This is a genomic window from Mesotoga sp., assembly GCF_035363035.1.
In the GTDB taxonomy this organism is placed as follows: domain Bacteria; phylum Thermotogota; class Thermotogae; order Petrotogales; family Kosmotogaceae; genus Mesotoga.
Genome location: NZ_DAOSEH010000001.1, coordinates 1 through 57,671 on the forward strand (window position 1 = coordinate 1; position 57,671 = coordinate 57,671).

General features: G+C 51.0%; 51 protein-coding genes, 7 tRNA genes and 1 other RNA gene (1 of these 59 running past the window's edge). 19 read left to right on the top strand and 40 right to left on the bottom strand.

Annotation, left to right across the window (positions count from 1 at the left end; all coding sequences use genetic code 11):
• Positions 1 to 98: 98 nt before the first annotated feature.
• The 6 genes from rpoD to rplU form a co-directional block, all read right to left on the bottom strand.
• The gene (gene rpoD / locus PKX57_RS00005) at positions 99 to 1,394 is read right to left on the bottom strand and encodes an RNA polymerase sigma factor RpoD (protein ID WP_213921439.1); all 1,296 of its coding nucleotides are present in this window, start codon (positions 1,392 to 1,394) and stop codon (positions 99 to 101) included.
• A gap of 1 nt (position 1,395) precedes the next feature.
• Positions 1,396 to 3,108, bottom strand: a complete 1,713-nt coding sequence (dnaG, locus tag PKX57_RS00010; RefSeq protein ID WP_472415736.1) for a DNA primase — start codon at positions 3,106 to 3,108, stop codon at positions 1,396 to 1,398.
• 67 nt (positions 3,109 to 3,175) lie between these two features.
• Positions 3,176 to 3,580 carry a 30S ribosomal protein S9 gene (gene rpsI, locus PKX57_RS00015; RefSeq protein WP_472411815.1) on the bottom strand — a complete coding sequence of 135 codons (405 nt, stop codon included), beginning with the start codon at positions 3,578 to 3,580 and terminating at the stop codon, positions 3,176 to 3,178.
• A gap of 12 nt (positions 3,581 to 3,592) precedes the next feature.
• Positions 3,593 to 4,117: a 50S ribosomal protein L13 gene (rplM, locus tag PKX57_RS00020; RefSeq protein ID WP_231936736.1), complete on the bottom strand. Its 525-nt coding sequence runs from the start codon at positions 4,115 to 4,117 to the stop codon at positions 3,593 to 3,595.
• A gap of 28 nt (positions 4,118 to 4,145) precedes the next feature.
• Positions 4,146 to 4,391, bottom strand: a complete 246-nt coding sequence (rpmA, locus tag PKX57_RS00025) for a 50S ribosomal protein L27 (RefSeq protein ID WP_213921436.1) — start codon at positions 4,389 to 4,391, stop codon at positions 4,146 to 4,148.
• A gap of 1 nt (position 4,392) precedes the next feature.
• Positions 4,393 to 4,716: a 50S ribosomal protein L21 gene (rplU, locus tag PKX57_RS00030; RefSeq protein WP_169699855.1), complete on the bottom strand. Its 324-nt coding sequence runs from the start codon at positions 4,714 to 4,716 to the stop codon at positions 4,393 to 4,395.
• Positions 4,717 to 4,963: 247 nt separating this feature from the next.
• Here rplU and PKX57_RS00035 point away from each other — a divergent pair.
• Both PKX57_RS00035 and PKX57_RS00040 read left to right on the top strand, forming a co-directional pair.
• Positions 4,964 to 5,052 (top strand) — tRNA-Ser (locus PKX57_RS00035).
• A gap of 271 nt (positions 5,053 to 5,323) precedes the next feature.
• Positions 5,324 to 7,324 (top strand): alpha-amylase family glycosyl hydrolase, encoded by a 2,001-nt coding sequence (locus PKX57_RS00040; RefSeq protein WP_213921434.1) that lies wholly within the window; start codon positions 5,324 to 5,326, stop codon positions 7,322 to 7,324.
• A 37-nt stretch (positions 7,325 to 7,361) separates the two neighbouring features.
• Here PKX57_RS00040 and PKX57_RS00045 read toward each other — a convergent pair whose 3' ends face one another.
• The 6 genes from PKX57_RS00045 to PKX57_RS00070 form a co-directional block, all read right to left on the bottom strand.
• Positions 7,362 to 7,625, bottom strand: a complete 264-nt coding sequence (locus PKX57_RS00045; RefSeq protein ID WP_213921433.1) for a stage V sporulation protein S — start codon at positions 7,623 to 7,625, stop codon at positions 7,362 to 7,364.
• 47 nt (positions 7,626 to 7,672) lie between these two features.
• Positions 7,673 to 7,748 (bottom strand) — tRNA-Arg (locus PKX57_RS00050).
• Positions 7,749 to 7,769: 21 nt separating this feature from the next.
• A tRNA-His gene (locus PKX57_RS00055) sits at positions 7,770 to 7,845 on the bottom strand.
• 19 nt (positions 7,846 to 7,864) lie between these two features.
• Positions 7,865 to 7,940, bottom strand: a tRNA-Arg gene (locus PKX57_RS00060).
• Positions 7,941 to 8,016, bottom strand: a tRNA-Gly gene (locus tag PKX57_RS00065). It lies immediately after the preceding tRNA gene.
• A gap of 10 nt (positions 8,017 to 8,026) precedes the next feature.
• Positions 8,027 to 8,102 (bottom strand) — tRNA-Pro (locus PKX57_RS00070).
• A gap of 229 nt (positions 8,103 to 8,331) precedes the next feature.
• Here PKX57_RS00070 and PKX57_RS00075 point away from each other — a divergent pair.
• Entirely contained in the window at positions 8,332 to 9,291 is a 960-nt protein-coding gene (locus PKX57_RS00075; protein WP_214048874.1) for an ATP-binding cassette domain-containing protein, read from the top strand.
• A gap of 28 nt (positions 9,292 to 9,319) precedes the next feature.
• On the top strand, positions 9,320 to 9,532 hold the full coding sequence (locus PKX57_RS00080; RefSeq protein WP_169699859.1) for a transcriptional coactivator p15/PC4 family protein: 213 nt from the start codon (positions 9,320 to 9,322) through the stop codon (positions 9,530 to 9,532).
• Between the two features lie 167 nt (positions 9,533 to 9,699).
• On the opposite strand, the gene PKX57_RS00085 is transcribed toward PKX57_RS00080, so the two are convergent.
• Together PKX57_RS00085 and PKX57_RS00090 are read right to left on the bottom strand one after the other, a co-directional pair.
• Positions 9,700 to 10,893 (bottom strand): MFS transporter, encoded by a 1,194-nt coding sequence (locus PKX57_RS00085; RefSeq protein ID WP_213920773.1) that lies wholly within the window; start codon positions 10,891 to 10,893, stop codon positions 9,700 to 9,702.
• A 67-nt stretch (positions 10,894 to 10,960) separates the two neighbouring features.
• Complete coding sequence (locus PKX57_RS00090; protein WP_213920774.1) at positions 10,961 to 11,557, bottom strand: diguanylate cyclase; 597 nt, start codon at positions 11,555 to 11,557, stop codon at positions 10,961 to 10,963.
• Positions 11,558 to 11,699: 142 nt separating this feature from the next.
• On the opposite strand from PKX57_RS00090, the gene PKX57_RS00095 reads away from it, so the two are divergent.
• Positions 11,700 to 12,611 carry a glycerophosphodiester phosphodiesterase family protein gene (locus PKX57_RS00095; protein ID WP_470745126.1) on the top strand — a complete coding sequence of 304 codons (912 nt, stop codon included), beginning with the start codon at positions 11,700 to 11,702 and terminating at the stop codon, positions 12,609 to 12,611.
• 92 nt (positions 12,612 to 12,703) lie between these two features.
• Here PKX57_RS00095 and PKX57_RS00100 read toward each other — a convergent pair whose 3' ends face one another.
• The 11 genes from PKX57_RS00100 to PKX57_RS00150 all read right to left on the bottom strand — a co-directional run bounded on the left by PKX57_RS00100 (position 12,704) and on the right by PKX57_RS00150 (position 24,988).
• Positions 12,704 to 14,104 (bottom strand): Sapep family Mn(2+)-dependent dipeptidase, encoded by a 1,401-nt coding sequence (locus tag PKX57_RS00100; RefSeq protein WP_213920776.1) that lies wholly within the window; start codon positions 14,102 to 14,104, stop codon positions 12,704 to 12,706.
• Positions 14,105 to 14,119: 15 nt separating this feature from the next.
• Positions 14,120 to 15,325: an aminotransferase class I/II-fold pyridoxal phosphate-dependent enzyme gene (locus tag PKX57_RS00105; protein WP_214047593.1), complete on the bottom strand. Its 1,206-nt coding sequence runs from the start codon at positions 15,323 to 15,325 to the stop codon at positions 14,120 to 14,122.
• Positions 15,301 to 15,792: an Atu1372/SO_1960 family protein gene (locus tag PKX57_RS00110; RefSeq protein ID WP_214048871.1), complete on the bottom strand. Its 492-nt coding sequence runs from the start codon at positions 15,790 to 15,792 to the stop codon at positions 15,301 to 15,303. Before PKX57_RS00110 ends, PKX57_RS00105 begins: the two co-directional genes overlap by 25 nt.
• Positions 15,793 to 15,823: 31 nt before the next feature.
• Complete coding sequence (locus PKX57_RS00115) at positions 15,824 to 16,441, bottom strand: PAS domain-containing protein (protein ID WP_214048870.1); 618 nt, start codon at positions 16,439 to 16,441, stop codon at positions 15,824 to 15,826.
• Positions 16,442 to 16,489: 48 nt separating this feature from the next.
• Entirely contained in the window at positions 16,490 to 17,839 is a 1,350-nt protein-coding gene (locus tag PKX57_RS00120) for a metallopeptidase TldD-related protein (RefSeq protein WP_214049957.1), read from the bottom strand.
• Positions 17,840 to 17,841: 2 nt separating this feature from the next.
• Positions 17,842 to 19,242: a metallopeptidase TldD-related protein gene (locus PKX57_RS00125; protein WP_213921235.1), complete on the bottom strand. Its 1,401-nt coding sequence runs from the start codon at positions 19,240 to 19,242 to the stop codon at positions 17,842 to 17,844.
• A 161-nt stretch (positions 19,243 to 19,403) separates the two neighbouring features.
• Positions 19,404 to 20,375 (bottom strand): oligopeptide/dipeptide ABC transporter ATP-binding protein, encoded by a 972-nt coding sequence (locus tag PKX57_RS00130; protein ID WP_213921236.1) that lies wholly within the window; start codon positions 20,373 to 20,375, stop codon positions 19,404 to 19,406.
• 1 nt (position 20,376) lies between these two features.
• Complete coding sequence (locus tag PKX57_RS00135; RefSeq protein WP_214047594.1) at positions 20,377 to 21,420, bottom strand: oligopeptide/dipeptide ABC transporter ATP-binding protein; 1,044 nt, start codon at positions 21,418 to 21,420, stop codon at positions 20,377 to 20,379.
• Positions 21,421 to 21,434: 14 nt separating this feature from the next.
• A complete protein-coding gene (locus PKX57_RS00140; protein WP_213921238.1) occupies positions 21,435 to 22,361 on the bottom strand; it encodes an ABC transporter permease subunit in 927 nt (308 codons plus the stop codon).
• Positions 22,362 to 22,371: 10 nt separating this feature from the next.
• Entirely contained in the window at positions 22,372 to 23,292 is a 921-nt protein-coding gene (locus PKX57_RS00145) for an ABC transporter permease (protein WP_472415738.1), read from the bottom strand.
• Between the two features lie 94 nt (positions 23,293 to 23,386).
• A complete protein-coding gene (locus PKX57_RS00150; RefSeq protein WP_472411929.1) occupies positions 23,387 to 24,988 on the bottom strand; it encodes a peptide ABC transporter substrate-binding protein in 1,602 nt (533 codons plus the stop codon).
• Between the two features lie 275 nt (positions 24,989 to 25,263).
• Between PKX57_RS00150 and PKX57_RS00155 the strand changes: the two genes are divergently transcribed.
• From PKX57_RS00155 to PKX57_RS00165, 3 genes are all read left to right on the top strand, one after another.
• Positions 25,264 to 26,520 (top strand): 2-hydroxyacyl-CoA dehydratase, encoded by a 1,257-nt coding sequence (locus PKX57_RS00155; protein WP_213921241.1) that lies wholly within the window; start codon positions 25,264 to 25,266, stop codon positions 26,518 to 26,520.
• Positions 26,517 to 28,241 carry an acyl-CoA dehydratase activase gene (locus PKX57_RS00160; RefSeq protein WP_214049954.1) on the top strand — a complete coding sequence of 575 codons (1,725 nt, stop codon included), beginning with the start codon at positions 26,517 to 26,519 and terminating at the stop codon, positions 28,239 to 28,241. Before PKX57_RS00155 ends, PKX57_RS00160 begins: the two co-directional genes overlap by 4 nt.
• 153 nt (positions 28,242 to 28,394) lie before the next feature.
• Entirely contained in the window at positions 28,395 to 30,251 is a 1,857-nt protein-coding gene (locus tag PKX57_RS00165; protein ID WP_214049953.1) for a beta-galactosidase, read from the top strand.
• Positions 30,252 to 30,266: 15 nt separating this feature from the next.
• On the opposite strand, the gene PKX57_RS00170 is transcribed toward PKX57_RS00165, so the two are convergent.
• The 5 genes from PKX57_RS00170 to PKX57_RS00190 form a co-directional block, all read right to left on the bottom strand.
• A complete protein-coding gene (locus tag PKX57_RS00170; RefSeq protein ID WP_470745130.1) occupies positions 30,267 to 30,620 on the bottom strand; it encodes a cupin domain-containing protein in 354 nt (117 codons plus the stop codon).
• Positions 30,613 to 31,515 carry an ROK family protein gene (locus PKX57_RS00175; protein WP_213921244.1) on the bottom strand — a complete coding sequence of 301 codons (903 nt, stop codon included), beginning with the start codon at positions 31,513 to 31,515 and terminating at the stop codon, positions 30,613 to 30,615. The genes PKX57_RS00170 and PKX57_RS00175 overlap by 8 nt, the downstream gene beginning before the upstream one ends.
• Positions 31,508 to 32,137, bottom strand: a complete 630-nt coding sequence (locus PKX57_RS00180; protein WP_213921245.1) for a bifunctional 4-hydroxy-2-oxoglutarate aldolase/2-dehydro-3-deoxy-phosphogluconate aldolase — start codon at positions 32,135 to 32,137, stop codon at positions 31,508 to 31,510. Before PKX57_RS00180 ends, PKX57_RS00175 begins: the two co-directional genes overlap by 8 nt.
• 174 nt (positions 32,138 to 32,311) lie before the next feature.
• Complete coding sequence (locus PKX57_RS00185; protein ID WP_213921246.1) at positions 32,312 to 33,313, bottom strand: cytochrome b5 domain-containing protein; 1,002 nt, start codon at positions 33,311 to 33,313, stop codon at positions 32,312 to 32,314.
• Between the two features lie 213 nt (positions 33,314 to 33,526).
• The gene (locus PKX57_RS00190; protein WP_213921247.1) at positions 33,527 to 34,759 is read right to left on the bottom strand and encodes a uroporphyrinogen decarboxylase family protein; all 1,233 of its coding nucleotides are present in this window, start codon (positions 34,757 to 34,759) and stop codon (positions 33,527 to 33,529) included.
• 283 nt (positions 34,760 to 35,042) lie between these two features.
• Here PKX57_RS00190 and PKX57_RS00195 point away from each other — a divergent pair, with 283 nt between their 5' ends.
• The 4 genes from PKX57_RS00195 (at position 35,043) to PKX57_RS00210 (ending at position 37,837) form a co-directional block, all read left to right on the top strand.
• Positions 35,043 to 35,288, top strand: a complete 246-nt coding sequence (locus PKX57_RS00195) for a hypothetical protein (protein ID WP_213921248.1) — start codon at positions 35,043 to 35,045, stop codon at positions 35,286 to 35,288.
• Complete coding sequence (locus PKX57_RS00200) at positions 35,285 to 36,667, top strand: sialate O-acetylesterase (RefSeq protein WP_472415741.1); 1,383 nt, start codon at positions 35,285 to 35,287, stop codon at positions 36,665 to 36,667. The genes PKX57_RS00195 and PKX57_RS00200 overlap by 4 nt, the downstream gene beginning before the upstream one ends.
• Positions 36,668 to 36,801: 134 nt before the next feature.
• Complete coding sequence (locus PKX57_RS00205) at positions 36,802 to 37,362, top strand: DUF2202 domain-containing protein (protein WP_213921250.1); 561 nt, start codon at positions 36,802 to 36,804, stop codon at positions 37,360 to 37,362.
• A gap of 100 nt (positions 37,363 to 37,462) precedes the next feature.
• On the top strand, positions 37,463 to 37,837 hold the full coding sequence (locus PKX57_RS00210; RefSeq protein ID WP_213921251.1) for a hypothetical protein: 375 nt from the start codon (positions 37,463 to 37,465) through the stop codon (positions 37,835 to 37,837).
• 142 nt (positions 37,838 to 37,979) lie between these two features.
• Here PKX57_RS00210 and PKX57_RS00215 read toward each other — a convergent pair whose 3' ends face one another.
• The 5 genes from PKX57_RS00215 to PKX57_RS00235 all read right to left on the bottom strand — a co-directional run bounded on the left by PKX57_RS00215 (position 37,980) and on the right by PKX57_RS00235 (position 42,746).
• The gene (locus PKX57_RS00215) at positions 37,980 to 39,131 is read right to left on the bottom strand and encodes a phophatidylserine decarboxylase associated domain-containing protein (protein ID WP_470745150.1); all 1,152 of its coding nucleotides are present in this window, start codon (positions 39,129 to 39,131) and stop codon (positions 37,980 to 37,982) included.
• Between the two features lie 546 nt (positions 39,132 to 39,677).
• Positions 39,678 to 40,028: a transfer-messenger RNA gene (gene ssrA / locus PKX57_RS00220) on the bottom strand.
• 14 nt (positions 40,029 to 40,042) lie between these two features.
• Complete coding sequence (locus tag PKX57_RS00225; protein WP_472415743.1) at positions 40,043 to 41,776, bottom strand: sigma-54 interaction domain-containing protein; 1,734 nt, start codon at positions 41,774 to 41,776, stop codon at positions 40,043 to 40,045.
• On the bottom strand, positions 41,733 to 42,572 hold the full coding sequence (rsmA, locus tag PKX57_RS00230; RefSeq protein ID WP_213920956.1) for a 16S rRNA (adenine(1518)-N(6)/adenine(1519)-N(6))-dimethyltransferase RsmA: 840 nt from the start codon (positions 42,570 to 42,572) through the stop codon (positions 41,733 to 41,735). The genes PKX57_RS00225 and rsmA overlap by 44 nt, the downstream gene beginning before the upstream one ends.
• Before the next feature lie 83 nt (positions 42,573 to 42,655).
• A tRNA-Ser gene (locus tag PKX57_RS00235) sits at positions 42,656 to 42,746 on the bottom strand.
• A 99-nt stretch (positions 42,747 to 42,845) separates the two neighbouring features.
• On the opposite strand from PKX57_RS00235, the gene PKX57_RS00240 reads away from it, so the two are divergent.
• Both PKX57_RS00240 and uvrA read left to right on the top strand, forming a co-directional pair.
• Positions 42,846 to 44,162: a phosphoglucosamine mutase gene (locus PKX57_RS00240; protein ID WP_213920955.1), complete on the top strand. Its 1,317-nt coding sequence runs from the start codon at positions 42,846 to 42,848 to the stop codon at positions 44,160 to 44,162.
• Positions 44,155 to 46,986 carry an excinuclease ABC subunit UvrA gene (uvrA, locus tag PKX57_RS00245; RefSeq protein WP_214049951.1) on the top strand — a complete coding sequence of 944 codons (2,832 nt, stop codon included), beginning with the start codon at positions 44,155 to 44,157 and terminating at the stop codon, positions 46,984 to 46,986. The genes PKX57_RS00240 and uvrA overlap by 8 nt, the downstream gene beginning before the upstream one ends.
• Positions 46,987 to 47,000: 14 nt before the next feature.
• On the opposite strand, the gene PKX57_RS00250 is transcribed toward uvrA, so the two are convergent.
• Complete coding sequence (locus tag PKX57_RS00250) at positions 47,001 to 48,308, bottom strand: patatin-like phospholipase family protein (protein WP_214048686.1); 1,308 nt, start codon at positions 48,306 to 48,308, stop codon at positions 47,001 to 47,003.
• Between the two features lie 296 nt (positions 48,309 to 48,604).
• On the opposite strand from PKX57_RS00250, the gene PKX57_RS00255 reads away from it, so the two are divergent.
• The 5 genes from PKX57_RS00255 (at position 48,605) to PKX57_RS00275 (ending at position 54,186) form a co-directional block, all read left to right on the top strand.
• Positions 48,605 to 49,483: an ABC transporter permease subunit gene (locus tag PKX57_RS00255; RefSeq protein ID WP_213920952.1), complete on the top strand. Its 879-nt coding sequence runs from the start codon at positions 48,605 to 48,607 to the stop codon at positions 49,481 to 49,483.
• Positions 49,480 to 50,310, top strand: coding sequence for an ABC transporter permease subunit (locus PKX57_RS00260; RefSeq protein WP_213920951.1), 831 nt, complete (start codon positions 49,480 to 49,482; stop codon positions 50,308 to 50,310). Before PKX57_RS00255 ends, PKX57_RS00260 begins: the two co-directional genes overlap by 4 nt.
• A gap of 27 nt (positions 50,311 to 50,337) precedes the next feature.
• Positions 50,338 to 51,582 (top strand): extracellular solute-binding protein, encoded by a 1,245-nt coding sequence (locus PKX57_RS00265; protein ID WP_213920950.1) that lies wholly within the window; start codon positions 50,338 to 50,340, stop codon positions 51,580 to 51,582.
• Positions 51,583 to 51,644: 62 nt separating this feature from the next.
• Positions 51,645 to 53,426 (top strand): CehA/McbA family metallohydrolase, encoded by a 1,782-nt coding sequence (locus tag PKX57_RS00270; protein WP_213920949.1) that lies wholly within the window; start codon positions 51,645 to 51,647, stop codon positions 53,424 to 53,426.
• A 10-nt stretch (positions 53,427 to 53,436) separates the two neighbouring features.
• Positions 53,437 to 54,186, top strand: coding sequence for an alpha/beta fold hydrolase (locus PKX57_RS00275; RefSeq protein ID WP_213920948.1), 750 nt, complete (start codon positions 53,437 to 53,439; stop codon positions 54,184 to 54,186).
• On the opposite strand, the gene PKX57_RS00280 is transcribed toward PKX57_RS00275, so the two are convergent.
• From PKX57_RS00280 to PKX57_RS00295, 4 genes are all read right to left on the bottom strand, one after another.
• Positions 54,178 to 55,251 (bottom strand): hypothetical protein, encoded by a 1,074-nt coding sequence (locus PKX57_RS00280; protein WP_213920947.1) that lies wholly within the window; start codon positions 55,249 to 55,251, stop codon positions 54,178 to 54,180. The two genes, PKX57_RS00275 and PKX57_RS00280, sit on opposite strands and share 9 nt — an antisense overlap.
• Complete coding sequence (locus tag PKX57_RS00285; protein ID WP_213920946.1) at positions 55,244 to 56,338, bottom strand: winged helix-turn-helix domain-containing protein; 1,095 nt, start codon at positions 56,336 to 56,338, stop codon at positions 55,244 to 55,246. The genes PKX57_RS00280 and PKX57_RS00285 overlap by 8 nt, the downstream gene beginning before the upstream one ends.
• 84 nt (positions 56,339 to 56,422) lie before the next feature.
• Positions 56,423 to 57,130, bottom strand: a complete 708-nt coding sequence (locus PKX57_RS00290; protein WP_213920945.1) for a nitroreductase family protein — start codon at positions 57,128 to 57,130, stop codon at positions 56,423 to 56,425.
• A 77-nt stretch (positions 57,131 to 57,207) separates the two neighbouring features.
• A protein-coding gene (locus PKX57_RS00295) for an Orn/Lys/Arg family decarboxylase (protein WP_213920944.1) crosses the window boundary here: on the bottom strand, positions 57,208 to 57,671 show its end. The gene runs 1,879 nt beyond the window's last position; only the last 464 of its 2,343 coding nucleotides appear in the window; its start codon lies beyond the right edge, outside the window — the gene reads right to left on this strand; the stop codon is at positions 57,208 to 57,210.

Consider the following 57,671-nt stretch of genomic DNA (forward strand, 5'->3'; position numbering starts at 1 on the left):
TTCTCACGCCCCTTTTTACCGGTGAATAATTATAAACACATCCTCTTTTCCCGTTGGTGATACTTAAATTAAGGCGCTGTAATATATGGGGAGAAAATTTATTCCCTCTTGGAACTGTTAAGCATACCCAAAAGCGCCTTCAGTTGCTTACTTCTAGAGGGATGGCGCAATTTTCTGAGGGCCTTCACCTCTATCTGGCGAATCCTCTCTCGTGTAACATTGAAGAACTGGCCGACCTCTTCCAGGGTCTTCGTTTTGCCGTCCAGCAATCCGTATCGCATCTTCAAAACCATGGCCTCCCTCGGGGAGAGCGTATCGAGTATCTGGTCGATCTGCTCTCTGAGCAGCATTTTCATCGCGGCCTCTTCGGGCTGCTCAAGGGAATCATCGTGTATGAAGTCGCCCATGGTGGATTCCTCATCGCCACTTATAGGAGATTCCAGAGAGACGGTCTCCTTAGAAGCTGCCAGAATCTCTTCTATCTTTTCCGGAGTCTTTCCGGTGATTCTTCCCAATTCCTCCACGGTCGGGTATTCACCATAATCCTGTAGGTGCTCTCTGATCACCTTGTTCAGCTTGTTGATGGTCTCGACCATATGCACGGGCACCCTTATAGTCCTTGCCTGATCGGCGATCGCTCTGGTGATAGCCTGTCTGATCCACCATGTGGCATAGGTGCTGAACTTGTAACCCTTCTTCCAGTCGAACTTCTCCACAGCCTTTATGAGACCTATGTTGCCCTCCTGTATCAGATCTAGAAAAGTCAGGCCGCGACCTATGTACCTTTTGGCGATCGATACAACGAGTCTCAGGTTGGCCGTTATTAGTTCCTCTTTCGCCTTAGGATCGCCTTTCTGGGCCCTTCTGGCTAGCTCTCTCTCCCTGCTGGGAGTGAGGAGCGATATCTTTCCTATCTCCTTGAGATACATCTTGATCGGATCCTTCAGTGATATATTGTCGTACATCTCGGGTGAGGTCTCAAGAATCGATACGAGCTCTTCGCTGCTCTCATTGTCTATTTCATCGTCTTCCTCCACTGGTTCCTTTTCGACGATGCTGATCTTGTTCTTTTCGAACTCCTCGTAGATTGACTCCACAAGGGTCGAATCGAACCCTTCATAATCGGGAGGGAAAGCGCCGTCAATATCTTCGTACGTGATGTAACCCTTCTTCTTGCCCTGCTTGAGAAGCTTCTTTATTCTCTTTTCAATCTCTTCTTTGGTAACAGGTACTTCTCTCTCTCCGTTCTCTCCGTTTTCCCCGCTTTCTTCGTTACTGCTCTCTTCTTTACCCGTTTCCTCGTCGTCGTCATCGATCACTTTTTCCGCGAGAGACTGGATCTTCTCCTCCAGATCTTCAACCTCAGACTTGGTTTTCTTTTTGTTCTTTTCCATTTCAGTCGCCACCCCTCTTTCTTTTATCGAGCAGTCTCCGTAGCTCTATCCTCCTGATCAACAAGGCTGCCTTTGCCTCCTCGTCTTCCAGTGTAGATAATCGCCGGTCGATTTCGGCGATCTGTTCTTCAACCAATCTTCTATTCATGTATTCCCCGGTGCTGTCTATAATTCTGAGAGCCGTACCTTGGTCTATGCAACTGGATGCCAGTTCTATCAGCTCTCTTCCAAACTCCCCATCAACCAGATCAAGAAGCTCCTCGAGCTCCAATCCCTTCTTCATGCCTCTCAAAAGCTCTCTGAACTCCTTCTTCGGTTCAAGGAGCTCTAACTGCCTTGCCGCACGGCTCCGCAAGGGCGGGTACTGGAGATAGACACGGAGGATATCTTTGTTTCTGAGAGTTATAGTTGTCCTGTGGTCCAATCTATCCAGCTCCCTGGATTCTTTTTTGGTGAACCTCACCAGTTCGTCTTCGGAAAAACCGGTCTTCTCCGAAAGCGCCCTAAAGGTCATCTCTCTGGCAGAGAGATTGCCGCTCGAACTGAAAGACTCTACGTATGGTTTAAGATATTCGATCAGATGTTTCTTCGCCTGTGGAAGCGAAAGATCGAGCTTCCTCGAGTAGAACTCAACCCTGAAGATCGACCCGGGAATCGACATCGAAAGGGCATCGTTGACCCCCTGAGAACCCTTCAAAACGAAGAGTTCGGCCGGATCTTTCGCACCCTTCACCATCGCCACAGCCGTTGAGAAATCCATTCTTTCGGCTAGGTCTATCGAACGCAACGATGCCGTCTGACCAGCCGAATCGGAATCGAGAAAGAAAAGGAGATTCTTCGTATAATTCCCGAGAATGCGCAGGTGCCCTTCGGTCAGCGCAGTGCCCAGGAGGCCGGTTACATTGACTATCCCGGCCTGGTAAAGCGCCATGGCGTCGAAATAACCTTCCACTATCACTGCATAGTCTAGCTCCTTGATCACACCCCTAGCCCTGGAAAGATTGAACAGCAAACGGTTTTTCTGGAAGTATCTGGTTTCCGGAGAGTTGATGTATTTCGGTCCCTGATCGCCAGAAGCGAGCCTCCCTCCGAAACCAACTACACGTCCCGATTCGTTGCTGATCGGCACTATGAGCCTTCCTTCGAACCTATCCTTTAGCGAACCTCCCCGCCGGTACGCAACTCCCATATCGATCAGAGTCTTTTCGTCCACCGAGAGTTTCGACACCACAACAGCTCCGAAGGTTCCGTCGTCGGGCGAATACCCCAGCTGGAACTCTCTGATCGTGCTCTCGGAGATCTTGCGTTCGTTGACCAGATACTCCAGGATTGTCAAATTGCGGTTTTCGAAGAGCTCGCGCGAATACAGCCCGGAAAGTTTGGTCAATACGGAAGTATAGCGGTCGTATTCGGATTCGCCGTTATCGATCTTGATCTGTATTCCGGCAAGGTCCGCAAGCCTCCTGATCGCTTCCGAGAAGGATATACTCTCTATCTTCTGGTAGAAAGAGATCAGATCGCCCTTCTCGCCGCAACCGAAGCAGTGATAGAAGCCTCTCTGGGGGTGGACGTAAAATGAAGGATCGTTATCGTTGTGAAATGGGCACAATCCCCTGTAAGAGCTTCCGGTCTTCTGCAGGTTCACGTACCGACCAATGAAATCGACGATATTTATGGCTTTTTTGATCTCGTCGAGTTCTTCTTTAGTGAACACTGAATCACCACCGGCAAAAAATGGGCCCATACTCTCTCAGGTACGGGCCCAGCTTATGTAAGAGTAATTAACGTTTGGAGAATTGAGGAGCTCTTCTTGCTTTCTTCAAACCATATTTCTTTCTTTCGACTTCTCTGGAATCCCTTGATAGAAGCCCGTTCTGTCTTAGAAGACCCTTCAGATCTGGGCTGAACTTGACCAAGGCTCTCGCTATACCCAGGCTTATTGCGCCGGCTTGACCGGCCAAACCGCCTCCGTCAACCCTGATAAGCATATCGAATCTGCCGATGGTGTTGGTCAGAACGACTGGCTTTAAAGCGTAGCGCACCCAGGCGTCGTTACTGAGGTATCCTTTGAGATCTCCGTATTCCTTGCCGTTTATCAGATACTTTCCACTGCCTGGTCTTAAATGAACTCTGGCCACGGCAGTCTTTCTTCTTCCAGTTCCGTAATAATCTACAAAATCAGCCATACGTCAACCCCCTCATTTCACCAGTACTACAAGCTCGGGCTTCTGCGCTTGATGGTCGTGTTCGGGACCCGCATAGACCTTCAGCTTCTTCAACATCTTGTCTCCAAGAGCCTTCTTGGGAAGCATCCTCTTCACGGCCAGTCTTATGACTCTGTCGGGAGCCTTCTCCATCATCTGCCTGGCCGTTCTCTCCTTGATACCACCCGGATAACCGGAGTGTCTGTAATAAATTTTTTGATCCAGCTTCTTGCCGGTCAGTTTAACCTTGTCGGCATTTACTACGATGACAAAGTCGCCGGTATCGATGTGGGGGGTGTAGAGAGGTTTGTTCTTTCCCATAAGGACCATGGCTACCTGCCCTGCGAGTCTTCCTAGAGGGACATCGGTGGCATCGATTAGGTACCATTTTCTCTCTATCTTGTTTCCATTATGATCAACGAGGTAACCGAGAGTCTTCTCGATCTCGCCTTTTCTCTTCGTTTGCACCTTCGAGTGGGTAACTGCCCATCTGCACAAAGGTGTTTTCTGTATTTTCATAAGACACAATCCTCCTTAACAGAACAGCCTACTCGCTGTAGACACTGGCGTACTTACGGTTGTTTCTGAGCTCGAAATGAACCCTTCCATCGATTAGAGCAAAGAGAGTGTGATCTCTTCCAAGTCCCACGTTGCTGCCGGCATGAATCTTCGTACCCCTCTGTCTGACTATTATCGTACCAGCCTTCACCAGAGAAGCCTCGCCGCTCTTCACACCGAGGTACTTCGGGTTACTGTCTCTACCGTTGGATCTTCCTGCGCTCTTTCGGGCCATATCATTTCACCCCCAGTTCGATCTTTTCGATCGTAACCTCTGTGAACCACTGCCTGTGACCGTTGACTCTGTCGAAGTTCTTACGCGGCCCGAATTTCACAACCAGTACTTTTTTGCCTCTACCGTGTGAAACAACTTTGCCTACAACCTTTGCGCCGTCCACGTAAGGCTTGCCAACTTTCGTTCCTTCCCCGTCGCGGACAAGTAAAACCTTGTCGAAGACGATCTCGTCTCCATTACCTAGACCATTCTGCCTTTCGGTGAAGAGAGTCATACCTTCCTGGACTCTGTACTGTCTTCCCGAGGCCTCAATGATGGCATACACCTAAGAGCCACCTCCTCATGCACTAAAGATGTGCTGAAACAAGGTACCCACAGGGATTTTTGACCCGTTTCATGCACAGAAAAACCGCTCGCGATCAAAATTCTATCATAACTGGTCTCTCATGGGAACTCCACCGGTAACTTTTTCTTTACGAAACCACCCGGACCCGCTCCGCCAAGAAGGGGTGATTTCCTTCAGGAGGCGTGTTGACACTCTTACAGACCGTGATATAATCAAATACGGTAATGGAGGCGTATCCTAATTGGCTAAGGAGCCGGTCTCGAAAATCGGTGGGGTTGACGCCCCTTGTGGGTTCGAGTCCCACCGCCTCCGCCAGTGCGACTCAATCGTTGAAAGATGGTTGAGTCTTTTTATTGGAAGGACCTTCGCTCTTCATTGGAGAGGGTGCGAGCAAGTCGCACCTGCGATGGAAGGTGGTAGAATCTTTTAGAGGAGATTAACAACTCCTGGAGAGAATTGTAGTCCGTAAACGGAAATCTTTGAACTGGAACGGCTCAGAACTTACCGTTACTGGCGCGGAGTGTTAATGGGAGTCTATGACAATGAACGGAGGGCGTTATCGCCCTCATTTTTTGGAGGTGGTATAGTGTACCTTGAGAGAGTAGCGGCTCTTCTTAAGGAGAAAAGCGGGAAGATAGACTACTCGGTACCCCGTGAATGGCTACCCGCAAATTACACCGGTACGGTGAAACTAAGAGATCGCTATATCTTCGTCGATCCTTCGGAGTTCGGTCACAGCATGGTGGGCGAGATTTTGAAAAAGAAGCGATCCGACGTTGATTATTCACAGTCTCTGGGAAGGACCAGGGGCGAAAGCGACAACTCCTGGTTGAAATCGGCGATAGTATACGGTGCCTTCGTCAGATCGACGACGGCCTACCCGCATTTCGACCCGGAACTGTTCTCCGATCTCCATTCTCCGGAATACTCGGAATCTGGGACCTTTTACAAGATGATCCTCATGCTTCCTTACCTTTCCAGAATGGGCTTCGACACGCTTTACTTTCTGCCTGTGACCCGTTACAGCGACGCCTTCAAGAAAGGGACTCTCGGGTCACCCTATTCGGTCAAGGACTTCTTCAGCATAGACGAGAGGTATCATGACCGACTCCTCGGTGACATGCGGGTTGACGAGGAGTTCAAGGCCTTCGTAGAGGCTGCTCACATAATGGGGATGAGGGTCGTCCTCGACTTCATTCCGCGCACGTCGGCCCGCGATTCCGACCTGATACTCGATCATCCCGACTGGTTCTACTGGATAGACGCGGCCGGGCTGCAGAAATACGGACCTCCAAAAATCGAGGGGTTGGGCTTCGCTCAGGCTAGCGTCGAAAATCTCGAAAAGATCTACTCTTCGTCGCAGGTCAAGAAGCATCTTTCGCTCTTCAGACCTTCTCCGGACAGGATTGCCCCGGAAAGGTGGACCAATTTCGTGAAGGCCAGCAGAGGGAAAAAAGAGTTTCTCGAGGTCCTGGCAGCGGAATTCGGCGTAATAACCCCTCCGGGCTTTTCCGACTGGATAAACGACAACCAGCCTACCTGGGACGATATAACCTTCCTGAGACTTTACAGAGATCATCCCGTTCAATCGAAGAAATACGTTTCCGCCGACCAGCCGCCGTATGTGCTTTTCGACGTTATCAAATCCTCCTTCTTCCCTGGCGCCGAACCGGCCGACGATCTCTGGAAGAGTATAGAGTCGATCATGCCCTTTTACAACGAGAATTTCGGCGTCGATGGCGCGAGGCTGGACATGGGACACGCCCTGCCGCGTGAACTGGAGCTGAGAATAATAGAAAGGGCGAAGTCGATCGATCCATCTTTCGCGATAATCGCCGAAGAGCTTGTGATGGGAAACGACAAGAAGGCGGCCGACTCAGGTTACGACTGCATACTCGGCAACACCTGGTGGATGGAGCCTCGCGTGGCGGAGGGAAAGTTGAAGGAGCTGGTCTATAAGGTTCTCCCGGATTTGAGAATAAAGACTCTCGCGAGTGTCGAGACACCGGACACCCCAAGGGCCGTCGCTCGTAAAAACGGCAGGGCCTTTTCCCGATTCGCAACCGTTCTAAACTTCTTTCTCCCCAATGGAATCACTTATGTCAACTCAGGACAGGAGATCTTCGAGATCCAGCCCATGAATCTCGGTCTGGACAACAGCGAGGAAGGCCGCTATGTTCTGAAACCTAACGATCCCTTCTATGGAAAACTGGCCTTCTTCGACCATTATGTGCTTCACTGGAACGCCGATGACGATATGATAGACCTCATCGCTTCGCTCTCGGTTTTAAGAAGAGAAAATCAGCCCCTTCTGGAAAGTAAATACCTGAAGCTCATGTGGGAAGAGGAGTCTCTATCTATCGGTCTCTTCTACTGGAATGGAACGAAAGGGTTGTTGCTCGCGGGCAACTGCGACTTTTCGAATATGAGGGACTTTTACGTCGATCTCGGCTACCATACCTGGAGGGGAGAACACAGAATCCACTGGAAGTTGAAAAATTCAGGAGCCTCTTCGCACTGGAACGTCGGAGGCAATTTCCATCTATCCCTGGGCCCGGGTGAAATCGTCGCGGCCACTGTAGAATAACGATCAGGCCCCGGAAGGGGCCTGATCTTTTATCGCTTCATTTCTTGGGTTCTACGAAAAACCTTATGGCTGTTCTCACTTCACCGTCGATCTCCACATCTGAAAAAGTTGGAATACACACTAGGTCGATTCCGCTCGGCGCCACATATCCCCTGGCTATGGCTATGGCCTTTATAGCCTGGTTCACCGCACCAGCTCCTATTGCCTGAATCTCTGCGACGCCCTTCTCTCTCAAAACACCAGCCAGGGCACCAGCGACTGCGTTTGGCTTTGAGTTCGTTGCGACTTTTAGAATCTCCATGATTGCTACCTCCTTTTTGCCACTTTCAAGCTATTGGGAGGATGGTATGGTGCGCCCGGCAGGATTTGAACCCGCAACCCTCGGAGCCGAAATCCGATGCTCTATCCGTTGAGCCACGGGCGCATTTCGAAGGATAAAGAAAAGTGGGGTGGCTGGCGGGGTTCGAACCCGCGACCGCCTGATCCACAGTCAGGCGCTCTTCCAGCTGAGCTACAACCACCATGAATAATCAGAGGATATGGCGCGCCCGGCAGGACTCGAACCTGCAACCCTCGGATTAGAAGTCCAATGCTCTATCCATTGAGCCACGGGCGCTGGAGCGGCCGACGGGAGTCGAACCCGCAACATTCGCCTTGGAAGGGCGATACTCTACCAATTGAGCTACAGCCGCATATACAGCTTGGTCGGGAAGACAGGATTTGAACCTGCGACCTCCTGTGCCCAAGACAGGCGCGCTTCCATCTGCGCTACTCCCCGTTCACGAATCCTAATATATCAGATTTTGGCCCTATCGTCAATAGTACAGGATTGTAATACTGCTGCATATTTTTACTGGAAGCAGCCCGTAAACCATCACTCCCAATAGGCATGTCAAAGATCTAGGCTGATATTTAGACGTTAATTGTATAAAGCGGTTCATGGCCATCGCCGTGTGAGGGGGACGATCGGTGACGTTGTAGTAGAATAAGTATCGAGGTGGTTTATTTTGGAGGCAATATACGCCAGCGAACTTGTCAAGAAATTCGGAGAGTTACGGGCCCTGGACAGTCTTTCGATAGAGATAGAAAAGGGAGACTTCTTCTGCCTTCTCGGCCCCAACGGCGCAGGCAAATCGACTTTCATAAGAGTTGCATCTGGGTTGATGAGACCGACTTCCGGTCTTGTGAGGGTCGCAGGCATGGATGTGACCACATCGCTTTCCAAGGTGCGCCGGAAGGTTTCTCTGGTTAGCGAGAAGGTAATACTCTACGACAACCTCTCGCCCGTGGAGAATCTGCTCTTCTTCGCGTCTATGAGCGGGAAAGGGAGAAAAGCGGCTCTGAGAAAAATTCTCGAGCTTCTGGAGAGGGTTGATATGCTCGACTGGAAGGACAAACCGGTGAGAGTCTTCTCCACGGGGATGCGTCAGAGGATCAATTTCGTGAGGGCGCTGATAAACGAGCCTGAGATAATTTTCATGGATGAACCGACTCTCGGCCTCGACCCCCACACGACGATCACCATAAGGGAGATGGTCGGAGAAGTCAACGGCTCGGGAACGACCGTTATTTTAACCACCCATCTCATGAGAGAGGCCGAGGGGATGGCAAGACACATAGGCATAATGCACAGGGGAAAGATGCTCGCCTCGGGTGATCTAGAAAGTCTGAGAAAGATTATCGGGGGCGATCTAGTGCGTTTCAAGCTCTCCGGAGAGAGTGTCGGCGATCTTACGGATATCGAAGGCTATATAGGCGACAGACAGCTCGACGGGTATCGCTTGCTGGAGGTAAAACCTTCGACCAGTATAGAAAAGGTCGTCTTTTCTCTGTCTAGCAGGGGTGCCAGGCTGTTCGATATCGAGCATGTGAGGCCGACGCTGGAGGAGGTCTTCATCGAGCTGACCGGTGAGGAAGGGTGTCCAAACAGACCGAAGAATCAACGATCCACTATAACGAATATTTAGACTAACTCCTAGAAAGGATGTGCGAAACATGACCGATATCAAGCGAAACGACACCGAGATAATAAGGGTTTCTAAGAGAGAGTTCAAAGGCCACGAATTTCTGGATCTGAGGATCTACTACGAGGGCGACGACGGACAGTACAAACCCACCAAGAAGGGCATAACGCTTAACCCAAAACTTGTCGGTGAACTCATAGAGGCCCTGAACAAAGAGAAGGATTCCGAACCGGAAAGAGAGTGAAAGAACCTTCGAACCGAAGGAGGACTTGAATATACAATCTTCGTAATCCGTGCCGAAAAATCCGTGTCGCCTGTGGGTTGAAACCTGCTGGTGTAAAATCCGGAGTCCGTTAGTTTAAGTTTCGCCCGGACTCCGGATTCCGTTCAGGTTCGCCGGAGGCTTTTCCGTTACGCGCCCCCGGTGACGGCTCCCTTTCTTTTATTTACCCTTCTCAGCTGTAAGAGAGAAAGGTTGACGACGGCCGCCGTCACACCCATTGTCAGATAGACAGGAACCGTTCCGATCCCGTCTAGACCGGCGCCTATCAGGGGTGAGAAGATCGAGAACGAAAGGTTGGCGCTCAAACTCACTATCGAGAGCATCGTGGCTCTGAAACTGTCTTCTACCTGGTTGTTCACGTAGAACCTCACCACCGGTGTGTACATGCCTCTTACCAGCTGTCCAGGCAGGAGAAGGACTATGGAGAAGAAACCGCGGAAGAGCAGAGGTAGAAGGTATGCTCCGGAGATCATGAATCCCAGCGCTATAAGGACCTTCCGGGGCCTCACACTTTCCACGGCTTTGACCATGTACCTCGAAGAGAAAGCGCTTACAAGATTGAAAACGGCGAAGACAACCCCGTAAAAGGCTACGTCGAGATTTATCAGTTTGAAATATGGCTCGTAAAGCCAGAAAGTCGCCCTGAGCATCACACCCATCAAAGCTGCGAAGTACATCGCCCAGCGTACTCTTGGCTTGTGAAAAGCCGTGTCGAAACACCTCACGATGTGAACAAGGTAGGACTGCCTGGATTTCATTCTTTCCGGCGGCTCAACGAACATGAGTGAAAAGATTCCCGATAAGAATAGCATCGCCACAGAGATCCAGAAAGGGATATAAGGGGAGAGAGAATAGAGAAAACCGCTCGCGATGGAGCCCACGGCCTGGCCTACGAATATATACGACATTGATGCGGCTTCTATATTGCTGTAATCGCCCTTTCTGTCGATTCTCGACAGGCTCTCGTAAAGTATCGCAGAATCGGCTCCCGAACTGAAAGTAAGTCCGAGGCCGAACAGGACTTCAGCAATCGCGAAGGCTGCAAAACCGTTCATAAAGATGTACATGGATAGACCAACCCCCATTATCAGGGAGGAGATAACCAGTGAAAATTTTCTCGAGATCCTGTCGGCGAGTGAACCTGTCGGCACTTCGAAGAGCACGACGGAAATAGCTGAGATGGATTGCAAAAGCATTATCTCCGAATAAGATAACCCTTTGAAGATCATATACGGCACGAGTACCGGTCCGATTATCAACATATTCTGTGAAAACCGAAAACGGTTGTAAACGCGAACGTTGCGTTCCATTTTCTCTATCATACGATCATCTCCCGAATAAAAAAAGGTGGCTCGCCGGCCACCCGCTATCGTTTGTGGGTAATACTCTCTATAGCCGGTATTTTCTCAACAGATCGTCGAGCGCCTCCCTCAGGAGCGAAGACTCGGTTCGATTGAGAAGTGCTGTCAGCTTCGCCAGTCCGTCGAGCTGGGATTTAAGGTAGTAGTTCGACTTGAGGACCATCTTCGACTCCCTTTCGAGCGGGGCGAAGATAACTTGCCCTCTCCCTCCCATCTTGGCTTTCCTCATGCCCTCTGACAGAAGGTTGAGAAGCTTCTCGACGGTCGATGCGTTCCTGGGATACTCTCCAACCGAACCGCTCACGGTGAACCTGACTGTCTTGCCCTTGCATTCGAAAGAGAGGTTGGCGATCGTGTGCTTCAGATCCTGCATCTCCATGAACAGAGTTTCTAAAGTGTATTCATCGCTGTAAACAAAGAACTCGTCTCCGAACCTCACGTACGAAAGTTTATCGGGGAGGTTTTCCTTCAAAGTCCTGTCTAGTATCTCGAAGACCCTGTCGCCGCAATCCCTGCCGAATTCGCTGTTAATCGCCGCAAATTTGTCGATATCCATGTCCGCGATCGCAAACGGCCCTTCCTTGGCTAATTGCTCCAGTCTGTTCTTCCATTCGTCGAAATTCATATTAGTACCTCCATATATATATAGGGATATATTACATGCTATATATTACTATATCTTATAAACGACATTAAGTTTCTACGCAACGGCCACTACGACTGATAGAATAGTTAGGATGACACCTAAACTCGTGGGAGTGATTCGATTGAAGTTTTGTGCGAAGATACTGCCGATTTACTTTTTTTGTCTGGCATGGACTTTCGCGACCGGCTTTGATATCCAGGGCCACAGGGGCTGCCGCGGACTGATGCCGGAAAACTCTCTTCTTGCCTTTGAGCATGCCTTAAAGCTGGGTGTTGACACGATAGAACTGGACACGGTCGTCACCTCCGATGGAGTAGTAGTGATCTATCACGATCCCTTTCTGAATCCCGAAAGGGTCCGCGAAAACGGACAATTCATAACTGAAAGGGTGTTAATCAAGAACCTGACGCTTTCTCGGCTCAGAGAGTATGATATCGGCAGCATAGCCGAACCCGGAAAATGGCCCGGTCAGCTTCAGGTAGATGGTCAGATCGTACCCACTCTCGAAGAAGTCATTCAACTGGTCGAAGTGCATAACTCGCTTTCGGAAAAGAAGGTCCGTCTGAACATTGAGATAAAGACCTCCCCGCTGGAGCCGGAGTTGACGGTCGCTCTACACGAGCATGTTGAGGGCGTAATGGACCTTGTTGAACGATACGGAATGGGCGAGCTCGTTATCATTCAGTCTTTCTTCTGGAAGGTCCTAAAAATAGTCGACGAAATCGACGGAAATGTCCTCACCGCGGCACTGATATCCTCGACCAACCTCGACAAAACGGTCTGGACCGACGGATTGAGGCTGCGGCAATTCGGCTTCGACATTGGTAAAATGCTCGCAAGTATCGGGGTGGATATAGTAGCACCCAGTTACACAATCATGGCAGACAGCTGGATACAAAGCGCACATAAGGCTGGACTTAAAATAATCCCCTGGACGGTCAACGACACTTCCGAGATGAAGAGACTGATAGAGCTGGGAGTCGATGGGATCATCACAGATTATCCAGACAGGCTTATACAGTTACTCAGGTGAGTTGGATGTCAGAATAAAGATAAGAGGCAAGAAGGTCAAGATCTTTTGCCCTTCTCACCTCTTTCACAAAAATGAACTTTCCCGCCTTTTCTTTACTCGCAGAGCTCTATTATCGCCTGGGTAAATATCTTCGCACTCGTGACCAGTTCGTCGATCACAGCGAATTCGTCGGCTCCGTGCATATTGTTGTCGGTCCCGGGCATTGTGCATCCGAAGCCCACACCGTTCTTCAGTCGATGAACGTAAGAGCCGCCGCCTATGGCGATGCAGTATCCCTTGTTTCCGGTGTAGAGTTCGTAGCATTTCAACAGTGTCTGGACGAACGGTGATTCGCCCGATACATGATGCGGTGGATACATGTCGCTGTTTTCAAGGTGTATTCTATGTTCGGCCAATCTCTTTCTGATCACGTCCGACAGGTTCTCTCTAGTGGCACAGAGCGGTGCTCTGCAATCGAAGGTTCCGCTAAAACTGGAACCGTCGTACTCCAGCATGTTCAGGCTTATAGTGAGATCACCCGACAGCTCGTCGCTCATGGCGACTCCGGCCGATTTACCCAGCCAGTCTCCGTGGGGGAAGATAGCGTTGAGAGCGCGGAGTTTTTCGATACCCGCGCTCTCTGGAAACGGGATCGAGGATACAAGTTCAAGTATCGCCGTCAGTGCGTTATTGCCTTTTCCCGGTGTAGCTGCGTGGACCTGTACTCCCTTCGCCTTTACAGTCGTAGTATTGCCGCCGGTCGAAAGGTCGAAAAAGACGCCCGTTCTTTCGCTTACCGCTTTGCAGTATCTCTCGATCTCCTCCGGTCCCATACCCTCCACGACTGCGATAGAATCGCCCGGTACCACGTTGCTCTTTACACCTGCTCTGAGAGCGGTAACCCGGGGCGTTTTGTTCGATCCTTCGAGCTCATAAACAAACCTTCCCTGAAGGCCTCCCTTTTCTATGTTGACCACCGGAAAGCCCGTATCGGGAGAGAAGGTCATCGGGGCCTCTGGTTCGATCCCGTAGTAGTACCTTATGTCTGAGGAGCCGCACTCCTCGTCCGTTCCGAGGATGAGCCTAACGCCGGCTTTAATAGGGATGTTCAGATCCTTCACTGCCTTCATCGCGTACAGCGCCGCCACGGCCGGACCTTTATCGTCGGTCGTGCCACGGCCGTAAATTCTGCCGTCTCTGACGAGCGGTTCGAAGGGTTCGGTGATCGACCAGCCGTTCCCGGCCGGTACGACATCCAGATGCGCCAGTATATCGAGTTTCCTTTCATGATCGTTCAGGTCTATCGCCCCGGCATAGTTGTCGTAATTATGGGTCTTAAATCCCATTTTGGAGGCTATCTCAAGCGCTACCGCCAGAACTTCAGCCGGCCCTTCTCCAAAGGGCTTTCCCTCCTTCGCTTCCTGTTTGTCGCTCTTGATCCTTACCAGTTTTGCGATATCTTCGACCATGAAATCCCTGTTCTTTTCAAAGTACTTTTCGATAATCTCTTTCATAGATAAATCCCACCTCTATTCATTAACGATTTTCGAGACTGTGTATCCGCGTTTTGAGGCCGCGTCGAAAAGAAAGCCCAGAGATTCCTCGATTTTCGACCTTGGCGCCGCAAAGTTCATACGGGAGAAGCCCTTCCCCTCGGTACCATAATTGACGCCCCTGTCCAGATCCATGTAGGCTTCGTTCAGAAGGAAGTAATAAAGCTCGTCCTCGCCGAGTCCTAGTACGCGCCAGTCTATCCACATCACGAAGGAACCTTCGACCTCCGACGCTGTGACGGCCGGAATCTTCCTGTCGAAGAATTCTCTTATCATGGATATGTTTTCCGACAGGTAGCTCCTCATCTTGGCGACCCAGTCTGCACCCTCAGGTCCATACCCGGCGCAGACGGCCGTATAGACCATAGGGTCGATGCTGCCGTAGTGATCGGCGTCGCGCTGTGTCCTAAACTTTTCTCTGGTTGATGGTTCCGGGATTATCATGTTGGCGTTGTTCACGCCTGTGAAATTGAAGACCTTTCCAAGCGATGTGGAGACTATCGATCTGCTCTCCGGTCCGGCGACGCTGGCATAAGGAAGGACCAGGTGACCGTTGAAGGTGATCTCTCCGAAGATCTCGTCGCTGAAGATCATAACGCCGTACTTCTCTGCTATGAAGGCGATTGTTTCAAGATCGGAACGCTCCCACACCCTGGCAACAGGGTTGTGCGGGTTGCACAGAACCATCATTTTGTTCCTTTCCACCTTCATACACTTCTCCAGGTCATCGAAATCCATGTGGTACTTCCCATCTCTGTATATCAAATGATTATAGACGATTTTTCTTTTTGTTCTTCTTACGGCCTGCTCGTACCTGTTGTAAACCGGAGGCTGCACTATCACGCCATCGCCCTCCACCGTGAAGGCTCTGATAGTTGTGGCAACCGAGTGGATCGTCCCGTAAGTCGGCACTATCCAGTCGCTCTGCACCTCCCAGCCACGCATGTTTCGCATCCACCAGCGGACGCTCTCGAGATACTTTTCGTCGGCCAGCGTGAAACCCATGAGGCCGTTCTTCGCCCTTTCGACGAGAGCTTCGATTATGACGGGCGCTGTCTTGAAGTCCATCTCGGCACCGGCGTAGCTTATGAGATTCATTTTCTTCACTATCCCGGGAGTATATATATATTTCATGTTACCCTGGTTCTCTCTGTTGACTAATGTTTCGAAATCGTATCCCATTCTCCACTCTCTCTAATCTCGATTATGGCCTCTATCTCAACCGTAAAGTCCATCGGAAGCTGGTTCGTGCCGACGGCCGTTCGTGTGTGTCTCCCTGCTTCGCCGAAAATATCGTAGAGTAACTGCGAGGCGGCGTTGGCAACTATATGCTGATTTGTGAAGCCTGTTTCGCTGTTCACGAAAGCCTGGAGCTTCACGATGTCGGCTACCCTGTCGAGATCTCCCAGGTATTCCCTGACGGCGGCAAGCATATTTATGACGCACAGCCTTGCGGCCTCCTGAGCGTATTCTATGGATCTTTCACTTCCGACTTTACCAGTATAGATGGGCTTGCCGTCTTTCATGGGTACCTGGCCCGAGATATACAGAGCCTTTCCCAATCTCTTCACCGGAACATACATCGCACCGGGAAGCGGGGACGACGGCAGTTCGATCCCCAGCTCCTCTATTCTCTTCTCAATAAACATTGTTTTCTCCTTCTGAGCGTATGTATCTATGTCAACCGCTTTCCTTTATATATTTATAGATCGTGTATCTAGAGAGGTTTAGTCTCCTGGAGACGTATGGGACGGACTTCGAGAACGCGAAAGCCTTCTCGCGTTTCAGAAGGCTTATAAGTCTCAGTCTATCGGATTTCGTAAGGCTTTCGATCGGCTTTCCTATCGCCTCCAGGCAGCTGTTGAAGATCGACGAGAGTTTGTTCTCACCGGCTTCGCTGATCGCCGACTGAAGATCCGATTCGACCCTGGTGAAGTTCTCCAGCATTCCCGAGAATTCCCGCATATATGTGAAGTCGTAGTTTATTCCGAGCGCGTAGTGGTACCCCTCGCCCTTCAGATGGAAAGTCGTCGATTTTATGAATTTTCCGGACTTATATACGGCCAGATGGTTTACGAAATCGCTTTCGAGATATGAAGACCTGTATTTTGCGAGATCGCCGTATACATCTTCGGTCGAGCCGATTTTTCTGTTGGTGATGTGCCCGTTGTATATTACGACTATCGGATGCTTTGGAACACTCATATCATGTACCAGAGTTTCGCAGTTGCTTCCGAACATTTCGGCTATTCCCCTAGCCACTCTGTTTAGAAAGTCGAGCGCCTCTTCTCTATCCATAATCGACTCACTCCCTCTTCTTGTCGAATGTGTCGATGTAGCTTCATGTTATTTTCCACTTATCTGTAGCCTCTCTATCAACAGACTCGGTGCGCCTACACAGTAACTCTTGCGCAGGAACTCCTCGATGTACAGATCCCCTCCCACGGCCAGCACCCGCGCGAAGAGGCCGATCAGCTCACCGTTCATCGTCATCCCGGTGACGTTGCGATCCTCTCTCCCGTTTTTTATAACTGTTCCCCTGCAGGGTATGGAAAACCCTCCCGAGCCGATGTTTATCGAGTGGAAAACGTCGTACGAGTCGGTAATGTAGATTCCGTTTCCCAGTTCTTCGAGCAGCTCTCCCACAGACTTGCTTCCAGGTTCTACGTGGATGATCCTGGGAGTTACTATGATATCGGTCGGAATCGAGCCGCTGAGCAGGGCGTATCTACCGGCATTGCCGCTCGAGGACACTCCCAGTCTTGTGGCGCTAGTAATATTGTGCATCAATCCGACGAGCCTTCCTTTATCGACAAGAACCTGTTTCACGCAAGGACTCCCCTCGCAGTCGAATTCGTAACGATACCCTGTGAGTTCATGCGACGGCGAATCGACTACCGAAAAGAAGGACGATCCGATCGCTTCTCCCAGTCTTCCCGATAATGCCGAGGAGCCATCGTCGTATTTGATCCCGCTGAAGAGCTGCCAGGCCGTCATCAATATGTTCGTGACTACGGTGGCGTCTAGCAGAACTCTATACTCGCCAGACTCGATTTCGGTCGCGTCGTACTGGTGGCCGAGGTTGGCGGCAATCCTTTCCTTTAATCCCGCGAGATCGAGACGGTTCGGATCCTCTGCGCTCGTGTAACAGGAGGTGTTGTACTGCAGGCCGTTCTTTTCGGCCATAACCGTCGCCGTCGCACTGTAGAGATTCATGGACGCTTCGACGTCGAGTCCGCGGGAGTTAATCACGCTTCTGGAAAAACCTTCGGCCCTGATTTCGACCGTAACGCTCGATATATATTGATCGGCGCTCCTCATGACCTCTTCCAGCTCTCTTGCGGCTTTCTTCATCGACAGTATGCCAGGGTCGGCTATTCCGTTAGGTGACGCCCTTCTCACGAAGGCTCCATTGAGTCTGTCTCTCTGTTCTCGCTCCACCAGACTGGAATTTCCAAGCGCTTTCATGAGGACCTCGCCTGGTTCTTCTTCCAGATCCTGCGTGTAGGCGTACCCGGTCTTGTCACCTGAAGCCCGTACGAAGAGCTCTGTGGTGTCGGACGAGCCGGTCTCTACGATTTCCCCGCCGGAACGCTTGACCAGTGTGCTGACCCTCCGTTCGGCATCTACCTCAGCCTCGTACACCCCTTCTGGAAGGCTTCCCAAAGCGTGACGATATCTATCCAGGTAACTCATGATCAATCCTCCCCGCCGACTGACATACGCGATATCCTCATTCTGGGCTGGAAACTGGTGACAGTACACAACCCCGAATCGGCTCCGCAGAAACTGCCGCCTTCGTTTTGAAGCTTTCTCCCGACCATATCGACCCTCTTAATCATGTCTATGCCCCTCCCGTTGAGGATGAAACCGCTCCTGAGTCTGTGGGAGATCCTGCCATTCTCTATCCAGTAACCTTCACTGACTGCAATCGAGAACTCCCTGCCACCCGTGCCGCCTCCAAGCTTCTTCACGAAGAGACCCCTATCAACAGAACGAATCATCTCTTCATCGTCGTCGTTGCCGGCGGCCAGATAAGTGTTGCTCATGCGGGGTACCGGAGCGTACATGTATCCCTGCCTCCTCCCGCTTGCCGTAGAAGGGATTCCCAGTTTTCTACCGCACAGCCTGTCGCACAGGTAGCTCCTCAGAATTCCGTTTTCAATGAGGACGTTCTTGCGTGTCGGGAAGCCCTCGTCGTCGATGGCAGCCGAACCGTAAAGACCTGGAAGCGTTCCGTCATCGATCAAAGTAACCTTCTCTGAAGCGACGGCTAGCCCTATTTTACCGGCGAAGTCGCTCGCGTTTCTCGAGACGGCCGAGGCCTCCAGCTGGTGGCCGCAGGTCTCGTGCCAGAATGTACCGCAAGAGCCGGCCTCGAAGACGACCGGCACATTGCACGATTTTACCGGCACGGCCTTTAGATCTGCGGCCATATCTCTTATGAATTCCCTGGCGAAGGAGGTATAATCGTTTTTTGTCCTGAAGGCTTCGAAGCCCTGCGGACGTGTGTAATCACCCCATTCGTACTTGAAAAGCCTTTCGGCCTCTACTGTAGCCTGGAGTCTCAGTCTGCTCGTTATTCGCCTGTCTTCGGCATTTAGTCCCTCGCTGTTGAATATCACGACCTTCTGATCTGTGTCGAAATAATCGACATTGAGCTGCCTGATGGTTTCTCCGGCGTTTCTGGCGGCAAGATCCGTCTCGCGCACGACCCTGATCTTCTCCCTGAGGTCCACCGAAGAGGGATAGATCTCGAATCTGTTCGGATTTACGGTCTTTTGCATAGAAAGCTTTTTGCCGTCCATATCGCCAGATCGCCTTCTTAAAGCGCCCAAAAGCTCGCCTGCCCTTTCGGCGCAACCTGTGAGGCTCTGCAAACTAAGATTGTTGGTATATACGTACACACTGTTGCGGCCATACAACACGTATATTCCGGCCCCTTTGATCCGCACCGTAGTGACTCCGCTTATCGTCCCACCAGAGCATTTTATATTCAATTCGTCCTTATCCTCCAGGAAGATCTCGGCGAAGTCACCTCCCGAGGACAGAGCCTTTCCTATAACTCTCTTCAGATTATCTACTTCAAGTTCAAGCAAAGCAAAGCCTCCTTTTTAATCGTAATTGAGAAGGGCTGTCTTCCAATGAGAGCGTCAGGCGTCGTTCTTGGAAAGACCGAGAAGAACAATTCTCCGTCCACCGTCCTCCGAGAATAGCGGAAGGAGCCGTCCTTGGTTCTTCCACCACTTCTCCTACTCCCTCACCAGCTATCGCTGTGGACCATGTGGCAGGCTACCATGTGGCCGTTGCCTGCGTATATTAAGAATGGCCTCTCCCTTTTGCAGATTTCCTTCGCGAACTTGCATCGCGATGCGAAACGACAGCCTGGGGCGGGGTTTATCGGACTGGGAACCTCTCCCGAAAGCAGATCGTGTTTGTGGCTCTTCTCGTATTCGGGATCGGCTATCGGAACGGCCTCAAGCAATCCGATCGTATAGGGGTGCAGAGGATTCAAAAAGAGTTCTTCGGTCTCGGCCTTCTCAACAAGTGTACCCAGATACATAACGATTGTATCGTCGGAGATGTATCTGATTATACTTAAATCGTGAGCTATGAACAGGTACGTCAAATCCAGCTTCTTCTGGAGATCTATCAGAAGATTTATGATCTGGGCCTGTATCGAAACGTCAAGCGCCGAAATCGCCTCGTCGCATACCAGGAACTCCGGCCCTACCGCCAGTGCCCGCGCGATCCCGATGCGCTGGCGCTGCCCGCCGCTGAACTCGTGTGGGAAGCGGTTGGCATGCTCGCGATTGAGACCGACCATCTCCAGCATCTGGTATATCCGTTCCATGCGTTCCGATCTGGTACGGCACAGTCTGTGAATATCGATGCCCTCACCGATTATTGAGCCGACGGTCTTTCTCGGGTCGAGCGAAGCGTAGGGATCCTGAAAGATCATCTGCATTTTTTTCGTGATCTGCCGATATTTTTTGTTGTTCAGCTGGTGGACATCGATCCCGTTGAAGAGAACTTCCCCCTCGTCGGGCCTGTAAAGATGCATGATAGTCCTTCCCACGGTGGTCTTTCCGCAGCCGGACTCGCCAACCATTCCAAGTATCTTTCCCCGTTCTATAGAGAAGTTTACGTTATCGACGGCCTTTAGAACCTGGCTCTTGGATATATAAAAGTATTTTTTAAGGTTCTTGACTTCGAGAATAGTTTGATACATCTCACATCACATCCTTGCAGGAACTCTCTCCGGAGTGCCTCTTCACCACGTACGGTTTCACGCCCGGAGCCCTGGCATCCAGAAGCCAACAGGAAGCCCAATGGCTATCCCCGATCTCCCTGGACGGCGGGTCGTTCTCCTTACAGACTTTCATACGATAGTCACAGCGATCGTAGAAGCCGCAGCCGATAGGCGGCATGAAGAGATCCGGAGGAGTCCCTTTGATCGTCGAAAGCTTTTCCGTTCTCTTCTTCCCTACGGCGGGAACGCTGCTCAAAAGCCCCCACGTGTACGGGTGACGCGGAGAGTAAAAGATGTCATCCGTCGTTCCGCTTTCGATGATCTTTCCGGCGTACATTACCGAAATACGCTCGGCGAATCTGGCAACTATTCCGAGGTTGTGAGTGATAAGAACTATGGCCATTTTCAACTCCCGTTTTAGATGGTTCATCATTTCCAGAATCTGTGCCTGCGTGGTGACGTCCAGAGATGTGGTCGGCTCGTCGGCGAAGAGTATCTTTGGATTGCAGGCCAGTGCGATCGCTATCATGGCTCTCTGTCTCATTCCCCCCGAAAACATGTGAGGATAGCGCATGACGTTCTTCTCTGGGTCGTGTATGCCGACCTCTTTCAGTAGCTTTACGCTCCTCTTCATCGCTTCGGCAGCAGAGATTTTCTCGTGCTTCATTATCCCCTCACATATCTGTCTCCCGATCCGCATGGTAGGGTTAAGGCTGGTCATGGGGTCCTGGAAAATCATCGACATCTCCTTCCCCCTCAACTTCTCCATCTGCCTGTCGCCGTAATCGGTAATATCGTTGCCGCAATAGATTATCTTGCCTGCCTTGAACCTTCCTGGAGGTGTCGGGACAAGCTTCATGATCGATTGTACCGTGACGCTCTTTCCACAGCCGGACTCTCCAACTATCGCAAGCGATTCACTCTTGTTCACGTAGAAGGATACGCCCCTAATAGCGTGGACTTCACCGGCGTAGGTATCGAAGGAGTATTCCAGATCGTTGACTTCCAGTATCTTATCGGACATCGCAAAATCCCCCTTCATCGACGCAATTTCGGATCGAGCGCATCCCTGAGGCCGTCTCCGAAAAGGTTGAAGGAAAGCATCGTCAGGGAAATCATGATCGCCGGTATGAGAAGCTGTGACGGATAGATCCTGAAGACAGAAACGCCAAGATTCGCCAGCTGTCCCCAGCTGGGTATAGGAGGTTTTATTCCCAGCCCTATGAAACTGAGATAGGCCTCCTGGAAGATGGCCGCAGGAACGCCCAGCGTCATGCTCACGACGACGATCCCCAGTGTGTTCGGGACGAGGTGCTTGAAAATGATGTAGCCGTGCGAGGCGCCAAGTATACGCGAAGCCAGCACGAACTCCTCTTCCTTGATCTTCAGGATGAGACCGCGAACGTTGCGGGCCGAACCCATCCAGCCGGTTATCGCGAAGGCCAGTATGAGTGGGACGGGACCGGAGCCGATCACCAGCATAATCAGGATCACATAGATCATCTGAGGAATACAGATAATTATGTCAATGAGTCTCATTATTATCATATCCACCTTGCCGCCGAAGTAACCCGATATGCCCCCTATCACTATTCCTATGAGACTTGGAATTATCGAACCGAAGATCCCCACCGCGAGAGATACTCTTGCCCCCACCCAGGTCCGAACCCACAGATCTCTTCCAAGTGAATCGGTACCGAACCAGTGCTCTGGCGAAGGTGCAGCGTTTATGTTTTTAAGATTTTGCTGGCTGTAAGAATACGACGACACCTCTGGAATAATTATCGAGAGAAGCGCTATCGTCAGAATGATTATGAGTCCGCCCATCGCTACTTTGTTCTTTAGAAGTCTTCTCCAGACGTCCTTCCAGAATGAAATACTGGGACGGGTCAGAGCCTCCGATTTTCCTTCATCTCTTTGGACGAATTCGAACTCGTCGTGTGGTATATTCGCGTCTTTTATCATGGCAGATACCTCACTTTGCGATTCTGATACGCGGGTCAACTACCCCGTAAGCGATATCGACCAGGAAGTTTGCAGTAACCAGGAAGGCCCCGAAGAAGACGGTCAGCCCCATCGTCATAGTGTAATCCAGACCGGTAATCGAGTTGACAAAATGCAAACCCAGCCCCGGGATCGCGAAGATCTTCTCGATCACAAAAGTCCCCATGAGTACACTGGCGACCATCGGCCCAAGCATGGTGAGTATTGGAATCAGCGCGTTCCTGATTTCGTGGCTCCAAACGATCTTTCCCTCGCTCAGACCCTTCGACTTGGCTGTCTTAACGTAATCTTGAGTAGTGACTTCCAGCATGCTGGCCCTCATGATTCTGGTGAGCGTCGCCAGTAATCCAAGAGCAATCGCGACCGTTGGAAGGATCTTGTGCATCTCAGTAGTCCATTGAGCCATAGGCAGAATCTTGAGCTTCAACGCGAAGACGAACTGGAGAAAAGAGCCCAGTATGAAGCTCGGTATCGAAACACCTATAACCGAAACCACCACGCACAGATAATCAACGGCCTTACCGCGTTTCCTCGCCGAGGCGATTCCCAGGAAGAGCCCGATTGGTAAAGCTAGTGCGAGCGATCTAAGGCCAAGATCTGCCGAAACCGGAAAGGCCTTTGCTATGATGCTGTTGACCGTTCTGTTGGTGTATTTCAGTGAGTACCCCATGTTCCCCCGAAGCAGATTTCCCATGTATGTGAAGTACTGCTCGAAAATCGGCCTGTTCAGACCGTAGTAATTCATCATTCTTTCCTGCATCTCTACGGTCAATATCTGGTCGGTTTGAAAGGGGTTGCCCGGCAGAACCCTGAGGAGAAAAAAGGTTATCGTTGCAAGCAGCCATAGCGTCAATAAGGAGATCCAGAACCTTTTAAAGACGTATCTAATCATCGCTTCACTCCTAAATCTCTTTCACTTAAAAAAGGCAGCCGCCGACAACAGATCTCCAGCGGCTGCATCGAATGCTGATTGAATAAACCTTATCTCAATGCTCTATGTACGCGTAGATGAACTCGATCGAACCGGTCTGTCTTCCATAGTGGAGACCCTTCACGTATTCGCGGTGAAGGTACGCCGAACCGGGTGTCCAGAGTGGAGCAACCGGTGCCTGGTCGAGAATGATGGCTTCGGCCTTCTGGAGTAGCAGCATCTTTTCCAGGATATTCGGATTGTTACCCTGCTGCGCTATAAGATCGGAATACTCCTGATTGTTCCACCTGGCGTAGTTGTTGCCGTTGCCGATGGTGAAATTGTTCAATATCGTATCGGGATCCACACCCGTTGACTGTCCGACCAGGAATATATCGAACTGACCGGAGAGAAGCGCCCCGATAGCCTGTGGAACCGGCAGTATCTTGATCTCAACTTTAACGCCCAAAGAGTCCTTCCAACCAGCCTGTAGCGCTTCGGCGTACTGTTTGTGGACCGGCGAGTCCATGCATACGTAATTTATCGCCGGAAGGTCGGTCGGTTTTGAAAGCCCCATCTCGGCGAGCGCTTTCTGAAGGTATGCTTTGGCCTGTTCCACATCTCCGTCCGGTGGAACGCCCGTAGAATTGGGATAGGTTTCCGTGACGGGTTTGCCATCAAGCATTATGCTGGGATCAATCATGCGATCGACGGCGAGCGACCCCGGAGAGGATATTGCAGCAACGATCGAAGCTCTGTCGATTGCAAAACTCAGCGCCTTGCGCAAATTCATGTTACTCATTACCAGCCCGTTGGAGCAGTTGAATGCCAAATATTGAAGAGTACCGCCGCTTCTGCTGCCGTATTCGGGATGCATTATCGTCTGTACCTTCGAGATCGAGTAAATAGCGTCGATCTCTCCCAGATCGTACATACCAACCCGGGTGTTCTCATCGGGAATTATCAACTCTACTACTTTCTCTAGCTTCACACTGTCGGCGTTCCAGTAAAGGCGATTCTTTTCGAGGGTGATACTGGCACCCTGCACCCATTCTTTGAGCACGAAAGGACCGCAACCTATGAACGTCTGGGCACTTGAGGCGTAGGACATCCCATATTTCTCGACGTAATCCCTCCTTATCGGGTAGAAGTTGATACCCTCGGCCATCTCTGAAATAAAGAAAGGATCGCTGTAGGCGAGAGTTATAACCAGTGTCCTGTCATCGACCGCCTTTATGCCGACTAGAGAGGTATCGGTTATCTCGCCGCTGTAATAAGCCTTAGCATTCAGGATCGAGTCGAATTCGGAAACCTGTGATGATCCGGTTTCAGGGCTCAGCGTTCTAAGAAAAGAGTATTCGAAGTCCTTTGCCGTCACCGGTACCCCGTCGGACCACTTCGCATCGCGGAGATGAAAAGTATAGACTGTGCCATCTTCGGACACATCGTAAGATTCGGCGAGGCCTGGGACGATGTTGTTGTAGCTGTTTCTGATCAGAGCCTCGTTCAACGCATACATTATCAAGGCAGACATCTCGTCGTTCATCTGGCTGACATCCAGTGTCATTACGTCGTTGTGGCCAGCAAACGTAAAGATCTGTGGTGCGGCAACGGCCGCGAAGCAAAAAGCTGGAATAGCTATCAGTGCAATCAGAACAACACTCACTCGTTTTTTCACGATCCTCACCCTCCATTTGCCTCTATTGTCTTGTCCACCGCCTCGCCGGATAGGCGTCAAAAACGGCAGAGTTATCCGCTGTATTTATCTCAAGGTCGATGATAAAAATACTAGCACATTTATAGACAAAATGTCAATTTTTTACTTTACAAATTGTGTATAAAGAACGCGGACCGTGGTACTGTATTCCCTGCGGGCGATCGTAAAAACACTTTTATCCTCCTGGAGTATAATTCTAAGACCAAAGCCAGTAGATATAAGAGATAGGGGAGCAGATGTCGAAGAAGAGTGTTGGATTCGGAAGGTTCTTGAGACGATACATAAACGATGAAATGAAATTCAGAAAGTGGCTCAATCTAGGAATCGCTTTCGAGAACTTCAGACGTCGCTACTTACCCTCGCGCAAGGCACGGTTTCTAAGGATCGTCAACAGTCTGGCAGTCGAAGAGGTTTATTACTCCCTGACCGGAAGGGAAACCGCCTGGGTCAACCTGCTCGCCCCTTCGGAACTTCTTCTGCCTCTGGGTATCAATCCGGTATCGGCCGAGGGAGTATCGGGCATGCTTGCCTCGATGCATCTCGAAGGTTTTGCGATATCTTCGGCCGCCGAATCGGGTATTCCAGACTCGCTCTGCACTTTTCACAGGGCTTCCCTCGGGGCTTCCATCATGAAGCTCTTTCCGGCTCCTAGATTCGTGATGACCTCCACGATCTTCTGCGACGGGAACCTGCCTACCTTCAAGAGGATCTCCCGGGAATACCGGGTGCCCTTCATACTGATCGACGTTCCCCGGGGCCGCATGAAGAGCTCCGTTGGGTACGTGCATTCACAGCTCAAGGAGGCGATAGGGCTCATAGAGGAGATTACTGGAAAGCCTTATCCAATGAACCTCCTGAGTGATACGCTCGCCATCGAAAGGCAAACGGTGGAAAATCTTACGCGGGTTCGAAAAGAGATGAAAAGCTCTCATCTTCCGCAGGAGCTGTACGAGTACATGAACTCGCTTTATGTGATGCACACGCTCGCCGGCGACGCTAGGCTAAAGAGGGCATCCGAGGAGTTCGGAAGGAATCTGATCACGGACAGGTCTGAGCAGAAGAAGATTCTCTGGCTACACATCCCGCCCTACTACGACAACGAGTTGTTCAAGATCTTTTCGCCGCAATCGAAGCATACGGTGGTCGGCAACGAACTGATGTGGGACTGGCTCTATCCGGTGGAACCCTCCAGACCGCTGGAGAGTCTGGCCGAGAAGCTCGTCTTTAATCCCCTGTGCGGAGGGGTCGAAGACAGGTGGAAACAATGCGCCTTTCTGGCCGATGATTTCCGAGCCGACGGGATCGTTCACTTCACCCACTGGGGATGCAGGCAGTCGGCGGGAAATGTGAGTTATCTCAAGAAGATGTTCGAATCTAAAGGGATTCCCTTCCTGGAGCTGACAGGCGACTGTGTCGATCACACCTCAGAAGGGGCCGGGCAGTTGAGAACGCGTGCTCAGGCCTTTCTCGAGATTCTGGAGGGCAAGAGATGATACTATACACGTGCAGCTATATCCCGCTGGAGATCCTTATGGGTACCGGTAAAGACTTCGAGAGGTTGTTGAGCGCGGCTTCGTCGTCCTGCCACGAGCTGGGCTGCAATCTATGCGGCTATGCCAAAATTGTTTACGGAGCCGGTATGGAGCTTGATAAGGGCGATCTTCTCCTGGTGGCCGATTCGTGCGATGCGATGCGCAGGGTCGGCGACCTTCTGAGCGAAAGCTCCAGGGCAGGAGTATTCATGATGCGTCTCCCATGGAAGAGAGATGAACGGGCGGTAGAATTCATGGCCTCGGAAATCCTTCGCCTGATCGAGTTTCTCGAGGAAAAAGGGATCGACGTGAATCTATCGGCTGGAGTGGAGCGCTTCAACGGCCTGATCGACCACGTTCGATCGCTGGAGTCAACGCTCGTAGGCCGCGACCTAACGGAACTCTATCTTTCTGCTCTGAACGGTCTGAAGCACGACCCGACCGGCTCGAGGGTCAAAAACAAAACGGCAGGAAAGGATTTTGGTCTGGCAGGTGGAATCGTGGACATGAGTGAGATAGACGCTATAATCGAGAGTGCGGGCGGGGTTATAACCCGTAACGACACCTGCCTGGGTGCCCGGCCCTTCGCATCCAGAACTCGTGTCGGAGAAGATCCGGCGTTCTATGTGGCGCAGAGGTTGATTGGCTGGCGGGCGCCGTGCGGGAGATTTTCGGAAGAATCGAAGGACGAGTGCGAGGGACTTGACGGGCTGCTGTACGCCATACCGAAGTTTTGCGACTTCTACGATTTCACGCGCAACACCTCCAATTCGAAGATATACAGGGCCGAGATCGATTACCCCCTCAACTCCCACGGACAGATAGCCACAAGAGTGGGAGCCTTGCTGGAGAAGAACTTGGCCCGACGATCAGAAATTGAAAGAGGTGAAAGATCGGTTTTTTTAGGTATAGATTCCGGTTCCACAACCACCAACGGAGTATTGACTGATTCGACGGGAAAGATACTACGCTGGAAGACCATCAGGACGGGAATTAACGCTCTGGCTTCGGCCAGGCGTCTTTATGAAGAGCTGCTCTCGCAGTCCGGCGGATCTAAAGAAGAGATAGCACGAATAGTCGCGACCGGTTACGGCAGGGAATTGATCGACTTCGCCGATGAAACGGTAACAGAGATCTCCTGCCACGCCAGAGCCGTTGCGAGGCTCTTCCCGTCGGCCATTGGAGTCGTTGACATCGGGGGACAGGACAGCAAGGTGATAAAGCTTTCCGCAGAAGGGAACGTGGAGGATTTCTCCATGAACGACAGATGTGCCGCCGGAACGGGCCGCTTTCTCGAGGTCATGGCGAAGGTTCTCGAACTGGATACTGGAGAGATGGCCTCACTTGCACTCCGTTCCTCCAGAGAGCTTTCGATCAGTTCAGTCTGCACCGTTTTCGCAGAATCCGAAGTTGTGTCTCTCATAGGTAGAGGAGAGAAGATTGAGGACATATCGGCCGGTTTATTCAACGCGATTGTGAAAAGAGTGGCCGCGATGTACGTGCGCCTCGGCTCTCCGGAACCGCTGGTCTTCACCGGTGGAGTGGCGAGAAACGCAGGAGTTGTGCGCTCCATGGAAAGAGTGTTGAAGAGAAAAATTACCGTCCCCGAAGTACCGGATATAATGGGCGCCTACGGCGCAGCGCTCTTTGCCATGGATATCCCGGGAGAAAAAGGGCAGTGATCTAAATCGGGCAACCATACAGGCTAAAAGCGACCAGCGTTGTGACTCTTTCCATCGATTCACTGATGAATCAACGAAAGTATAGTCCGGTTTTTTGTATAATAACAACAAACGTACCTTAAGCCTGGATGGTTTTCAAGGGAGTGTTGAAGTTTGAACTGGTTTGGAGCGGCGTATTACCCGGAACACTGGTCCCGGGAAAGATGGAAAGAAGACGCAAGAGTAATGGCATACCTCGGTATCAACGTCGTGAGAATAGGCGAGTTCTCCTGGGGCGTGGTGGAGAAACGGCCAGGTGAGGTCGATTTCACTCTACTGGACGAAGCGATCGAGGCGCTGTATTCCGAGGGTATAAGGATCATAATGGGCACTCCGACGGCAGCTCCGCCTTCGTGGCTTCTCAAGAAATACCCCGAAGTACTGAGGGTAGCCGGTGATGGAAGAAAGCCCGGCACCGCTGGCCGTCGCCAGTACTGCTTCAACTCTCCGCGTTACCGTGAAGAGACGGAGAGGATAGTAGGCATATACGTAGATCACTACGGGAAAGACCCCAGAATAATCGCCTGGCAGGCCGATAACGAATACGGCTGTCATGGTTCGGCGCTATGTTACTGCAACAACTGTGCAGGAGCTTTCAGAGAGTGGTTGAGAGAGAAGTACGGAACTCTGGACAATCTCAACCAGGCGTGGGGAATGGTTTTCTGGAGCAACATCTGTAGCGACTGGGAAGAGATAAACCCTCCCAAACCCGGTCCTGTATCATACAACCCCTCTATGGTATTAGATTATAGACGCTTCTCTTCCGATTCGGTAATCGAATATCATGACATTCATAAAGAGATAATCAAGAAGAACAGTAAAGCCCCGCTGACCCACAATCTCATGGTCAATTTCACCGATATCGATTATAGAAAACTCGCCAAAAGGATCGATTTCGTATCCTGGGACAACTACGTGGCCGGGGAGTACGATCCCGATCTGCAGGCCCTTAACCACGATCTGATGAGATCTCTGAAGAAGGCTCCCTTTCTGGTGATGGAACAACAACCGGGAAGGGTCAACTGGCGTCCTGTAAACAACACCTACCCTTCCGGACAGCTGGCCTTCTGGATCAAGCAGTCCGTCGCACACGGAGCCTTCGGTTCTCTTGTTTTCAGGTACAGACAGCTCCCGTTCGGGGCCGAACAGTTTCACAGCGGTCTTTTGAATTACGACGGAACGATGACGGAGAGGGCCAGAGTCTTCGCGGAAACTATCGAGGAGTTGCGAAACTGGAAGATTGAGGACCCGGAAAAAGAGGCCGCGATCTATATAGACTACGAGAATTTCTGGATAGGTGAGACCGACAACCTAAACGGCAAATTCAGGTTGCTGTTCGACTCGATACTGCCAATTTACAAAGCCTTCAGGAGCTTCGGCTACAACATCGATTTTCTCTTTCCAGGCGAGTCGCCGCAGGGTTACTCCTTCGTCGCCGTCCCTTCGGCCTTCAAGATCGAGGAGGACTTCGTCAGGGAGCTGTTGAACTTCGAAGGGAAGATATTCATCACCGCCATGACGGCCCAGAAGGATAAAAACAACAACATCCGGATGCAGAAGGCCGACGATTTTCAGCTTCTGACAGGAATTCGCGTTGTCGATTTCGGAGGATTCGAAGGCCCGCTCAAAGTCTCGTCCGGCAAGAGTGTCTGTGATTGTGGCTTCGTGGCCGAGGAGATCGAAACGCTCGATGACTGCCAACCAGTAGCCAGGTTCATAGACGGACCTTTCAGGGGGAAACCTGCCGTAACGGTGAAGGGGAACTGCTGCTACGTGAGTACTATCCCGGACGTCGAATTGATAAAAAAACTCTTCCTCGAGGCTTCGATTGAAAGAAAAGCCGAAGGTTCAGCCAGGCTGTTGAGTATGAAGTCTTACAGGGTTATCTTGAACCCTTACCCGCACAGTATAAGGTTGAAGATCGGCGGAGAAACTCACAGCCTCCAGGAGTACGAAGTAAGAAGGATCTAGTTCCAGAGCGGCGCCTCACGCATCGATTTTAAAGACCCACTGGACATAAGTGCCAGAATCCACGAGAACCGTGTGGGCGACCGAAGCGGGAATCAGCAGCGATTCGCCCTCCTCGAGCGTGAATTCCTCGCTGGCGAGCATCTCGTCGCTGCGGTACTCGCCGTCGGCTATCTCCTGGATATCCCCGGTAAGTTTTCCTGTCTTGACGCGGGCCTTTCCAGAGATAACGACATAAAGGTCGTGCTGGTCGCGGTGTGCCTCCGGGCGACCCGAAAAGGGCCCGACGATCTTCACCGCTTTAGAAGAGAAGCCCTCCATACCCCTGGAAAAATCTCCCTCGTGAATTGAATATTTAATCGCTTTATCCACTCTTCCTCACCCCCATCGATCTGGATAACTGCAACACTCCGATTATACAGGGATCGGGCTCCGCTGAGGGCGGTTCGATTCCGACTGTTTTATCTGGAAGTCTGTAATAGAACTTCGTAAAAAAATCCACAACCAGCCTGCGGTAATGGGGATTCTTTCCCAGGCTGCCGCCCATTACCAGCACGGCCGGGTCGAGCGTATCGATCATGTTGGCTAGAAAACGCCCCAGAATAGCGGCTCCCCCGACAACGATCTCGACGTACTCCGGTTTGTTTTCTCTGGCAAGGTCGACTATCTCCTCCGTCGCGAGGCGCTTGCCGAGGAATCTCTCTACCTGTATGGAGAGGCCCCTTCCTCCGGCAACAGCCTGAAGACAGCCCCTGCGGCCGCAGGCACATTCCGGCCCGTCAGGAAGCACCGTAGTGTGGCCTATCTCTCCTGCAAAACCGTGAGAGCCGCGCATTATATGACCCGACGATACTATTCCCATACCGATGCCCGTGCTGACGGTTACGTAAACGAGAGAATCTATACCCGGCCGGGTCGACCACTCTCCGTAGGCGGCAGCGTTACAATCGTTTTCCACGATGCCCCGATCCCCGAAAAGCTGACTGAGCCTTTCGTGAAGATTTACATCCTTCCAGCCGAGGTTGGGAGACCATATCAACCTACCGGTCGAAACATCTACTGCCCCGGCTGTGCAAAGTCCCCAGTGCACCACATCCGGAGGATCGACGTATTTCGAGCAGACCTTCGCCAGTCTGGCTATGAAATTCTCTGGCCCGGCGGTGGAGTCCGTTGGAAATCTCTCCACATACAACGGCTTCACCTGGTCGTCTTCGAAGACCACCACCAGCGTCTTGGTTCCACCGACATCTATCGCCAGATCAGTCATCGATTATCCCCGCTGCAATCTTCATTCTGGAGATTCTCTCCGAAATCTCGCCGTATTTTCTCTCTTGGAGGAGCTCCGGGCTGGCTATGTAACTCCCCACACCGAGAGCGGCTGCACCCTCTTCGATAAAGGCCGCCGCGTTCTCGGGTGTGACGCCTCCAAAAGGCATGAATCTGGCCTGTGGGAACGGTCCCCTGTAGGCTTTCAAAAGACGGAGCCCTTCAAGCTCTCCCGGGAAAAGTTTAAGAATTGTAAAGCCCATGTTCAAAGCCATCTGGATCTCAGTGGAGGTGTAAACTCCCGGTATATAAGGAATGCCATCTTTCAGCGAAAGCGCAGCGACCTCGTGGCTGAAACCGGGACTGAGTATGTAATCGGCGCCGGCACGCAATGCCCTCGAATAATCGTCTGCGTTGAAGATCGTCCCCGCGCCCAGAAGCAGCTTGTCGCCGAAGTGTTTTTTGAGTTCCTTGAGTGATTCGTCGGCCCACCGGTCGGAAAAGCTGACCTCGGCGAAGAAAACTCCCGAATCGTAAAGGAGCCCGCATAGATCGATTGATCTTCCCGTATCCAGCCCTCTGATAACTATCAGAAGCCTGCCCTCTATGAGTCTTTGAAACATTCAACACTACCCCCGTCCTTCGTGATATTCTGGATATTGTTCCCATGAAGCGCCCACGACAAGACTTATGGGGAGCTCGTCCGGCGCATCTTTCATACCATCATACCATTGGATCGGAAGGCAGTCTCACGACATCGCTCTAGCCTTTTCTCTTGCATTTCAAACGGGGATCTTTCAGTTTCGCACCACATATCCTATTATATGGGCATCTTCTAGCTTCGAGAGTTCGCTTCCCAGCGAAGCTCCGAGCTCTATTCCGTAACCGGCTGTCCAGTCGATGCCGGCCACATCGTAAACCACACCTTCGTACGAAACGAACTTACGGCTCTCCACGACACCGTCGTACCTCTTCAGCTGCTCCGGCGTGAAGACCAGTATTCCTATCAGGTAAGCCTTGTCGAGACTTGTCGCTCCGTGGGGCGAGTCTCGCAGTATTTCTACGGTGAGCTCATTACCGGCCAGGTGAAGTCCGCTCTGATGGCTTCCACCCTTCCATGAGGCGAGTCCGCTAACGTCGTAAACCTTACCCTCTACGGCCACATAGGCCTTCTTTCCACCATTACCGTTCATCGTTTTCAACTCGTCGATTGTCACACCCAGAATGGCGACGGCATCGACTCCTTCGATCTTGCGAACTCCGTGGGGCGAGTCCTTTGTGAGCTCGGAAGTCAATTCCTCTCCGGCCAAGTGCATACCTCCCTGGTGTGAACCGTTTCGCCACCTTCCCAGACGGGAGACATCGTACACCTTTCCCCAGGCCGCAACGTAACCTTTTTTACCGCTCTTTCCATCGAAGTTTTTAAGCTCTTCAAGAGTGACCACCAGAACTCCCACTGGCTCTATGCCTGCGATCTTCCCCTCTCTGTGGGGAGAAAGACTTTTCAACTCGTACGTCAGCTCCGTACCTGCCGAGTGTTGAGACATGTGATTGCCCCCGATCCAGCGTCTCAGCTGGGAGAAATCGTATATGGCGCCTTCGACCGAGACGTAAGCGGAAGATCCTGATCTGCCGTTGAACCTGGACAGGGCCGATATCGTGTACATCGGTTGAACTGCCTGGAACTCTTTCATATCTATGCTCGCCAGAGAGAAATCCTTCAGCTCAATCAGGGCCATAGCCGCGGAGACAATCAGAAGAAAAAGGATCGCTAGAGTGATTGAACGTGTTCTACCCATCGAGACACCTCCTTGAGAAATTATTCAAAGGATAACACGTCTGGGCCTTTACTCCTGCCAACCGGAGAGTGTCAGTCTATCGCTGGTCCCCAGTTCTAGCGTTACAATCTTTTTCGGTTCTGCCGGGCTCCATTAGCCTCAGGGTATACTGGACGGGTATCCTCTCCTTTCATCGCTCTCTGTCCCAGTGTGTGTGAGATAACGAGTACGGTTCTATCTTTTCCGGTCACTGTACGCACCTCTTCCGTATTCATAGGCCGTGTCGAAGAGCCGCAGAATCTTTTCCGGAGGTATCTCCATCTGTATATTGTGGATCGAGGCGAAGACGAACCCCCCTCCAGGTGCGAGTATATCTATGCGCCTCCTGACGTCCTCTTCGATCTCTTCCAGAGTCCCGAAAAGTAACAGATGCTGCGTGTCGCAACCACCTCCCCAGAGAACGATCTCACCACCGAACTCTCGCTTTAGAATGGCGGGGTCCATGTTCTTCGCGTTGGTCTGGACGGGGTTGAGAACCTGAACGCCGGCCTCTATGAAATCTCCTATGAAGGGATAGACTGATCCGCATGAATGGAGAAAGATGAAAAGACCGGGTCTCTTCGAATGGATGAAATCACAGAGGGCCTTAAGGCGTGGCTTGAAGAGCGATCTGAATATCCGGGGCGAGATCTGAGTGTTTTCCTGCGTCCCGTAGTCGTCGCCGATCTGTATAAGGTCGATATCTCCGCCGACTTCGAAGAGATATCTCTCGAGTTCGATCGTGTACTTCTCGAGAAGTCTATCGAGAAAGTACTCCACCAGTGGCCGGTCCGTTATCATTCTCTCCATGAACTCCTGATAACCAAAGTAGCTGTGGCCGGCCTCTAGAAAGTTCCCGCCGAAAGTTCCCATCACGGCGCAGTCGGTGGAACTCTTCAGTTCTCTAAGCTGGTCCTTTAAAAAAGCGATCTCTCCGTCGGAAATACCGGGGCGGACGGCTTCGTCGATCGCTTTTCTATCATGCGTATCGGCCAGCGGGAAGTGCTTTCCATCGAAATAGAATCCCCCCTTCGGCATGATGGCCACGATCCTGCCCTCTCTGACGATCGCCCTGGAACCGTCGGGCATCGTTACGGAATCGAAGCCGTCGGGTAAAAGATACCTTCCGCCATCTTCGAACATATCGTACTCTTTCCATTTATCTATTCTTGTATTGAACCCGCCGTCGAGCCTCTTGAGCTCGACGACGTCCGAATGGACCCGCCGTCTCACCTCTTCCTCGACGAGCGCCAGCTGCTGGAAGACGTCGAAGATCTTTACCGGCCTATCGGGAAGTCCCATGTACTCTTTGAGCCTTCGGTAAGCCATTGCGTGTATGCCGGTCGATCTCATACCCCCAAGATCCACGGGAACCCGGTCGGCTTCTCTGTGGTTCAGCGCTTCGATTATCCTCTCTCTTGAAGTCACTTCGATCCCTCCGTTCCGATAACTCGAATGAAACTGTAAGGTTTTAAAGTGTATCTTATCCCCTCGCCAATGGAGAGGCAACCCGTTTCTTCCGCGATTTCTTTGGCGAAAAGAGCAGTCTTCTTAGTCGATAATCACGACATTCTTCGTTCCCTCTAAAGGCCTCTCTTACTATGAGATCGTAGCATCTATCTGTAAAAAAGCCGCGTGTCTTCCGAAAATTATGATTCAAGACATAAGTCGTGGTTTAGATCGCTCTCACAATCACGCGGGATAGTCACCTTTGCAGACCCATCCTCTGCTCCTCTTAGGGCTCTCTCATCCCGACCTCGTAGTATTCGGGGGAAAGATCTCAGGTGCCTTCGATTACATAGCGCCCGCACTCAAAGAGGAACTGGAAAAAGCCGCGAAAGTCGGGAGATTTGCTGCCTTTCCCGGGGTTTTGAAGACTATCGATCCTGAGAGATGCACCCTCTCGGGGTTGGCGTTATACTTTGTCGAGAGATGCATGAGAGGGGTGAGTGTATGAAACCGGGCTGCTATATCGATCGTGGACCTTGCGACTGGCAGATACTCCAGCAGGAAAAAGGGAGTGCGGAAGTCGGACTTGCGGGGAGTTGTCTCCCCTCAGGCGAGATACCGGACCGGCAGAGAGTCTTCGTGAGAGTGGTGCGCGAGGACAGCTCCGAGACCGTGCTGCCCTGGCTTCAGGCCACGCTGCATAAAGGCAAAAGATGGGAGGTATCGCTCGAACTTCCGATCGGCGGGCTTTACAGGATTGAGACCTCTCTGAAACCCGACAGTCTCGGTATCGAGTACGCCTTCAGGGGCGACACGGTACACCACGTCGGTGTGGGCGAACTTTTCGCCATAACCGGTCAAAGCAACTCGGCCGGCTACGGCAAGGACCCGATTTTCGATCCGCCAGAGCTAGGGGTCCATCTGCTGAGAAACAACGGAAAGTGGGACCTGGCGAGCCATCCTCTCAACGATTCCACCGGATCGATCCACGAGGTCAACGCGGAGACGATCAACCCCGGCCATTCGCCTTATCTGAGCTTTGCCAGATACCTGAAAAGGGAGCTGAACAGGCCAGTTGGCTTGATCCAGTGCTCGCTGGGAGGCTCGAGTCTCGGTCAGTGGAACCCGGCCGAAAGCGGAGAGCTATATAGAAATCTTCTGGAGATCGTCGCAAACTGCGGAAAACTCAGGGGTATGCTCTGGTACCAGGGTTGCTCCGACACCACTATTGCTTTGAGTCAAACATATGGCGAAAGGTTCGCCAATTTCGTCGAAACTCTCAGACAGGATCTGGCGGCGCCGGACCTGCCCTTCTTCACTGTGCAGCTCAACCGTTTCGTGGCCGATCCCGGGCCATGGGGAATGGGCGACGAAGGCTGGTCGAAAGTAAGGGAGGCCCAGAGGCGTGCGGTGAAGGAACTTCCGGGAGTCTTCGTCGTACCGGCGATAGATCTGCCTCTTTCGGACAACATCCACAACAGTTCTTACGGCAACCTGATGCTCGGGGAGCGACTCGCCAAAAGCGTTCTCAAACACCTCTTCGCAAGAGATCTCAATGCCGACGCGCCAGACATAGCCGCTGCCCTGGCCACCGGCGGAAGAAAGCTCCGTCTGGTATTCGATAACGTCTCCTCCAGACTGTACGCCTTCGACCTCAAACCCGAAGACCTTCCGCTCTCTATTTCCGACGAATCTGGAGAGATCGAAATAAAAGATTATACTATCGAGGGCAACGAGATGCTTCTCCGTCTCTCGAGAGAGCCTGGCGTCTATGGAGTCGTCCACTATCAACACGGCGCTAATCCCGGCTGTTTTTCGATCATTGATGCGATAAGTCATCTACCGGCCCTAGCTTTCTACGGATTCAAAATATCTAGAGACCTGTAACTTCGACTGATACTTGCAAGAAAACCGGCACGGTAAAGACCGGCCTTTCTCATGAAATTCCAAGACTCTTCTCAGCAACCTCTAAGATTGAAGGACTAATATTTGTATGAAAGCATACAAAGGAGGTGGCAAAAATGAAAAGAGCAATGAATGTATTTCTGGTACTGATTATATTTATAGTAACTGCAACTGCAAGCTTCACTATGAGTGAAGAAGATGGGATAGCATATATGAGAGAAGAAGAAAAGCTGGCGCAAGATGTATATAACGTTCTGTATGAATTATGGGGACTTAAGGTCTTCAAGAACATAGCCCAGGCCGAAGCCAGACACACCGACGCTGTTCTCTCGCTAATCGAAGAGTTCGGCTACGAAGATCCGGCGGGCCAAAACGGAGTCGGCGTCTTCAAAAACAAGGAGTTACAGGCTCTGTACGACTATCTTGTCGAGATGGGAAGCGAATCTCTCCTGGGGGCTGTGAAAGTTGGACTGCTGGTAGAAGAGACCGATATAAAGGACCTTGAAGAACTTCTCGAAGTTGAACTCAACGCGAGAACCGAAAGAGTGTACAGAAACCTTCTCGCCGGCTCGGAGAATCACCTAAGGGCTTTCTATAGACAGCTCGAAAAACTCGGTGGCGATTACAACTGGTCGGTGCTGGATTTTGAAAGAGCCCTGGAGATTCTCTCGAAATAAGCATCAGATAACTGACTACCTGGCGGCGGGTTTCCCGCCGTTATTTTTTGGTTGAAAGATGCGATAATAACTCTGTATAAATATCGACGGAGGTAGTCATGTGGGAAATATCGATGTGATTATGTATGGAAAGGGTAAAAAGTCGGTCAACATCGCAGAGATCTTTCAGAGTTGCCCTTACACGGTAGTTTGCACCGCCTGCAGGGGATATGTATGGTCTCATTTCAGGTTGCCAGAAAATCACCTCTGGTGGTTGGAAGCGACGGAAAAAGACCCGATCGATACGGTGGGACTAGAATCTGTCGAGCTTTTCTTTCCCGAAAAACTGAAGGGCGAGAGTGAATTCTCCCGGGGCGAAACCTCACCGATGCTCGAAATATCGCCCTGCAAGAGCTACTGCCCAGAGTGTACCCTTTACAGAACCAGATGCGAAGGCTGCCCTGCAACTGTTCACTGCCTTCTCGAACGGTTTTAATCTCCTCCTGATGCTGGATAACTACCGTTGCCTTTATGAGGAATTCCTCATAGTCGTCAGTTATCATGTCCGTGATCCATAACAGGTAGAATTAATTTTTCGATATGCAACAAAAAACGGAGTCTGTCAAGACTTTCGTTGATTACTCTCCTTGAATCGTCGCGATCTTTGATCGAACCGGAATGTTCACCGAGTCCGGTCCCGGCGTTTGACCGCGCAAGTCAAATTCGAGATTCACTTCCGGCCTGAAAATGAGCACATGCGTCGATCCGCCGAAGTGAAACATACCCAGCTGGTCGCCCTTTTTCACGTGCTGGCCTTCGTAGACTGTGATTTCATTAGAAGAGACTTCTGCCATACCGACAAATACGACGCACATCAGCCCGATATCGGGATTATCGGCCTCGATGAAAATTAAAGCTCTGGAAGCCACCTGCGTGATGTACGCCTGAGATTCATTGGGACTTGCGGGGTCCAAGCCCGCCGACAGGGCCGAAGCGTAGTACGAACCATCGATCAGGCGAGTCTTGACGATCCGCCCGCTGACCGGACTGTGCCACCGGTGATAGCTCAAAGCGCTCAGAAAGGCCTGATAGACTGTTCCGCCTTCAAAGAGCGGCACCGTAGGATCTCCAGCCAGCATGTGGGAGAGCGAATAGGGTTGTTCTTTGATCCAGAAGCGATCGTGGATTTGAACGTTGGTCGCGATCCTGTAAGGAGCCGATTCACAGGCGTTGGTGATCACCGCGTTATCATCGGGGTATTCGACAGGGCGCTTGCCTTCTCGGAATTGACGGGTAAAAAAGTCGTCCCAGGAAGCGAAGCCGTAATGGGGAAGGTTCGGATCACACTGGAAATCTTCTACAAAGTTGGGCATGGCTTCCATAGCGTCCCGTCCAAACCATCCCTTCTCGGGATCCCCGCTCAGCACATATCTAGAATCGGTAGAGCCAAGAAACACGGCCCATTGATTGAGTATTTTCTTCAACTGCCGGTTTACTTTCTCGTTCAAAAAAGCGGTGGTTCCTGCTGGAGTGCCCATTGCCCAATTGATCACCGCGTTGATGGGAAATCCAACCAAATCGGTTTTATTGAATTCCGGGGCTTGAGTCAGAACTTCGTTCATTACTTGCAGCATTTGCCTGTAATCTTTTATCTGGAAATTTCCCGCGGGGTCCATTTCAAATTCCGGTGACGAAGGAATCTCTTCGAACATCTGGGTAAAGAGCATGAAAAGGACCGGATCCTCTTCAATTATCTCTTGAAACTCTTGAATCACCGGATGAAAATTCATTACAGAAAAAGCCGGCGATGCAAGAATCAGAACCACGCAAACTATCGTTGCCCACCGTTTCAGATCTCTCATCATCAGGACACTCCTCCTCTTTGGATACCAGCGATTCTTCCGATGATACTACCGATTGCATTTTTCTATAAAAGACTTATGTTCTTCAGTGCTGAATGTTTCCATCAAAAAATGACTTTCAGGCAACCGCCTCATCTATTATAGAACTCTGTCCTTGCAGGAAGGCCAAATTCACGAGAAAACTCGTTGGGTGGTGAGAAGATCTATTATCTGGCGAGACTATATCAGCGAATAACAGATCGCTCTAAGTCCTGCCAATTCCTTTTTGCGAGCTTTTTATACACTTTCAACTGGTATGAAGTGACCTTAGCCTGACGTTCTTATGACCTAACGCTTTTTCTATCTGTATTTGACACTTCCTGAATCAGGATCAACTTGAAAAAACCCCCACACTTTATACAGTGTGGGGGCAAGCAAAAAATTCCATACCCATTTCAAAGCAGCGCTTTGGCTAAATGACGCGTGTAATTACGATGGTGGAGGCGGCGAGAGTCGAACTCGCGTCCGAAACCAAGTTCCCTGCAGGGTCTCCGAGCGCAGCCAGTGATCATCGTCAACGGCCAAGACTACACTGGCAGAGTCCGACCATCCGAGCTCCTGAATGTCCCCGAACCTTCGGAGCTAAGGCACAGGTTAGGTTCGATTTTCTGACGCTCATCTCGGCCCATCGAACCACAAAGCCGATAGAGCGGCTACTTACTAATTATTAAGCAGCAAGAGCAAATTCATTGTTGGCATTTCTATTTGTCCGGTTTTTTAACGCGGCTCCGGAACCTCGACTCGCTCCTGCAGGTGCGTTGACCCCGTCGAAACCGTTTCGCCCCCAACTTTTTATTATATCATCGGGAGCCCGTGTTGTCACGTATTACGTGTCTTTCAAGCTTATAGTATAGACTCCTGATGCTTATTCCCAGTTCTCTCGCGGTTGCCGTTTTATTCCAGTCGTTTTTGTCGAGCGCGGCGACGATGATACATCTTTCGTAGTCGTTCATCATTTTCTCGAGATCGCCCTCCGGCAAGGGATCGCGTTTTTCCGGGATAGTTGAGAGTCCCTGAAGGTGCGACGCTTTGATTATGTGCTCGTCCGGCTCCATGTTGATGATAGCCCTGCCTATGACGTTTTCCAGTTCCCTGACGTTTCCGGGCCAGTTGTGCTTTTGAAGTGCATCCAGGGCTGCCGGTTCGATTTTTTCGACCATTCTGCCGTACTCCTGGTTTAGGCGCATGACTATCGTGTGTACTATCTCGGGTATGTCTTCGGAATGATTTTTGAGTGCCGGGATCACTATCGGCACCACGTTAAGCCGGTAGTATAGATCGGGGAGGAACCTCCCCTCTTCCACCAGTTTGTCTAACTCCAAGTTAGTCGCTGCAATTATCCGAACGTCCAGTTTCATCGATTTGTTCCCGCCTACTGGCTTAATTTCGTGGTCCTGAAGGAACCTTAAAAACTTCGACTGCACCGGGAGGTTCATCTTTCCGACTTCGTCGAGGAAGACTGTTCCGCCGTTCGCTTCTTGCAGCAGCCCTTTCTTGCCACCGCGTCTGGCACCGGTGAAGGCACCCTCGACGTAGCCGAACAATTCGGACTCGAGAAGTGTTTCGGGAAGGGCGGCACAGTTGACGCTGATGAAACTCGCATCGCGCCTGTCGCTGGAGTTGTGTATGGCATGGGCAAAGAGCTCCTTTCCGGTTCCACTCTGCCCGTTCAACAGGACGGTGGCGCGTGTTCTGGAAACCTTGTGGGCCTGTTCTTTCGCAATTTTCATGAGCGGCGAGGAGCCGGCGATATCATCGAAGGTGTACCTGGCCTTCACGTATCGCAGTAGCCGCCTTGCATCTTCGAGTTCCCTGGCGAGACGTTCAATTTCGGAGATATCGTGGATAACGCCCACGCTGCCTTTGAACTTCCCTCTGACAAGAAGTGGCGTCACGTTCACTATAACGTCCTTTTTCCCCGGTCCGACTTTGAGCTTAGCGTTGAAGATAGGTTCTCTTATCCTCGCCACTTCCATGTGCAGCGACGAACCTTCGGCAATGTCGATGGTAGCCATCTTTCCTATAACGTATTCGGCACTCATGCCAGTAATTCTCGTGTAAGCCTTGTTGACCAGCACTATTTTGCCCTTTTCATCGGCAACGGATATGGCGTCATAGGTGGCGTCGATTATACCGGTCAACAGAGCCTCCATCTCTTTGTGATTGATGACCTCCTCGGCCATCTTCTCCACGCTCGTCATGTCGCGAAAGACAGCCATGGCAGCATAGACCTTTCCGCTCTCATCCAGAAGAGGGAAGCGGGACGTTACGATGGTTTTATCTCTCAGATACTGAATCCTGTTGATTTCGGGAACACCGCTCTGGAGAACAATATGTAATCTAGTATTGGGTATGGTGTCGACTATGAGGAAGTTTTCCGCCCGGTCCCTGGTGAGTCCGACTATCTTCAAAGCCTCTTCATTAATGAAAATGATTTTACCGGAGGCGTCGATGACTATTATGCCTTCTATCAGAAAGTTGAGTATTTTGTCAAAGAGATCCCGGTTCACGATAGCCCCTGTTTTTCGGCCCACGCTCAGCTTCTCTTTGAAGGGTGTAAAGCCTATAAAGCTCTGTAAATTGGCCTACCGAAAGTTCCTCGGCCCTGACTGAGGGATCTATTCCACAGGAGAGAAGGAGCTCTCCGGGCGAACTCACTAAGCACTTGAGGTTGTTGGTCAGTTTCTTCCTCCTTTGAGAGAAACACCGTCTCACAAAAGCCCTGTACCCGTCTCTATCGGGCAGCTCTTCAGGCCTCTCGAGGAGGCGAAGCTCTATAGCCATCGAATCTACCTCGGGGCGGGGTATGAACTCGCTTTTCGAAACCTGGAAAAGCTCTCTTACCGTGGCGAAAGTGTTCACGTTGACTGTGAGAACCCCGTATTCTTTGGTTCCGACCGACGCCGTCAGTCTTGTTGCATACTCCTTCTGCACCATGAGCAGCGCTTTAGAAAAGCGCGGACCTTCGAACATTATCCTTTCGATTATCGGTGAGGTTATGTAGTAAGGAATGTTCGCAACGTAAGCCACATACTCGGAAATTGAGCCGAGATCGGCCTTTAAAAAATCCTCGTATATGAGTTTGCAACCAGGACCCTCAAGCCCACGGTTGACTTCGGCGAACCTCCTGTCAAGTTCAAAACCTACAACGCTGAAGCCGCGTTCCAGAAGGACTCTGGTCAGTATTCCCGAACCCACGCCTATCTCTACGACAACAGAACCCACCGGCAGGTCAATATATTCAGCCATTTTTCTGGCGATCCTGTCGGTTTTCAGAAAATTCTGTCCCAGAGCCGTATTGAGTCTTATATTCACGCTATTTCTGACCAAAAGACTTCCTCCAGTCCGGTTCAATCTATCTCGAAAAGTATACCCAGAAGGAAAAACCCGTCATGAAGACGGGCTGCCTTTAATGGCGGAGAGAGTGGGATTTGAACCCACGGACGAGTTTTGCTCGTCATACGCTCTCCAGGCGTACGCCTTCGACCACTCGGCCATCTCTCCAACACAGACAATTATATAGACCGTAGTTGAAGTTGTCAATGCAATTATATGGTAAACTAAAAGATAGGTATAGAAATGTTGATTATCGGGGGCGAAAAAATGAAAAAACTCTTCGGTACAGACGGCATCAGGGGGGTTATAAACGAAGAACTGACTGCCGAACTCGCAATGAAGCTTGGAAACGCTATAGGAAGATACTACCTCGGGAAATACAGAAACTTTATCATAGCCAAAGACACCAGGAGCTCGTGCGATCTTTTAGAGGACGCACTGGCTGCAGGAGCTGCTTCCGCAGGCATGAACGTCGATTTTGCCGGCATTATGCCGACACCTTCATTGGCGTATATTACCAGGAAGCTTGATACGATCGGAGCGGTTATCTCGGCTTCCCACAATCCGGCTGTTTACAATGGTATAAAAGTACTGGCAAGGGGGATGAAAATCTCGGATGAAGACGAGGTCGAGATCGAAAACCTCATAGTGAACAAACCCTTCCACTACACCGTTTATTCCGGTGTTGGCAGGACCAGGGTGGTGACATCTTACCGCGACGAATACATCGATTACGTAATAAAGACCTTCACCGGTCAAAAGTTCCCGCAGGGCGAGCTCGTTCTCGATGGCGCAAACGGGGCAATTGCAACGGTTGTTGAACCCGTTTATCATGCGCTCGACATAAATGCCCGGTTTCTCGGGATGGAGCCCAACGGCATAAATATCAACGACGGATGTGGCTCCCTACATCCCGAGTTTATAGGGGCGGCTCTTGGAGAAATGGAGGTTGGAATCCTCTTCGACGGCGATGCTGACAGATGCCTCTTCGTTCTTCAGGGTTCGCGTGTCGTAGATGGCGATATGCTAATGGCCATCAATTCTAGAAAGATGGTCAGACAGGGTAGGTTGAAAGGAAACCGCGTAGTGGCTACCGTCATGTCTAACCTCGGTTTCGAGAAGTATCTTTCCGGCAGAGGAATCGGCCTGGAGAGAACGAAGGTCGGCGATAAGTACGTTCTGGAGAGAATGCTGCAGACCGGTGGCGTTTTGGGCGGAGAGCAGTCCGGACATATCATATTCCTAGATAGAAGCACGACCGGAGACGGTCTGATAACTTCACTGGAAACGTTGAACACTCTGAGCGAGCTCGGCGAAACGCTCGAGGGTTTTCTAAAAGAGTTCCCGGTGTTTCCCCAGTTGCTCAAGAACGTACCTGTCTCCGATAAAAAAGGCGTCATGGAGTGTGAAAAACTCAAGGCAAGGCTCTACGAACTTGAAAGCTGGAGGGATTTGCGGATAGTCCTGCGTCCATCGGGCACCGAACCCTATGTGAGAGTAATGGTAGAAGGCGTCGATTCACGAGAAGTGGAGGAGACCTGTCAGGAGCTCGTCGAACTCGTTGAGGAGTGTAGCAATGGATAGGTACATATCTGTCAAAGGAGCCAGAGTCCACAATCTAAAAAACGTGAGCGTCGAAATACCCAAGAACTCTCTCACGATCATAACCGGCCTTTCTGGCTCGGGCAAGTCTTCGCTCGCACTGGACACCATTTACGCAGAAGGTCAGAGACGGTATCTGGAATCGCTTTCAACTTACGCCAGACAGTTTCTAGGTGAACTCAAGAGACCCGACGTGGAGAGCATCGAAGGGCTTTCACCCGCGATAGCCATAGAACAGAAGACCGTCAGCCATAACCCAAGATCTACAGTCGGAACGGTGACAGAGATTCACGACCATTTGAGAATCCTTTACGCACGTGTCGGGATCCCACACTGTCCCTCTTGCGGAAGAGCAGTTCAGCGGCAGAGTCTCGACGAGATAGTGGAGGGTATCTTCAAGGAGTTTTCCGAAGGCTCCAGGATCGCCATATACTCGCCGATTTGCAAGGAAAAGAAGGGCGAGTACAAGAAGGAACTGGAGAACCTCAGAAAGAAGGGTTACGTGCGTGTGGAGATCGACGATCATGTCTACGATCTCGAAGAGGACCTGAAGCTCGACAAGAACAAGAGACACACGATAAGCCTTGTGGTCGACAGGTTGAAAGTCGAGAGAGAGAACGCCTCGAGAATCGCCGACAGCGTAGAAATGGCGCTCCACGAAGGAAACGGATTCGTGGAGATCGGTTTGATCGACGCTAAGGAGAGAAAGATCTTCAGCGAGAACTTCGCCTGCCCGGTTTGTGGGATAAGTCTTCCAGAGATAAGTCCCAAGATCTTCTCATTCAACAACCCCTTTGGCGCCTGTCCCAGGTGTCATGGCCTGGGGTACACAATGGAATTCTCCAGGGACCTGGTAGTCAACGAAGACCTGAGCGTACTAAAAGGCTCCTTCAAAGCCATCTCTGGATCTCAGGACAGTTTCACCATGAAGATGTTGATCAGGGTCATCGAATCGCTCGGGGAATCTCCCGATAAGCCTTTCAAAGATTTGCGCGAAGATGTGAAAAACGCCTTACTCTTCGGCACTATCGATGACATAACCATGAAGTACAAATCGGAAAAATTGACCTACGAACTGAAGAGACCCTACGAAGGTGTGATCAACAACCTCCAGAGGCGGTACCAGGAAACCCAGTCGGAAGAGATGCGCTACTGGATGGAAAGCAGCTTCATGGTTCAGCAGACATGCACTCAGTGCAATGGGCAGCGTTTACGCCCCGAGGCGCTGGCCGTGACCCTCAAGGACAGGAATATTGCATCGGTCTCGGACATGACGATCCAGGAGCTTTTCGATTTCGTGCAGGAGATACATCTAACCGAACACCAGTTCGAGATAGTCGGTGAACTCATGGGCGAGATCGAAAAGAGATTGAAGTTCCTGGTCGATGTCGGCCTCGATTATATAACGCTCTCCAGATACGCGATGACACTATCCGGCGGGGAGTCCCAAAGAATAAGGCTGGCCACGCAGATCGGCTCGGGTCTCACAGGAGTGACCTATGTACTGGACGAACCGACCATCGGTCTCCATTCCCGCGACAACGACAGACTGATCAAAACTCTCAAGAACCTGCGCGACTTAGGGAACACGGTTATAGTGGTCGAACACGATGAAGAGGTTATAAGAAGCTCCGATTACATAGTAGATGTGGGGCCGGGAGCGGGTGTTCACGGCGGAGAGATAGTCTACCAGGGTCCCACGCAGAGACTCATCGAAGACCCTCCCGAAAGATCTCTAACAGGAAAGTACTTAAAAGGCGAGTGTTCGGTCCCCAGACTTGAAGTTGCCGGCAACGGCGATCGTGGGTGGTTGACCATCAAAGGGGCATCACGCAACAACCTGAAAAACATTGATGTCGCCTTTCCCCTGGGAAGGTTCGTGACCGTCACAGGGGTCTCTGGTAGCGGTAAGAGTTCGCTGGTAATGGACACGGTTTACCCCTCTCTAAAAAACCGTCTGGGCAACTCCAAAAACCCGGTAAATACCGAAGTCAGCCTCGAAGGCTGGGAAGCGATTGACAACGTAATAGTGATAGATCAGAGCCCCATAGGCAGAACTCCCAGATCCAACCCGGCCACCTATACCGGTCTCTTCGACTTCGTTAGAGACCTCTTCTCCAAAACTCAGGAAGCCAGGGCGAGAGGCTACTCGAAGGGGCGGTTCTCCTTCAACGTTAAGGGCGGAAGGTGCGAAGCCTGCCAGGGGCACGGGATGATAAAGATCGAGATGCAGTTCCTGCCTGACGTTTACGTGGAGTGCGATGTCTGCAAAGGTCGGCGTTACAACAAAGAAACCCTGGAGATAAAGTACAGGGGCAGATCGATCTCGGACGTTCTGAACATGACCGTGGAGGAAGCATCTACGTTTTTCGAAAGGATACCGGTTCTCAACAGGATACTGGAGCTGCTCAACGACGTCGGGCTGGGTTATATAAGGCTGGGCCAGCCGGCGACCACACTTTCCGGGGGAGAGGCACAGAGAATAAAGCTGGCTTCGGAATTGAAGAAAAAATCCACCGGCAGCACCTTCTATATTCTCGACGAGCCCACCACCGGACTTCATTTCGACGATGTGTCCAAACTGGTAAAAGTTCTCAAAAGACTGGTCGAACTGGGAAACACCGTGGTCGTGGTGGAACACAACATGGACGTGATAAAGAACGCCGACTATATAATCGACCTCGGACCGGAGGGAGGGGCCAGAGGCGGAGAGGTCGTGATCTCGGGGACTCCGGAGGAGGTGGCCGAGACGAGGTTCAGCCACACCGGCTATTATCTGAGAAAGCTATTGAACCCCGTCCGGTAATCACGTGGAGATTTTCACTTCGCTCCCAGGAAGTCCAGGCTACTCCGGTAAAGATCGAATCTGGCCGGTCTTTTCACCCTGAATCTGCTCTTTCTATATACTAGCGATAACATCTCCAGCAGGCCGGCCAGGGGTATATCGTTGATAGTGGCCCCACGAACGTTTTCGAAAGAGACCGGGGGCTTTGCGGATATCGCTTCGAAAAAGTCGAACCCCGAATAGAGCTCTAATTCTTCGATTTCCATCAGCTCGAAGGTGTAATCGGCAAGGTCGCAGAGGATGCGTTTGCTTCCGTAGGTCTTGAAGCCGACTTCCAGAAGCGGCAGAAGCTGTCTGAAATAAAAGTACATAGGGCTTTCCGTTTTCTTGCGTTCTATGTTCAGAATACCGAGCGCCCTGGAAAACGTTTCCTCGTCTATAGACCAGAACAGTTTTGCCAGAATATCTTCCGTCTCGTAGATGTACGTGTAACTGCCCTGAACGACACCCAGAGCCGTTAGGGTGTCTAGGTATCCTTCGATTAGATATTTCATCGTTATCTCCCGTTCGAACTGCATGGGGCTGCCGAAGTGTCTTTTCGGCCTTATATACAGAGTTTTGTCTCTGTCGAAGGTTCCGGCTATCACTCTAAGTCTGTCAATAAGGCTCTTGGTGCCTATGTCGATTACTACCATGCTTGTAAAACCCTTTTTTCTGGCCATGTCTATGGGAATATTTATATAAACCCCACCGTCTATGAACTTGCGGCGGTTGAACTCCTCTCTTTTGAAAACGGGGTAATTGGCGCTCGCAAGAATGTAATCGACGAGCATTCCCCTGGGTATCTCGTTTATGTACAGCATCACCGGCCTCATATCGCTTAGAGAATACGTGACCAGCCCAAAATCTATACCCGATTTCCTGACGTACTCTTCGTCGACTCTGGAATGAAGGCACTGCCTCAGGGGAGTTATATCGATTCCCCTGCCGTCCATCAGAAGCTTAATGCCCATGAAGACCTCCCTGATGCCGGCTTTGGCTTTAGCCATTTGAATCACCGACTCCACTTCGGGCGTTATCTCCATCACCGTTGAATAATCCATGTTTTTCCACAGTTCCGTCGCCAACTCGAAGTTATCCATCGCGACCGCCGCGGCGTTTATCGAGCCTACCGAGGTTCCGTAAACACCGGCTATCTTTATACCGTGGTCCTTGAGGGCTTTCCAGCAGCCTATCTGGTAGCCGCCCCTCGCACCGCCGCCGGAGAGTATCAGGGCCGCCTTTCCATCGAAACGAAACTCATCGCTCTCAAGATAATTCTCCTCTATCGGTACTTTTGGCATGCCGGTCACCTCACTTCGAAAAATATTGAAACTCCCTTCATTAAAAGAATGCTTCGCTCTCTCGCTGGGAATAATAACACGAAATAGCGATTAAAAAGCCTATATTTCTCGCAGGTTGATTTCGCGTCGATGAATATGCTAAACTATTTCCAGCGTGACAGAGATGATGAGAAAGTTGCGCCTTTATGGCGTCGGCTTTCTTTTTTTTGATCTAGTTTTTGATCTCGTGCCTGGATTTTGCTGTCATAATCGCTGTAACTTATTTTCGGTACTGTCGGATAAGCGGGGTGATACACTTGCGGCGTCGTTCCAGGGAGGTTATAACTGGCTGGTTAACGGTTACGCCTGCGCTCGTTGTTCAGGTGATTTTTATCTATCTTCCACTCGCCTGGGCTTTCTACGTCTCGTTTCATAGCTGGAACATGATTCGACCGATGAAGTGGGTCGGCCTGGAGAACTACATAAGGATGTTTGAGACTCCGGATTTCTGGGGCTCTCTCTGGACAACGGTTCTTTACGTACTGGGCACAGTTGTTCCTTCTGTTATTTTAGGTCTTCTTATCGCTATGCTGTTGAATATCGAGTGGTTGAAGGGAAAGGGGATCTTCAGAACTCTCTTCTATATTCCCGTCGTAACCTCGATGGCCGCCGCGGCCGTCATATGGGGATGGCTGTATGAGCCGAACTTCGGACTGGTGAATTACTTCCTCTCATGGTTCGGCATAAAAAGTATCAAGTGGTTGAGCGATCCCAATTACGCTCTGCTCGGACTGATAATTGTCGGCGTCTGGAAACGTGTGGGCTACAACATGGTTCTCTTTCTGGCCGGACTCCAGACCATACCCAGGACTTACTACGAAGCCGCCGAGATCGATGGCGCCACCTCCTGGGATAAGTTCAGGAGTATAACTCTTCCGCTTCTTTCTCCGACCACGTTGTTCGTTGTCATCATGCAGTTCATCGCCTCTTTCAGGGTCTTCGTTTCCGTATCGGTCATGACGCGCGGTGGACCGGCCAAGAGCACACAGGTTATAACCTACTACCTGTACGAAAACGCCTTCAGGTATCTCAAGTTCGGTTACGCCTCGGCCATCGCCGTGTTCATGTTCGCCTTGATGGTCGTTCTCACCCTCATTCAATTCGCGATCAGCAAAAAGAGGGTGCATTACTCATGAGAAAAAAACCTCATATCGTATTGAGAACCACAGTGATACTACTCGTATTGTTCGTCGCGATACTGATCAATCTCCCCTTCATATGGATGCTGGTTACTTCTTTCAAAACGGAGGACGCGGCTTTCACGATACCGCCCAGTTTTCTGCCGACGATCTTCGATTTCAGGAACTTCGTCAAAGCCTTTGAACTGATACCACTCAGTCAGTACGTGGTCAACACTCTCTTCGTTGCACTGGCAGTGACTCTACTGCAGCTGGTCTTCAATTCGCTCGCAGCTTACGGACTGGCGAGGATAAGGTTCAAAGGCTCTAGTATAGTCTTCATGGTTTTGATCGGAACGCTCATGGTTCCGCCGGAAGTTACCATGGTCCCTCTCTATGTTATCGTAAAGCAGTTCGGGTGGATAAACCAGTACAAAGCTCTGATAGTTCCGTTTATGAGTTCGGCCTTCGGTATCTTCCTGTTGAGGCAGTTCTTCATGGGAATACCCAGGGAACTCGAAGAGGCGGCCATAATCGACGGCGCCAGCAGGATGAGGATCTTTTTGAAGATCATCATACCTCTGTCGAAACCGGCCCTGTATACGATGTCTCTTTATACCTTCCTCGCACACTGGAATGAATACATGTGGCCGCTCATAGTGATAAACGACGCCAAGAAACAGATGATTCAGGTCGGGATTTCGCAGTTCGTCAGCGGCTGGGAGACTCAGTGGACGATGAGGATGGCTGCTTCGACTACGGCCGTTTTACCGATTATAGTTTTCTTTTTCTTTGTTCAGAGACAGTTCGTCGAAGGAATAAGCATCTCGGGTTTGAAAGAGTAACCCAAATCTTGAAAGGGAGGTTCTTTTATGAGAAAGATTTTGCTAGCCGTTCTGTTCATCGCGGCAGTCGCCCTGGCTTTTGCGGCGCCTGTTAAGGTAACGATGTGGTACGCCCAGACGGGTATCTATTCGCAGACTCTTCTGGATATCGTGGCAGACTTCAATAAGCTCCAAGAGGGCAAGATCGAAGTAGAAGCCGTCTATACCGGAAGCTACCAGGATACGATGCAAAAGTTGCTCGCGGCGCTGGTCGCCGGAGATGTTCCGACCCTCGCTCAGATCGAGCAGGCGAGGATAGGTCAGTTCGTCGATGGTGGAGCCTTCCAGGATCTCAACGAATTCATCAAGAAGGATACGGAATTTGCGGCGATGCTCGACGATTTCTGGCCGAGGTTCATAGCTGCCAACACTTACGAGCAGGGACTATTGGGCTTCCCTCTCAACTGCAGCACCCCGTTGATGTACATCAACAGGGACCTCTTCAAGCAGGCCGGTCTAGATCCTGATAACCCTCCGAAGACCTGGACCGAAGTTTATGCCGCGTCCAAGCAGATCAAGGCACTGGGTCCCGATATTTTCGGTTACAGGTTTGGCATCGACGACTGGCTTCTCGAGGCCTACATATGGCAGTTTGGCGGACAGATCATATCGGAAGACGGCACAAAAATGCTGATCTACTCTCCCGAGACTGTAAACGCCTGGAATTTCTTCCAGAAGGGCGTCAGAGAGGGAATCTTCATATTCGGAACGACCGGCGGAAACGAGCTGGACCTTTCCGGTAGAATAGCGATGGTCGTTCGCTCTACCGGAAGCCTCGGTTACCTCATACAGAACGCCAAGTTCGATCTGGGCGCCACGATAATGCCGATGCAGGAAAAGCTCGTGGTTCCGATCGGCGGTGCAAATGTCTTCATGTTCTCCTCGAGACCGAAAGCCGAGAAAGAAGCTGCCTGGGAATTCCTCAAGTTCCTCACCTCGACCGCGAACACAGCGAAATGGTCGCTCGCGACCGGTTACATGACCAGCAGGATCTCGGCCTTCGAATCGCCCGAAATACAGAAAATCATGACCGACGACCCGAGATTCGCCCTCACATACCAGCAACTGAGAGACAGCGCTGTAAGAAGACCCTGGTATGGTCCTTATCCCGAGGTACACGCCATGATCACGTCGGCCTGGGAATCGGTCATGGCCGATCCCACCAAGGATGTAGACGCAGTTCTCAAACAGCTCCACAAGGATGCACAGAGAGTTCTCGACGATTACTATTGATCTTTATTCAGCGACGACAGGGGCAGTCTCAGGCTGCCCCTGTTTTTTGAGAGGTGTTTGAAGTGAAGAGAGTATTTGTCGTATTGTTTTCATTGATCTCTCTGGCCGTTTGCGGTTCAGTCTTTTTCGGCAACATCCACGCGCACACGTCTTACTCCGATGGGCGTGGAACGCCCGACCAGGCTTTCAGGCATGCCAGAGACTCTGGCGCGGTAGACATACAGGCCATAACCGAGCACTGCCACGATCTGGTCTATCCCCTTCCCGACGGCTCCATGAAGCTCGATGTCGTCCGCAACCTGGCTAGAGAGTACACACGGGAGGGTAAGTTCATAGCGATATCGGGTTACGAGTGGACACTTACCAGTCGCGGCCACATTACGATCTACAACACCGAAAAGTTCCTCGACAGGAGCAGGTCGGACCTCCTGGACATATACGCATGGATAGTCGAGAAAAAGGCTACGGCCCAGTTTTGCCATCCGGGAAGAACCTACGGAGATTTCTTCGATTTTCTGTACTTTCCAGAAGTGGATCTCTATATCAACACCATCGAAGTGGGCAACGGTGCTGGAAAATCGAACAACGTGATCAAGCCGGAATACCTGGAACGTTACCAGAGGGCTCTGAACAGAGGCTGGCACGTCGGCGCCTCGGCCAATCAGGACAACCACTACGAGAACTGGGCGACGGCCAACGACGCGAGAACGGCCTTCGTGATCGACGAGCTGACTACCGAGAAGGTTTACGAGGCTCTGAAGACGAGGAATATCTATGCAAGCGAGGACAGGAACGCCTTCATATCCTTCTCGACGGGTCGGGCCAAGATGGGCGATATTCTCTACGATTTGCCGGCGGCTACTTTGAGTATCGAATACAGTGATCCCGGTGAGCCCGTAGCATCGGCCTGGCTTTACAGCAACGAGGGATCGACGGCGCTGGAAGTGGAGGGCGATTCCTGGACAGTCGAGGTCGATGTAGAGAATCCGCTCTCTTACAACTGGTATTTCGTGAAGATAGACCAGAAGGACGGAAACGAGATCGTATCCTCGCCCATCTGGTTCCAGAGCAGCAGTGAGAGATATCTGTTGAACGCCAGATCTATCGACGCCAGACCGGTTTTTGGGCTGCCTTTCGAGATAGCCTTCGACCTGATAAACGCCAGAAGGAACGAAGAGAGTCTCACGTTGACTATCATGGGTGAGAAGGGACCGGTTCTGGAGAGAGAATACATCCTTCCGGCCATGAGTTGTGTCGAGATAAAGGAAACTCTGGACTGCACTTCTCAAGATCTAGTTTTTTATGTCAACGGTGAACATGCCTTCGGGCTGAAGATCAATTTCACCAGGTTCGTCGCTCATCTCGACACTTCTCACGAGAATTACTATGTGTCCGAGTTGAAATACCTGACGGAACTTTTAAGCGATCTCGGCGGCGATGTGAGACCAGTGATAGGCGAACTGACGGAATCAACGTTGAACAGTGGCCAGCTGTTGATCCTTCCGCTTCCCGATCAGGACACTTTCATGAAGGACTTCATGGCCATTTCGGAAAAGCAGATCACTTTTATCAAGAATTACGTAAAAAGTGGTGGTCTGCTGATCGTTGTCCTCGCCAGAAAGGCGATCACACATGATTCGCTGAGTACTTATGAAAGACTCTTTGAGGAACTGTCCTGGGGAGTCTCGCTCGAAGATGGCGGTCTCTCCTTCGAAGGACCTTCCGAGGGGATAGTACATAGGGAGAGCGGCGGCCTGGTTTTGAAATGGAATCAGGCGACAGGTAAAGAGCCGCCGGACGAAGAAATCGTGCGATTCATGAAATCTAGATTGAAGATCGATTGAGGTTGAGTCTATGTCGAGAATAGAGAGTTTCACATCGGGAATCGAAGGCAACAGGATCTTCGGAATCTTCGAGCTCCCCGAAAGCGGCGATAGTTTTCCTGTGGTGGTGATGCTTCACGGCTTCACCGGAGAGCATATTGTTTCGACCTTCAAATATCCGCGACTTTCAAGAAGACTCGTGGAAAGCGGTGTCGCGACCGTAAGATTCGACTTCCGTGGTTCGGGTGACAGCGAGGGCGAGTTCTGCGATATGTCTCCCCTGACGGAACTCCGGGATGCTCTGGAAATCGTGGCTCTGGTGAAAGAGAAGAGCTGTTTCAATGGAAAGCTGGCGCTTATAGGATACAGCATGGGCGGAATGGTCGCTTCCTTGCTAGCCGGAAGGGAGAGGGAGTTCGACGCCGTACTCCTCTGGTCGCCCGTCATAATGAACGGCGAGTTCTTCTCCAGAGAGGAGTACAGCTTTTCCAGCGACGAGAAGTACAAAGATATTCTTGGGTTAAAGCTAGGCCACGGCTTTCAAAAGGACGGGCTCAGCGTAGATGCCGCCGCGGAACTGGCGAACTACCGCGGCCCGCTAATGATAATACACGGGTCGGAAGACGAGTCGGTACCTTACGAACCAGTATTACGTTACGCCAGAGATAGGGGGATTGTCTTCCACACGGTCAAGGGGGCCAACCACAAGTATCAGAGGCTCGACTGGATAGAAGAGCTCTTCGAAGTGTCGGAAGGCTTTCTCTGCGATCGACTACTGTAGCGGGTGGTCGGCCACCCGCTTTCCTACCATCATCTCTCTCATAATCAGCAAAGCCCTGTCTATCAGTTGCTCGTCGGTCTCAAACCAGAATTCATCGCCGGAAACGCCTGTAACGGCCAATCCCTGCCTGGATAGCGCCGCCAGTTTTTCGACCAGCCCGTGTCTATGAAGGCCTGTCTCCTTGGCGATCGATCTTATGTTCATCCTGCGGTTCATGAGAGTTTTCAAAAGGTTCATCGAGCCTTCTACAGAAAGCACTCCCGCTATTTCGAGAGGGTCCATAGCTTCCGGTAGCATATTCTTCTTCCTCATCGTCTCTTCGCCTACAATTGAGATCACCGAGTTCCTTTCAGGCAGGTTGACGGTAATAACGGAGCCTCCGAGAAACCATGAAGAAAAAATATACAAGTCCGACTCGCTACTTTCTTCCCGTCTTTCGATATCCAGCAGCTCTCTTAGAAATGGTTGGCCATAGAGAGAGAAGTTGCCATTGAAAAGCTCTCTGAAGGTCCGGGAGCTTTCCCGCAAGATTTCCAAGAACTCGCCGTCGAAGAGTTCCCGACAAATGAAATGCAAAAGACTCGAAAAGCTTTCTTTCGCTCCGTTCTGGTCTCTGAGGATTTCGATGGCCGAGTACCTGCTGGAATTGCCGAGTTCCAGGTTTGAAAACACGTATTTGAGGGTTTCTCGCTCGTCGAGCTCCAGCAGTCTGAAGGCGAGATCTCTCGCTTCGCAGTCTTCGTAGTATTGCGGGCTGAAAAACTTTGCCATCAAACTCTGCGGTGAAAGCCGTTCCAGCCACTCCATAAACGCTTCACAGGAATCGATCCCTTCGAAGCAAATATAAGGAAGCGTCCTCAACCCGAAGAAACTATCCCAGCTGAAAAAAACCTCAATCATTTCGAAGAGTTCCGCGGGAATGGATACTCTGGATTTTATAACCCATCGTGCAAGATGGTCGGCAGCCAGAGTATCTCGATCGATCATTTTCTCATGGTTGTTGAGCCGAAAAAGCGCTGCGAGCACGGAGACGGCCTCGTTGTTCAAAACCCTAACATCAGCCATCGATAGCCTCTCCAAAGATCTCCTTAACAGAATCTCCAACGGCCTTAACCAAAAAGGCTTTGTTCAGGTTGAAAAGCCTTCTGTCTCCTTCCACGCTGTCTTCAATGACGCCATATCTCATCAACACGCTCAGGTAATCGGTTACCTCAACGTTGGTCAATCTAGTGGAAAGGGCTATTTCCGTCACTCCCATGGGAGCTTGAGAGAGTCTTTTTAGAATGCGCAGGTTCACGTCGTTTGCCAGGATGGTGAAGAGATCGACCCCCGAAGCCATTCTATCGACCGGAGGGGTTATCCTTTCGGGGTATCTGTATCCCACGACGTATATGTCCTCTCTTCTGTAAGGGATGGAGCCCTTCAACAAAATGATTTCGTAGAAGAAGGAGACCGCTATGGTAATGGATCCGGTTGAAGGAACGCCACTCCTGGCAGAACTCCCGGTGAGCCATTGAACGTAGTTTTTTCCGTACTTCTCGAAAAGAGCGTGCAGCTTCGATCGCTGTTTTTCGACCTCATGTATCGGGTCAAAGGGTAGTTCGCCGTAAATCCTTTCGTTGTACCACAGCAGAAGATGTATCAGCTCTTTTCTGGCTGCAGACGGATCATTACAGAGCTTCAAGAGGTCGGCCTTTTGTTTCGTCGGCATGGCCATGCTTTTAGATATGTACTCTATCAGCTCTCGCTCGTCATCGCTGGCCGAAATCGGCTTCAAAAGATCGGCCTCTCCGGAGAATCCATGACCGGAGCAGAGAAAGTTCACTATCAGGTCCCTGTCGGACATTGTTGAAAGGTAGGAAAGTAGAGACTCCGGTTCCATCAACTTCTTAGCTGCTATATGGTTGGTCAGGAAGAGGGCGAAAAAAGACTCCCTGTCGAAGAAGATCTCAAGTTTTTCTCTGATTCCCTCGGGAAGTGTTTTTCTTGTCTTCTCGACCCACTTCAGGATTCTCTCGTTCGGTTCCATTTCGAGACTGGGAGGTAACCTTTTGAATCTCTCCATTATCAACTCGTTGTTTTGGAGTCTGAAAAGAGAGGATAGAAAGTCGTAGTTTCTTGAATCGCAGAAATTCACACCTTCAGGCAACACAAAAATTCCTCCATTCCAGGAAGTTGATCCGGTATATTATACATCAGTCGAAGTCGATGCACAGATATCCGGGCCGAAGAGACTTCAGGACCATCTGAGCAGATAAGTTCTGGAGCTCTTTCTCTCCAGGGCAACCTCGTCCTTGATGGCGCGCGTCATCAGATAGACGTGGGAAAGTACCACACCCAGATCTATCGATATCACTTCCTCGTATATGGCTGGCAGCTTCTTCCAGCCGTGTATGGCTATCTCTCTCTCACCCAGAATTTCAAAGATCCACGGCTGACGGTTGAACGAAGAGGGAGCAAGTCTTCCGGAAAGGAGTATTTCCCGCATTTCAGAATCCAGCAATTCCGTTCTGCCTGTGATCAATTCTTCGAGTGGTTTTCGATTTGAATTCCGGTAAAGATGCCGTGCAGCCCTTTCTATATCCGTGATCTCATTCTTCTCGGGATAACCTAGAACGATCATGGAGAGGTAATTGGGGAGTCTTGCCCAGCTGGTGCCGAAACCTTTGAGCGTGAGATTCAAAACTATCTGTTCCCCTTCGAAGCCGTACTCCACAAGCTTCTCGGTCGAAAAATCCTTCATCTTTGCCAGAACTATCCCTGACGCGATGGGAAAGTTACACGAATAGTACCACTGGAGAGGTCCGGCGCTCTCGAGATGCTCTATTCCATTCATAGAATCTCTCACCGAAGCTATCTCAGACTCCTGGAGCCGTCTGTTTTCGAATTTCCTCTGTGTAATCCTGAGTTCTATCGCTCTGGCGATTTCCTGTCTGTCGTACATAAAATCACCCCTTTACTGTATTTTACATAATACAGATAATAAAACTCAAGATTATTCCACTCACAGATTCGTGCCAATTATGTGGATTCCTGAGGTGTTTCTTTCAGGCAATAGGTGTAGTATCTCTTTTTGTTGTTGCTGTCCAGCTTCACCTTGAGACCGTGCATCTCGTTTTCGAATCCGGGGAACCTGTTGTCGAAATCCTCGGAAAAATTGAGATACTCGACTATCCTCTTCGTTTCGGGCGTGTACCTCTCACCGGGCATGATCACCGGTATGCCTGGGGGATACGGAACTACCATTACGGCAGATATCCTGTTCTGAAGTTCCCTTATCCTGACCAATTCGGTGTTGCCGTTTACTAGTTCCGAGTAGGCTCTGGCAGGAAGCATCACCTGTTCGGGGGCCTGTGAATAGACGTCTTTCAAAACCCTGGCGATTCTGGCCTTTCGAAGGTACTCGTGCATCTGTTCGGACAGCTCCTGGAGAGTCATTTTGCCGTATTTTTTCGGGTGTTTCTTGACTATATCCGGGAAGACAT

Excerpts from the sequence above, each read along its gene's own strand:
- PKX57_RS00155 (WP_213921241.1), top strand. The coding sequence starts at position 25,264 with ATGTCGAAGAAGAGTGTTGGATTCGGAAGGTTCTTGAGACGATACATA.
- uvrA (WP_214049951.1), top strand. The coding sequence starts at position 44,155 with ATGGATAGGTACATATCTGTCAAAGGAGCCAGAGTCCACAATCTAAAA.
- PKX57_RS00290 (WP_213920945.1), bottom strand. The coding sequence starts at position 57,130 with ATGTACGACAGACAGGAAATCGCCAGAGCGATAGAACTCAGGATTACA.
- PKX57_RS00100 (WP_213920776.1), bottom strand. The coding sequence starts at position 14,104 with ATGAAAGAGATTATCGAAAAGTACTTTGAAAAGAACAGGGATTTCATG.
- PKX57_RS00110 (WP_214048871.1), bottom strand. The coding sequence starts at position 15,792 with ATGTTTATTGAGAAGAGAATAGAGGAGCTGGGGATCGAACTGCCGTCG.
- PKX57_RS00085 (WP_213920773.1), bottom strand. The coding sequence starts at position 10,893 with ATGATAGAGAAAATGGAACGCAACGTTCGCGTTTACAACCGTTTTCGG.
- PKX57_RS00175 (WP_213921244.1), bottom strand. The coding sequence starts at position 31,515 with ATGACTGATCTGGCGATAGATGTCGGTGGAACCAAGACGCTGGTGGTG.
- PKX57_RS00260 (WP_213920951.1), top strand. The coding sequence starts at position 49,480 with ATGAGAAAAAAACCTCATATCGTATTGAGAACCACAGTGATACTACTC.
- PKX57_RS00135 (WP_214047594.1), bottom strand. The coding sequence starts at position 21,420 with ATGTCCGATAAGATACTGGAAGTCAACGATCTGGAATACTCCTTCGAT.
- PKX57_RS00205 (WP_213921250.1), top strand. The coding sequence starts at position 36,802 with ATGAAAAGAGCAATGAATGTATTTCTGGTACTGATTATATTTATAGTA.
- PKX57_RS00180 (WP_213921245.1), bottom strand. The coding sequence starts at position 32,137 with ATGTTTCAAAGACTCATAGAGGGCAGGCTTCTGATAGTTATCAGAGGG.
- PKX57_RS00160 (WP_214049954.1), top strand. The coding sequence starts at position 26,517 with ATGATACTATACACGTGCAGCTATATCCCGCTGGAGATCCTTATGGGT.
- PKX57_RS00215 (WP_470745150.1), bottom strand. The coding sequence starts at position 39,131 with ATGAATTTTCATCCGGTGATTCAAGAGTTTCAAGAGATAATTGAAGAG.
- PKX57_RS00240 (WP_213920955.1), top strand. The coding sequence starts at position 42,846 with ATGAAAAAACTCTTCGGTACAGACGGCATCAGGGGGGTTATAAACGAA.
- PKX57_RS00275 (WP_213920948.1), top strand. The coding sequence starts at position 53,437 with ATGTCGAGAATAGAGAGTTTCACATCGGGAATCGAAGGCAACAGGATC.
- rpmA (WP_213921436.1), bottom strand. The coding sequence starts at position 4,391 with ATGGCCCGAAAGAGCGCAGGAAGATCCAACGGTAGAGACAGTAACCCG.
- PKX57_RS00250 (WP_214048686.1), bottom strand. The coding sequence starts at position 48,308 with ATGCCAAAAGTACCGATAGAGGAGAATTATCTTGAGAGCGATGAGTTT.
- rplM (WP_231936736.1), bottom strand. The coding sequence starts at position 4,117 with ATGAAAATACAGAAAACACCTTTGTGCAGATGGGCAGTTACCCACTCG.
- PKX57_RS00115 (WP_214048870.1), bottom strand. The coding sequence starts at position 16,441 with ATGGATAGAGAAGAGGCGCTCGACTTTCTAAACAGAGTGGCTAGGGGA.
- PKX57_RS00185 (WP_213921246.1), bottom strand. The coding sequence starts at position 33,313 with ATGGGTAGAACACGTTCAATCACTCTAGCGATCCTTTTTCTTCTGATT.
- PKX57_RS00105 (WP_214047593.1), bottom strand. The coding sequence starts at position 15,325 with ATGGGATACGATTTCGAAACATTAGTCAACAGAGAGAACCAGGGTAAC.
- PKX57_RS00145 (WP_472415738.1), bottom strand. The coding sequence starts at position 23,292 with ATGATTAGATACGTCTTTAAAAGGTTCTGGATCTCCTTATTGACGCTA.
- rpsI (WP_472411815.1), bottom strand. The coding sequence starts at position 3,580 with ATGGCTGATTTTGTAGATTATTACGGAACTGGAAGAAGAAAGACTGCC.
- PKX57_RS00200 (WP_472415741.1), top strand. The coding sequence starts at position 35,285 with ATGAAACCGGGCTGCTATATCGATCGTGGACCTTGCGACTGGCAGATA.
- PKX57_RS00120 (WP_214049957.1), bottom strand. The coding sequence starts at position 17,839 with ATGAGTTACCTGGATAGATATCGTCACGCTTTGGGAAGCCTTCCAGAA.
- PKX57_RS00045 (WP_213921433.1), bottom strand. The coding sequence starts at position 7,625 with ATGGAGATTCTAAAAGTCGCAACGAACTCAAAGCCAAACGCAGTCGCT.
- PKX57_RS00280 (WP_213920947.1), bottom strand. The coding sequence starts at position 55,251 with ATGGCTGATGTTAGGGTTTTGAACAACGAGGCCGTCTCCGTGCTCGCA.
- PKX57_RS00130 (WP_213921236.1), bottom strand. The coding sequence starts at position 20,375 with ATGTATCAAACTATTCTCGAAGTCAAGAACCTTAAAAAATACTTTTAT.
- PKX57_RS00090 (WP_213920774.1), bottom strand. The coding sequence starts at position 11,557 with ATGAATTTCGACGAATGGAAGAACAGACTGGAGCAATTAGCCAAGGAA.
- rpoD (WP_213921439.1), bottom strand. The coding sequence starts at position 1,394 with ATGGAAAAGAACAAAAAGAAAACCAAGTCTGAGGTTGAAGATCTGGAG.
- PKX57_RS00265 (WP_213920950.1), top strand. The coding sequence starts at position 50,338 with ATGAGAAAGATTTTGCTAGCCGTTCTGTTCATCGCGGCAGTCGCCCTG.
- PKX57_RS00140 (WP_213921238.1), bottom strand. The coding sequence starts at position 22,361 with ATGATAAAAGACGCGAATATACCACACGACGAGTTCGAATTCGTCCAA.
- PKX57_RS00080 (WP_169699859.1), top strand. The coding sequence starts at position 9,320 with ATGACCGATATCAAGCGAAACGACACCGAGATAATAAGGGTTTCTAAG.